The 56,342-nt window shown below is 45.5% G+C and carries 64 protein-coding genes, 1 pseudogene and 1 riboswitch; of the genes and pseudogenes, 10 read left to right on the top strand and 55 right to left on the bottom strand.

Going from position 1 to position 56,342, the window contains the following annotated elements; all coding sequences use genetic code 11:
- Nucleotides 1-142: 142 nt before the first annotated feature.
- Nucleotides 143-1,777, top strand: a complete 1,635-nt coding sequence (locus tag CN378_RS08995) for an SWIM zinc finger family protein (RefSeq protein ID WP_098351538.1) — start codon at nucleotides 143-145, stop codon at nucleotides 1,775-1,777.
- Entirely contained in the window at nucleotides 1,770-4,595 is a 2,826-nt protein-coding gene (locus tag CN378_RS08990) for a DEAD/DEAH box helicase (RefSeq protein WP_098351537.1), read from the top strand. Before CN378_RS08995 ends, CN378_RS08990 begins: the two co-directional genes overlap by 8 nt.
- Nucleotides 4,596-5,132: 537 nt before the next feature.
- On the opposite strand, the gene CN378_RS22595 is transcribed toward CN378_RS08990, so the two are convergent.
- Both CN378_RS22595 and CN378_RS08985 read right to left on the bottom strand, forming a co-directional pair.
- A complete protein-coding gene (locus tag CN378_RS22595; RefSeq protein WP_179884854.1) occupies nucleotides 5,133-5,306 on the bottom strand; it encodes a hypothetical protein in 174 nt (57 codons plus the stop codon).
- A 24-nt stretch (nucleotides 5,307-5,330) separates the two neighbouring features.
- The gene (locus CN378_RS08985) at nucleotides 5,331-5,708 is read right to left on the bottom strand and encodes a single-stranded DNA-binding protein (protein WP_098351536.1); all 378 of its coding nucleotides are present in this window, start codon (nucleotides 5,706-5,708) and stop codon (nucleotides 5,331-5,333) included.
- A 269-nt stretch (nucleotides 5,709-5,977) separates the two neighbouring features.
- On the opposite strand from CN378_RS08985, the gene CN378_RS08980 reads away from it, so the two are divergent.
- Both CN378_RS08980 and CN378_RS08975 read left to right on the top strand, forming a co-directional pair.
- Entirely contained in the window at nucleotides 5,978-6,418 is a 441-nt protein-coding gene (locus CN378_RS08980) for a YwpF-like family protein (RefSeq protein WP_098351535.1), read from the top strand.
- A gap of 84 nt (nucleotides 6,419-6,502) precedes the next feature.
- On the top strand, nucleotides 6,503-6,823 hold the full coding sequence (locus CN378_RS08975; protein ID WP_098351534.1) for a helix-turn-helix domain-containing protein: 321 nt from the start codon (nucleotides 6,503-6,505) through the stop codon (nucleotides 6,821-6,823).
- 29 nt (nucleotides 6,824-6,852) lie between these two features.
- On the opposite strand, the gene CN378_RS08970 is transcribed toward CN378_RS08975, so the two are convergent.
- Entirely contained in the window at nucleotides 6,853-6,990 is a 138-nt protein-coding gene (locus CN378_RS08970) for an anti-repressor SinI family protein (protein WP_098351533.1), read from the bottom strand.
- Between the two features lie 32 nt (nucleotides 6,991-7,022).
- Nucleotides 7,023-7,136, bottom strand: a riboswitch (cyclic di-GMP riboswitch).
- Nucleotides 7,137-7,337: 201 nt separating this feature from the next.
- Nucleotides 7,338-7,526, bottom strand: a complete 189-nt coding sequence (locus tag CN378_RS23310) for a hypothetical protein (RefSeq protein ID WP_483295069.1) — start codon at nucleotides 7,524-7,526, stop codon at nucleotides 7,338-7,340.
- Nucleotides 7,527-7,775: 249 nt separating this feature from the next.
- Here CN378_RS23310 and CN378_RS08965 point away from each other — a divergent pair, with 249 nt between their 5' ends.
- On the top strand, nucleotides 7,776-8,096 hold the full coding sequence (locus tag CN378_RS08965) for a helix-turn-helix domain-containing protein (protein WP_098351532.1): 321 nt from the start codon (nucleotides 7,776-7,778) through the stop codon (nucleotides 8,094-8,096).
- A gap of 97 nt (nucleotides 8,097-8,193) precedes the next feature.
- Here CN378_RS08965 and CN378_RS08960 read toward each other — a convergent pair whose 3' ends face one another.
- From CN378_RS08960 to spoIIQ, 14 genes are all read right to left on the bottom strand, one after another.
- Entirely contained in the window at nucleotides 8,194-8,583 is a 390-nt protein-coding gene (locus CN378_RS08960) for a hypothetical protein (protein WP_098351531.1), read from the bottom strand.
- A gap of 210 nt (nucleotides 8,584-8,793) precedes the next feature.
- Complete coding sequence (locus tag CN378_RS08955) at nucleotides 8,794-9,093, bottom strand: hypothetical protein (protein WP_098351530.1); 300 nt, start codon at nucleotides 9,091-9,093, stop codon at nucleotides 8,794-8,796.
- Between the two features lie 220 nt (nucleotides 9,094-9,313).
- Entirely contained in the window at nucleotides 9,314-9,748 is a 435-nt protein-coding gene (gene fabZ, locus CN378_RS08950) for a 3-hydroxyacyl-ACP dehydratase FabZ (protein ID WP_098351529.1), read from the bottom strand.
- 283 nt (nucleotides 9,749-10,031) lie between these two features.
- The gene (locus tag CN378_RS08945) at nucleotides 10,032-10,307 is read right to left on the bottom strand and encodes a DNA-directed RNA polymerase subunit beta (RefSeq protein ID WP_098351528.1); all 276 of its coding nucleotides are present in this window, start codon (nucleotides 10,305-10,307) and stop codon (nucleotides 10,032-10,034) included.
- Nucleotides 10,308-10,322: 15 nt separating this feature from the next.
- A complete protein-coding gene (locus CN378_RS08940; protein WP_098351527.1) occupies nucleotides 10,323-11,165 on the bottom strand; it encodes a flagellar hook-basal body protein in 843 nt (280 codons plus the stop codon).
- A 56-nt stretch (nucleotides 11,166-11,221) separates the two neighbouring features.
- Complete coding sequence (locus CN378_RS08935) at nucleotides 11,222-12,064, bottom strand: flagellar hook-basal body protein (RefSeq protein WP_098351526.1); 843 nt, start codon at nucleotides 12,062-12,064, stop codon at nucleotides 11,222-11,224.
- Nucleotides 12,065-12,109: 45 nt separating this feature from the next.
- Complete coding sequence (gene mreB / locus CN378_RS08930) at nucleotides 12,110-13,120, bottom strand: rod shape-determining protein (RefSeq protein WP_098351525.1); 1,011 nt, start codon at nucleotides 13,118-13,120, stop codon at nucleotides 12,110-12,112.
- A gap of 524 nt (nucleotides 13,121-13,644) precedes the next feature.
- Nucleotides 13,645-13,905 carry a sporulation transcriptional regulator SpoIIID gene (gene spoIIID / locus CN378_RS08925; protein WP_032086905.1) on the bottom strand — a complete coding sequence of 87 codons (261 nt, stop codon included), beginning with the start codon at nucleotides 13,903-13,905 and terminating at the stop codon, nucleotides 13,645-13,647.
- A 361-nt stretch (nucleotides 13,906-14,266) separates the two neighbouring features.
- Nucleotides 14,267-14,929, bottom strand: a complete 663-nt coding sequence (locus CN378_RS08920; protein WP_306471854.1) for a 3'-5' exonuclease — start codon at nucleotides 14,927-14,929, stop codon at nucleotides 14,267-14,269.
- A gap of 7 nt (nucleotides 14,930-14,936) precedes the next feature.
- A complete protein-coding gene (locus CN378_RS08915) occupies nucleotides 14,937-16,028 on the bottom strand; it encodes a DUF294 nucleotidyltransferase-like domain-containing protein (RefSeq protein ID WP_179884853.1) in 1,092 nt (363 codons plus the stop codon).
- Nucleotides 16,009-17,676 (bottom strand): sodium:solute symporter family protein, encoded by a 1,668-nt coding sequence (locus CN378_RS08910; protein ID WP_098351523.1) that lies wholly within the window; start codon nucleotides 17,674-17,676, stop codon nucleotides 16,009-16,011. The genes CN378_RS08915 and CN378_RS08910 overlap by 20 nt, the downstream gene beginning before the upstream one ends.
- Nucleotides 17,677-17,714: 38 nt before the next feature.
- Nucleotides 17,715-18,017: a DUF4212 domain-containing protein gene (locus CN378_RS08905; protein ID WP_098351522.1), complete on the bottom strand. Its 303-nt coding sequence runs from the start codon at nucleotides 18,015-18,017 to the stop codon at nucleotides 17,715-17,717.
- 24 nt (nucleotides 18,018-18,041) lie between these two features.
- Complete coding sequence (locus CN378_RS08900; protein ID WP_098351554.1) at nucleotides 18,042-18,224, bottom strand: hypothetical protein; 183 nt, start codon at nucleotides 18,222-18,224, stop codon at nucleotides 18,042-18,044.
- Between the two features lie 317 nt (nucleotides 18,225-18,541).
- Nucleotides 18,542-19,432 carry a stage II sporulation protein SpoIIQ gene (gene spoIIQ / locus CN378_RS08895; protein WP_098351521.1) on the bottom strand — a complete coding sequence of 297 codons (891 nt, stop codon included), beginning with the start codon at nucleotides 19,430-19,432 and terminating at the stop codon, nucleotides 18,542-18,544.
- 563 nt (nucleotides 19,433-19,995) lie between these two features.
- Between spoIIQ and CN378_RS08885 the strand changes: the two genes are divergently transcribed.
- Complete coding sequence (locus tag CN378_RS08885; RefSeq protein WP_098351519.1) at nucleotides 19,996-20,433, top strand: VanZ family protein; 438 nt, start codon at nucleotides 19,996-19,998, stop codon at nucleotides 20,431-20,433.
- 34 nt (nucleotides 20,434-20,467) lie between these two features.
- Here CN378_RS08885 and spoIID read toward each other — a convergent pair whose 3' ends face one another.
- From spoIID to CN378_RS08860, 5 genes are all read right to left on the bottom strand, one after another.
- Nucleotides 20,468-21,481, bottom strand: coding sequence for a stage II sporulation protein D (gene spoIID, locus CN378_RS08880; RefSeq protein WP_098351518.1), 1,014 nt, complete (start codon nucleotides 21,479-21,481; stop codon nucleotides 20,468-20,470).
- 527 nt (nucleotides 21,482-22,008) lie between these two features.
- On the bottom strand, nucleotides 22,009-23,313 hold the full coding sequence (gene murA / locus CN378_RS08875) for a UDP-N-acetylglucosamine 1-carboxyvinyltransferase (protein WP_098351517.1): 1,305 nt from the start codon (nucleotides 23,311-23,313) through the stop codon (nucleotides 22,009-22,011).
- A gap of 32 nt (nucleotides 23,314-23,345) precedes the next feature.
- Nucleotides 23,346-24,095: a YwmB family TATA-box binding protein gene (locus CN378_RS08870; protein WP_098351516.1), complete on the bottom strand. Its 750-nt coding sequence runs from the start codon at nucleotides 24,093-24,095 to the stop codon at nucleotides 23,346-23,348.
- Nucleotides 24,096-24,316: 221 nt separating this feature from the next.
- Nucleotides 24,317-24,553 carry a DUF1146 family protein gene (locus CN378_RS08865; protein WP_098351515.1) on the bottom strand — a complete coding sequence of 79 codons (237 nt, stop codon included), beginning with the start codon at nucleotides 24,551-24,553 and terminating at the stop codon, nucleotides 24,317-24,319.
- Nucleotides 24,554-24,990: 437 nt separating this feature from the next.
- Nucleotides 24,991-25,221 carry a hypothetical protein gene (locus CN378_RS08860; RefSeq protein ID WP_098351514.1) on the bottom strand — a complete coding sequence of 77 codons (231 nt, stop codon included), beginning with the start codon at nucleotides 25,219-25,221 and terminating at the stop codon, nucleotides 24,991-24,993.
- Between the two features lie 281 nt (nucleotides 25,222-25,502).
- Between CN378_RS08860 and CN378_RS08855 the strand changes: the two genes are divergently transcribed.
- From CN378_RS08855 to CN378_RS08845, 3 genes are all read left to right on the top strand, one after another.
- Nucleotides 25,503-25,964, top strand: a complete 462-nt coding sequence (locus tag CN378_RS08855; RefSeq protein WP_098351513.1) for a hypothetical protein — start codon at nucleotides 25,503-25,505, stop codon at nucleotides 25,962-25,964.
- 30 nt (nucleotides 25,965-25,994) lie between these two features.
- Complete coding sequence (locus tag CN378_RS08850) at nucleotides 25,995-26,621, top strand: hypothetical protein (RefSeq protein ID WP_098351512.1); 627 nt, start codon at nucleotides 25,995-25,997, stop codon at nucleotides 26,619-26,621.
- Between the two features lie 305 nt (nucleotides 26,622-26,926).
- A complete protein-coding gene (locus CN378_RS08845) occupies nucleotides 26,927-27,598 on the top strand; it encodes a DUF2642 domain-containing protein (RefSeq protein ID WP_098351511.1) in 672 nt (223 codons plus the stop codon).
- Between the two features lie 39 nt (nucleotides 27,599-27,637).
- Here CN378_RS08845 and CN378_RS08840 read toward each other — a convergent pair whose 3' ends face one another.
- From CN378_RS08840 to upp, 12 genes are all read right to left on the bottom strand, one after another.
- Nucleotides 27,638-28,042: a F0F1 ATP synthase subunit epsilon gene (locus CN378_RS08840; RefSeq protein ID WP_044339984.1), complete on the bottom strand. Its 405-nt coding sequence runs from the start codon at nucleotides 28,040-28,042 to the stop codon at nucleotides 27,638-27,640.
- 22 nt (nucleotides 28,043-28,064) lie between these two features.
- Nucleotides 28,065-29,468, bottom strand: coding sequence for a F0F1 ATP synthase subunit beta (gene atpD, locus CN378_RS08835; protein ID WP_098351510.1), 1,404 nt, complete (start codon nucleotides 29,466-29,468; stop codon nucleotides 28,065-28,067).
- A gap of 70 nt (nucleotides 29,469-29,538) precedes the next feature.
- Nucleotides 29,539-30,396 carry a F0F1 ATP synthase subunit gamma gene (locus tag CN378_RS08830; RefSeq protein ID WP_098351509.1) on the bottom strand — a complete coding sequence of 286 codons (858 nt, stop codon included), beginning with the start codon at nucleotides 30,394-30,396 and terminating at the stop codon, nucleotides 29,539-29,541.
- Nucleotides 30,397-30,467: 71 nt separating this feature from the next.
- Nucleotides 30,468-31,976: a F0F1 ATP synthase subunit alpha gene (gene atpA / locus CN378_RS08825; RefSeq protein ID WP_098351508.1), complete on the bottom strand. Its 1,509-nt coding sequence runs from the start codon at nucleotides 31,974-31,976 to the stop codon at nucleotides 30,468-30,470.
- 27 nt (nucleotides 31,977-32,003) lie between these two features.
- Entirely contained in the window at nucleotides 32,004-32,540 is a 537-nt protein-coding gene (locus CN378_RS08820; RefSeq protein WP_098351507.1) for a F0F1 ATP synthase subunit delta, read from the bottom strand.
- The gene (gene atpF / locus CN378_RS08815) at nucleotides 32,537-33,061 is read right to left on the bottom strand and encodes a F0F1 ATP synthase subunit B (protein ID WP_098351506.1); all 525 of its coding nucleotides are present in this window, start codon (nucleotides 33,059-33,061) and stop codon (nucleotides 32,537-32,539) included. Before atpF ends, CN378_RS08820 begins: the two co-directional genes overlap by 4 nt.
- Nucleotides 33,062-33,203: 142 nt before the next feature.
- Complete coding sequence (gene atpE / locus CN378_RS08810) at nucleotides 33,204-33,416, bottom strand: F0F1 ATP synthase subunit C (RefSeq protein ID WP_032086923.1); 213 nt, start codon at nucleotides 33,414-33,416, stop codon at nucleotides 33,204-33,206.
- 77 nt (nucleotides 33,417-33,493) lie between these two features.
- Nucleotides 33,494-34,207 carry a F0F1 ATP synthase subunit A gene (atpB, locus tag CN378_RS08805; protein WP_098351505.1) on the bottom strand — a complete coding sequence of 238 codons (714 nt, stop codon included), beginning with the start codon at nucleotides 34,205-34,207 and terminating at the stop codon, nucleotides 33,494-33,496.
- 22 nt (nucleotides 34,208-34,229) lie between these two features.
- Nucleotides 34,230-34,604 (bottom strand): ATP synthase subunit I, encoded by a 375-nt coding sequence (locus tag CN378_RS08800; RefSeq protein ID WP_098351504.1) that lies wholly within the window; start codon nucleotides 34,602-34,604, stop codon nucleotides 34,230-34,232.
- A 6-nt stretch (nucleotides 34,605-34,610) separates the two neighbouring features.
- The gene (locus tag CN378_RS08795) at nucleotides 34,611-34,832 is read right to left on the bottom strand and encodes an AtpZ/AtpI family protein (RefSeq protein ID WP_098351503.1); all 222 of its coding nucleotides are present in this window, start codon (nucleotides 34,830-34,832) and stop codon (nucleotides 34,611-34,613) included.
- A gap of 693 nt (nucleotides 34,833-35,525) precedes the next feature.
- Nucleotides 35,526-36,677: a non-hydrolyzing UDP-N-acetylglucosamine 2-epimerase gene (gene wecB, locus CN378_RS08790; protein ID WP_098351502.1), complete on the bottom strand. Its 1,152-nt coding sequence runs from the start codon at nucleotides 36,675-36,677 to the stop codon at nucleotides 35,526-35,528.
- 18 nt (nucleotides 36,678-36,695) lie between these two features.
- Complete coding sequence (upp, locus tag CN378_RS08785) at nucleotides 36,696-37,325, bottom strand: uracil phosphoribosyltransferase (protein ID WP_098351501.1); 630 nt, start codon at nucleotides 37,323-37,325, stop codon at nucleotides 36,696-36,698.
- A 114-nt stretch (nucleotides 37,326-37,439) separates the two neighbouring features.
- Here upp and CN378_RS22905 point away from each other — a divergent pair, with 114 nt between their 5' ends.
- Complete coding sequence (locus CN378_RS22905; protein ID WP_257141083.1) at nucleotides 37,440-37,565, top strand: hypothetical protein; 126 nt, start codon at nucleotides 37,440-37,442, stop codon at nucleotides 37,563-37,565.
- A gap of 186 nt (nucleotides 37,566-37,751) precedes the next feature.
- On the opposite strand, the gene CN378_RS08780 is transcribed toward CN378_RS22905, so the two are convergent.
- The 20 genes and pseudogenes from CN378_RS08780 to fdaB form a co-directional block, all read right to left on the bottom strand.
- On the bottom strand, nucleotides 37,752-38,993 hold the full coding sequence (locus tag CN378_RS08780; RefSeq protein WP_098351500.1) for a serine hydroxymethyltransferase: 1,242 nt from the start codon (nucleotides 38,991-38,993) through the stop codon (nucleotides 37,752-37,754).
- A 411-nt stretch (nucleotides 38,994-39,404) separates the two neighbouring features.
- Nucleotides 39,405-39,947: a TIGR01440 family protein gene (locus CN378_RS08775; RefSeq protein ID WP_098351499.1), complete on the bottom strand. Its 543-nt coding sequence runs from the start codon at nucleotides 39,945-39,947 to the stop codon at nucleotides 39,405-39,407.
- Nucleotides 39,948-39,959: 12 nt separating this feature from the next.
- Nucleotides 39,960-40,403 carry a ribose 5-phosphate isomerase B gene (gene rpiB / locus CN378_RS08770; protein ID WP_098351498.1) on the bottom strand — a complete coding sequence of 148 codons (444 nt, stop codon included), beginning with the start codon at nucleotides 40,401-40,403 and terminating at the stop codon, nucleotides 39,960-39,962.
- A 117-nt stretch (nucleotides 40,404-40,520) separates the two neighbouring features.
- Nucleotides 40,521-41,447, bottom strand: a complete 927-nt coding sequence (locus tag CN378_RS08765) for a methyl-accepting chemotaxis protein (protein WP_483295071.1) — start codon at nucleotides 41,445-41,447, stop codon at nucleotides 40,521-40,523.
- Nucleotides 41,448-41,459: 12 nt separating this feature from the next.
- A pseudogene (locus tag CN378_RS23305) lies at nucleotides 41,460-41,642 on the bottom strand (HAMP domain-containing protein); the annotation flags it as partial.
- A gap of 180 nt (nucleotides 41,643-41,822) precedes the next feature.
- On the bottom strand, nucleotides 41,823-42,260 hold the full coding sequence (locus tag CN378_RS08760; RefSeq protein ID WP_098351496.1) for a low molecular weight protein arginine phosphatase: 438 nt from the start codon (nucleotides 42,258-42,260) through the stop codon (nucleotides 41,823-41,825).
- A gap of 130 nt (nucleotides 42,261-42,390) precedes the next feature.
- Nucleotides 42,391-42,945 carry a manganese efflux pump MntP gene (locus tag CN378_RS08755; protein WP_098351495.1) on the bottom strand — a complete coding sequence of 185 codons (555 nt, stop codon included), beginning with the start codon at nucleotides 42,943-42,945 and terminating at the stop codon, nucleotides 42,391-42,393.
- Nucleotides 42,946-43,050: 105 nt separating this feature from the next.
- On the bottom strand, nucleotides 43,051-44,091 hold the full coding sequence (locus tag CN378_RS08750) for an L-threonylcarbamoyladenylate synthase (RefSeq protein WP_483295068.1): 1,041 nt from the start codon (nucleotides 44,089-44,091) through the stop codon (nucleotides 43,051-43,053).
- A 318-nt stretch (nucleotides 44,092-44,409) separates the two neighbouring features.
- Nucleotides 44,410-44,850 (bottom strand): GNAT family N-acetyltransferase, encoded by a 441-nt coding sequence (locus CN378_RS08745; RefSeq protein WP_098351494.1) that lies wholly within the window; start codon nucleotides 44,848-44,850, stop codon nucleotides 44,410-44,412.
- A gap of 138 nt (nucleotides 44,851-44,988) precedes the next feature.
- A complete protein-coding gene (gene spoIIR, locus CN378_RS08740; protein WP_098351493.1) occupies nucleotides 44,989-45,810 on the bottom strand; it encodes a stage II sporulation protein R in 822 nt (273 codons plus the stop codon).
- A gap of 454 nt (nucleotides 45,811-46,264) precedes the next feature.
- Nucleotides 46,265-47,128: a peptide chain release factor N(5)-glutamine methyltransferase gene (prmC, locus tag CN378_RS08735; RefSeq protein WP_306471853.1), complete on the bottom strand. Its 864-nt coding sequence runs from the start codon at nucleotides 47,126-47,128 to the stop codon at nucleotides 46,265-46,267.
- A 2-nt stretch (nucleotides 47,129-47,130) separates the two neighbouring features.
- A complete protein-coding gene (gene prfA / locus CN378_RS08730) occupies nucleotides 47,131-48,201 on the bottom strand; it encodes a peptide chain release factor 1 (RefSeq protein ID WP_098351492.1) in 1,071 nt (356 codons plus the stop codon).
- A 134-nt stretch (nucleotides 48,202-48,335) separates the two neighbouring features.
- Nucleotides 48,336-48,788, bottom strand: coding sequence for a hypothetical protein (locus CN378_RS08725; RefSeq protein WP_098351491.1), 453 nt, complete (start codon nucleotides 48,786-48,788; stop codon nucleotides 48,336-48,338).
- Between the two features lie 330 nt (nucleotides 48,789-49,118).
- Complete coding sequence (locus CN378_RS08720; protein WP_060674359.1) at nucleotides 49,119-49,730, bottom strand: thymidine kinase; 612 nt, start codon at nucleotides 49,728-49,730, stop codon at nucleotides 49,119-49,121.
- 298 nt (nucleotides 49,731-50,028) lie between these two features.
- Nucleotides 50,029-50,241, bottom strand: a complete 213-nt coding sequence (gene rpmE, locus CN378_RS08715) for a 50S ribosomal protein L31 (protein ID WP_034765123.1) — start codon at nucleotides 50,239-50,241, stop codon at nucleotides 50,029-50,031.
- A 222-nt stretch (nucleotides 50,242-50,463) separates the two neighbouring features.
- The gene (gene rho / locus CN378_RS08710; RefSeq protein ID WP_034765121.1) at nucleotides 50,464-51,726 is read right to left on the bottom strand and encodes a transcription termination factor Rho; all 1,263 of its coding nucleotides are present in this window, start codon (nucleotides 51,724-51,726) and stop codon (nucleotides 50,464-50,466) included.
- A gap of 320 nt (nucleotides 51,727-52,046) precedes the next feature.
- Nucleotides 52,047-53,009, bottom strand: a complete 963-nt coding sequence (gene glpX / locus CN378_RS08705) for a class II fructose-bisphosphatase (protein WP_098351490.1) — start codon at nucleotides 53,007-53,009, stop codon at nucleotides 52,047-52,049.
- Between the two features lie 145 nt (nucleotides 53,010-53,154).
- Nucleotides 53,155-54,438, bottom strand: coding sequence for a UDP-N-acetylglucosamine 1-carboxyvinyltransferase (locus CN378_RS08700; RefSeq protein WP_098351489.1), 1,284 nt, complete (start codon nucleotides 54,436-54,438; stop codon nucleotides 53,155-53,157).
- Nucleotides 54,439-54,599: 161 nt separating this feature from the next.
- Nucleotides 54,600-55,241: a fructose-6-phosphate aldolase gene (fsa, locus tag CN378_RS08695; protein WP_098351488.1), complete on the bottom strand. Its 642-nt coding sequence runs from the start codon at nucleotides 55,239-55,241 to the stop codon at nucleotides 54,600-54,602.
- 178 nt (nucleotides 55,242-55,419) lie between these two features.
- Nucleotides 55,420-56,277 (bottom strand): class IIb fructose-bisphosphate aldolase FdaB, encoded by an 858-nt coding sequence (gene fdaB, locus CN378_RS08690; RefSeq protein WP_098351487.1) that lies wholly within the window; start codon nucleotides 56,275-56,277, stop codon nucleotides 55,420-55,422.
- Between the last annotated feature and the right edge of the window lie 65 nt (nucleotides 56,278-56,342).

The following is a 56,342-nucleotide window of genomic DNA, read 5'->3' as shown; positions in this document are numbered from 1 at the left end:
CAATCACCCATAGCCACACCACCCCAACATTTCGACAAACTCCCCACCCCTTTTCACCACTTCCCCTCCCCCATGTTCCTTTTCCCCCTCCTTTTGCGTTATAATAAAAGAATGCGATTTTATAGATTGGAGAGGTTGGTTGATGTCGATTCGTATTCAGGAGTTGAAGGATAAGTTACTTCCCATGAGTCAGTCGATACAGGGTGAGCTGGACCCGAATCAGGACGAGAGCAAGAATGTCGTGTCGAAGGGCCTTCTTTTGTTCCGTCAGAATCTGGTTTCGAACGTGAAGGTCCGGGATGAAGAGGTTACGGCCGAGGTGCAGGATGTGACGCCTGTGACCCTTGAGCTGAATCTTTCTTTCCCTCTGTTAAGCAAGTGCTCATGTCCACAGGATAAATGGTGCCGGCATCAGATGGCGACCTTCTTTATGCTCTATAACAAGGTCGGACGTGTGAGCGAGTGGATCCAGAATTGGCGGAGCCAGTCAAAGCCCGACAGTCAGGAACCCCGCTCACTGGATGATTTAATGAAAAAGCACGGTACCTTAAAGAAAGCCAGCGATCTATTGAACGAACGGAAAACACGGGGAAATACGCCTGAAGAATGGTGGCAGTTCTTTGACTCCCTTCTTAAAAAAGAAGATTTGGATTTACTTGAAAGACAGCCCTATTTAATGGATGTTCTCGTGCAGAATATTACGAAGCGATTTATGAAGGAAGCGCCGTTCGAACGGGAATGGAAGCCTCTTTATCAGCTATTCGCGACCCTTTACCTCTCGATTGAGATCGACCTTCATTTGCAAAAAAGGAATGTCGAGCTGAGCCGTGAGCAATACAGCATGTACGATTTCCTCTTAGGCGAAATGGAAGATGCCGTTGAGAAACTGTCGATTCATGCCATGCCGTTCAGCTTTGATCCATACATTGCCTTTTTGAAAAACAAGACGATCGAAATGAGCGACTCGGAACAGAATAGTACGATGATGAAAGCGGAGGTCTACCGCTTCTTATGGTACTACTTGTTCAAGCAGAAATCGTGGCGCCGGGATGAGGTCAGTCGTTTGGTAGAGCAGGACCAGAAGGACACTACTTTCTACAACGTTGCCCTCCTCCACCAATATCTGCTTCTGGAGGATTTGAATAAGGCAGGTGAAGTCGTCGATGAGCTCGGTACAGAGCTTGTCGCGTTCAGTGAATTCTGGCTGCGTAAATTTTTTGTCGGAAAGCGTTATGAGGCCGGATTCTTCCTTGTGCGGAATATCCTGTCCAGGATGCCGGATCACCTCGAGACTCTCGACTACTATGAAGCCACCCGGTTCGTCCGCTGGTTCGTACGGATTTTGCCGATGGATTGGCTGATGGAAAAGGACAGCTCCCTTGTGAACGAGCTTCTGCTCTCCATGCTTCCGTACAGCTTCTTTTCGTATAATGAATATTTGATCAGCGCGAAGGCCTATCGTGAGTGGGTCGAGCTGCAGAGATATATGAACTACAGCATCGGCGAAATGGAAGGCATGGGTCTCCGCGACGTGACGAAGGAAGCGCCGGAGCTTGCCCTTCCTATCTACTACACCGGCGTCATCACAGCGATCGACCAGAAGAACCGAGACAGCTACAAGCTGGCGGTCCGCTATATGAAGAAAATCCGGACGATTTATAAAAAAACGAAGAAAACCGATAAGTGGGATGTGTATCTCACCTATATCCTCGATAAATACAAGCGATTACGTGCGTTCCAAGAAGAGTGCAGAAAGGGTAAGTTAATCGATGCTTAAACTGTCTTCCGTCAAAATCAATGTCCATACAACTGAATACGAAGACCGTTTCTTCATCACTGCGGAAAACGAAGAAGGCGAACTCCTCCCCCCAAAAGACTGGAAGGGGCAGCTGTTTCTTTGGCATGAAGAAAGCTACTACGGGACCCTGCTCGAGGAAACGGATGGCGGGATCCCGGTCACCAAGTGGCAGTTCCTGACGCTTCTTGCCGGTGAGCATTTCAGCAGCATGATCCAATGGGACTGGGATGAGACAGGCCAGGCGTGCATCGCCATTGCCCCTGTGATCTACGAAGCGGTGGAAGCCGGTCGCTGGCTCCCACGTTTTGAAGAATGGCAGGAAAAAGGACTGCAATTTCACATCCCCGATGAAGTCTGGTCGAATTTCAATGATGAATTCTGGGAGGAAGAGCTTCACGGTGGAGGTCCGTCCCTCAAAACCTTAACGAAAAACTGGTTTCAGGGTTCGTTGAATGAGGCGATGGCTTCTGGTGGATCGAGCGCGATGAAGCGGATCCAGAAGCTGAAGGATAGTACGCTGACGTCTGAGGAGCTGGATGCGTATTTCGATGAGAAGCGGTGGAGTGACTGGATCGCAGGTTCAGATGAAGAGCTTCCGTTTTCGATCGGACTCCGGATTACAGAGCCCCTTGATGAGGATGAGTCGTGGGAACTTGAAACGATTTTACGAGACCGCAAGAAAACGAGTCGCATTATTTCCCTCACTGAAGACACAGTCCCGCCTTCCTGGAAAAAACATTTGCCGGATGTTTCGGAAGAACAGGAACGCTGGAGGAAGATGCTGCCGATTCTACGTGACACGGATGGCTCTCTAAGGACCTCACTTGGTGAGCACGACGCCTGGGACTTTTTATCCGTGCTGAGTGAGAAGCTCATCGATCTGGACATTGAAATCCTCCTCCCATCCTGGTGGGAAGCGATGAAGGATGCCCAGGTGCTGGTGAAAGCCAAACTTAAAAACACGGACACGAGTTATCGCAAATCCTTCGTGGGACTCAATGCCATGCTCGATTTCGACTGGCGTCTATCGATGAATGGGGTCAATCTTTCTGAGGACGACTTCAATCAGCTTGTGGACGACCAGCGCCGCCTGGTGAAAATCCGCGGGCAGTGGATGAAGCTCGACCCTGCCATGATTCGCAGGATTCAGCAAATGATGACCAAAGCGAAGCAGGAGGGGATCTCGATCCAGGATATGCTCGAGCAGGAGCTTGTCCCGCGGGATGATGATGAAACGGAATTAGATCCAGATGATAATGAGCATGACCCTTATAAATATGCTCGTATTCAACTCGAACTCAATCGATCGATGAAAAAAATGATCCATCAGCTGACGAATGTGTCAACGATCCCGTTAACGGATACACCCGATTCGTTTATCGGCGAGCTCCGTCCATACCAGCAGCTGGGGATGAGCTGGATGCTCTTTTTACGAAAGTTCGGATTCGGTGCCTGTCTGGCCGATGACATGGGTCTCGGAAAAACGGTTCAGCTGATTACGTACCTGCAGCATGTGAAGGAAACCGAAAAACCGGAGACGCCTTCCCTGATTGTCGCCCCTACTTCCGTTCTCGGAAACTGGCAGCGGGAGTTGGAGAAGTTCGCACCGGACTTGAAGGTTCATCTTCATTACGGATCCACCCGTGCGAAGGGTGAAAGTTTTGCCGCTGCCATCAAGGATACCGATGTGGTGCTCACCTCTTACGGCTTGTCACATATCGATTATGACGAGCTATCACTGGTGGAATGGACATCGATCTCCCTTGATGAAGCACAAAATATCAAGAATGCCAATACGAAGCAGTCCCGTGCCATACGGAAGCTGAGTGGGAAGCACCATATTGCGTTGACGGGGACCCCGATGGAAAACCGTCTATCTGAGCTCTGGTCCATCTTTGACTTCCTGAACCACGGCTATCTTGGTGGATTCACGCAGTACCAAAAGAATTACATCGCCCCCATTGAGAAAGACGAGGACGAAGCCAAGGTCAAAGAGCTTCAGGCAAAAATCAAACCGTTCTTATTGCGTCGTACGAAGAAAGACCCTGAAGTGGAATTGAACCTGCCTGAAAAACTCGAGCAGAAAGAGTACTGCCACCTGACCGCTGAGCAGGCGGCCTTGTATGAGCAGCTCGTGAAGGACACCCTTGCCAAAATCGAAACGCTGAGCGGCTTCGAGCGGAAAGGTTTGATTTTGCAAATGCTGAACCAGCTTAAGCAGCTATGCAATCACCCTGCTCTCTATTTGAAGGAACCGGATCCGAAGTCGATTCTGTCCCGCTCTGAAAAAATGCAGAAGCTTAAGGATATCGTGGAAACCGCTCTTGAATCGGGAGAAGCATGCCTGATCTTCACCCAATATATTTCAATGGGCGAGATGATTCAGGAAGTCATGAAGGAACAGTTTGATGTGGATGTTCCGTTCCTGAACGGCAGCATGACCAAAGGGAAACGGGATGAACTCGTCGAAAAATTCCAAAATGGTGAATTCCCTGTTTTCCTACTTTCACTGAAGGCCGGCGGTACCGGATTGAACCTGACAGCCGCCAACCACGTCGTCCACTACGACCGCTGGTGGAATCCGGCCGTTGAAAATCAGGCCACGGACCGTGCGTACCGGATTGGTCAACAACGTTTCGTACACGTTCATAAGCTCGTATCATCAGGCACGCTTGAAGAAAAGATTGATGCCATGCTGATGAAGAAGCAGGCATTAAATGACGAGATCATCCGCAGTGATCAGTGGGTCACTGAATTATCAGATCAGGATTTGGAATCGTTGCTTGTGTTGGAGTAGATTTGTTGGATTTACCTCTTTCCTTTTATGGGAAAGGGGTTTTTTGTTGTGGGATGGGGTTGATTGGGAATTGTGGTATGGTTTCAATTGGACAATACAGAATGGTTTAAAATGGTAAAAGACGCAATTAATGAAATTATGACGCATTTCCCTTCATTCAACCAGGTTCTCCATGCCGTCAGACTGTAGTATTCAAGATGAATGGCCCCTTTATGTCAATTTAGCTGGCAATCTCATTAAAATATAAATTTGTTTCGCACTAAATCCCTTCTCCTACATAACACCTCCTCTCAAAGCCATGTCTCTGAAACCTTTATAATTATAAAAATAACAAAAAAAAATGCCAGCTCCATCCAAAGGAAACCGGCTCAATATGAAGAAAATAAGGGGATTCAATCACTTGCTTCACTGCTACATATGTCTATGTCTAATGAGGCAAAACAGGGGGATCTTGCGGGTGACCATTGGATTTTGAGACAGTGCTAATAGGTTGGATGGTACGTATGGAAAGAATTCTGGTTGAGGTTGGTTACACGATTATGATGAGGATTTTAATACCGGGTTCGGATATTCATACCCTTGTTCAAGGGCTGTCACGCGTTGGGATAAGTAGAAGTTCTCGACGTTGACTCTGGCTACTTTTTTGATCAGTTCTTCTGTCAGGATTTCCATTCGATCGATTCTTTTTTCAAGATCTTGCAGTGTGTTCACAACTCCAACTCCCTCCCGAAAATATTAGAACGGTAATTCGATCGGCTCTTTTTTGCCCGATTCGGATGTAGCAGTGGACGATGGTTTATTATCCAGGAATCGTACGTTTTCGGCGACCACTTCGGTTATATATGTCCGCTTTCCTTGATCATTGTCAAAGTAACGTGTTTGGATGCGGCCCGTCACCCCGATGACGGATCCTTTCTTGCAGTATTTCTCAGTGTTGTCCGCCGCACGGTTCCATATCGTACATAGTACAAAGTCGGCATCAATTTGGCCTTGCTGATTCTTATATGGCCGGTTCACGGCAATCGTAACACTAAGAACTGATTTTCCTTCCATCGTTTTTCTCACTTCCGGGTCTTTTGTCAGCCTTCCCACCAGGGTCACTTGGTTGATCACTTGGATTCATTTCCTCCTTTCTGTTAAGGTGTTATCATCTTACCTCCGATCTACAACACTTGTAAAATCTTGAATTTCCGAAATTCGAGGCCAAAACGGCTTGAATTTCGGAAATTCCCCTAGGGAGATTTTCCTCTTTTTGGCCAAAATCATGGTAAAATACACAAAATTGCATCTTTCGTCCTTTTTTTTCATCGGCAAATGTATTAGGGAAACATTTCACCCTATGATATAATTTTATAAAACCTTTAAATGGGAGATGTTCGTTCATGAAAACCTTTAAAGTGATTTCACTTCAAGTAGTGGAGAACGATGAACTGCATGACTTTGAGATTGTGGACGGTCTGATTATCAATAAAGAAGACGGACAGAGTACGTGGCTTGTCGAAACGTATATGTCGAACGAATATATCGAGTTCTTTCAAAAAGCCCAGCAAAGTAATAATGACGTGGAGATCCAGGTTGTGATTTCCCATAAAGCCAATGATCCGGCGGCCTTTATGACGTCCATCCGCTGTATCAAAGAGATGGATGAGCATATTAGCATCATGTTTGAAGGGAAACTAAAGAAGCAAAGGAATGAATATGCAGAGATTCTCCTTGATGATTTAGTGCAAAAAGGGTATGCAGGAGAAGAGTTGGTCCGTGAGTTCCGTGAGAAAATGGTATCTAAACCACGCATTCCCGCAACGGCAAAACCGAGCGTATAATTTTACAAAAATATGTAATATTCACTGTAAGCGTTTATGATATAATTGTATTTCAAAGATGAAGTTCTTAGGTAGGTGTCCCTGATGATTGGAGAGAGAGTCAAGAAATACAGACAAGAAAAAAGGATGTCCATGACTGAGCTCGCTGAAAAAGCTGGTGTGGCAAAGTCATATTTGAGTTCGATCGAACGAAACCTGCAGCAAAACCCTTCCATTCAGTTCCTCGAGAAAGTATCGGCTGCTTTAGGGGTTCCAATGGATGCTTTATTACATGATCAACTAGAGGATCAGAATATTGATCATGAATGGCTAAAGATTGCGGAAGAAGCCATGGATTCAGGTATTTCAAAAGAACAATTCCGTGAATTCATTGAATTTAATAAATGGAAATTAGGCAATAAATAAAGTCCTGCTGATGTCAGCAGGATTTTATTTTAAATGACCTTATACTCTTCTTTTATTTGCGGGGACTGACCGTGTAGAAAATCTCTGATATCTGCCTTAGGAATTCCTGCCTCGAGCGCTTGCCTAACTAATTCAACCCATTCCATATCAAGTTCACGATTCGCCAATGTTCTCCCCTCCTAAAATACCATTAAGTATTTCAGGCAATCCAGCCATCCTAGTGGACATACGCTTTTCTTTAAAAAATCGTACCCTTCACCTTAGATCTGTGATTTTGCGTCCCTACCTTTCAATAGGTTTGCCTTTGTCTGTCTTATTCCTATTCCATTCTTACTATGTCTATTATACTGAATCATTATATTAGATCGTGTTGTTTTTTGTCTTTTCTGATAATTATATTTACCCCATATTTTTACATTTACACCTATATTTTTACTTTTTTTAAACTTCTTATCCATCTATCATTGGAAAGGGATGCATTCGATGTGTCGAATGATGATGGTACCTTTATTTACTAATACTTCTTATATGTTTCTATCTTTTTTTGAAGTGGCAGGACTTTTTGAGTCAAATTTTTATATGTAGATGCCTTATAAAAGTTACCGTCAGTCAGGTCATATCCACAAGAAGGACACAACCATTGACCAACCTCTGAACTGCTAAATGATGATCTCGTACAGCGGGTGCAAATTTTCTTATACAATCCACTCAGCTCCTTCCCGGCAATCAGCCTTTTACTTCCAGGTTGTTCTTTTTATAGAACACTCTATGTTTATAGTATAAAGGCAAATCAAATCATACTAAAACCTTGTACACCCCTAAAAATTCGTTAAAAAGTCCTATTTATGTTCTATATATTGAATTTTCTTTCGATTTCTTACTATTTCGTTATTTATTTATTCTGTTTTGTTCTATATAATGAACTTACTAGGCAGGAAAGGACTGTGATGTAATGGTAGGTGAGAGAATAAAAGAGTATAGGGAGAAAAAAGGGATGACTATTATTCAACTATCAAATCAATCGGGCATTTCAAAGTCTTATATAAGTTCAATCGAAAGGGGGATTCAGGAAAACCCCAGTATACAGATCCTGGATAAGTTATCGGCAGCACTTGGAGTGGCACTGGACCAAGTACTTAACTGTAAGCCGGATATTGATGAGGAATGGATTCAATTAGTGAAAATGGCCATTGAGGAAGGATTGACGAAACAAGAGTTTTTAGAATATATTCAATTTATTCAATTCAAAAGGCTGAATGCTAATGGAAACTGACTGGTTGTGGAGTAAACACATATTTTTCATTCATCACAAGGCCCCGATAAAAAAACTCCTTCACATGAAGGAGTTTTAGATTAATAGAAAGGAACCTCTACTTTTCCTGTGTCATCAATTTTAATTTATCTTGTACAAATTTAGCCTCTAACTTACAAGAATACGTTAGATCTACTTCTAATTGCTGCTCTAAATGATGAATACTTTCTATCTGGTCCTCGGAAGGTTCCTCGGAAAGAATCTTTTCGATTGTCTCATTTATCTTAATTGCCAGTTCCTGATGAAACTGGGGGTCATTCTTCGTTTCCTCATCCAGGTTTATATACCAGGAGGCATGTTCATTTATGTATGTTCGCCATGCTGCAATGAATTCTTGTATATCATATTTTTTTTCATCCCATTGAATTGAAGCCATATACTGTTCAAATGAGGTTTTTATGGAGCGGGTAATACTTATTTTTGTACCCGATGATAAGTTTTTTAACATGTAAGTAAAGTACCCCCTAATTAGTATCCTATACACATATATTATTTTTACTATAACATAACCACTTGATGTTATATAGATAATGCCCTGGAGAAAATTATGGTAATATACCCAAATAATAATATTCTCTCACTTCTATTTTACAGTAATGCGTAAAGTCCTGCAAATATCAAAAAACAGAGGCTATAAACCTCGCCTCTGCTCTTCAGATTACTCGTCCTTATTATCCTTATCATTCATATCAATATCATCTTCTACAGCGTCTTCTTCAGGCGTATTGTTATCTTTCGCTGCATCTTTATCGCCTTGCTTGTTCTTGTCTTCTGACTCAGGGTAGTTCTCTTCATTCATATCCCCGTTGTCGTTCATATCGTTATTCTCATCCATGTTGTCGTTTTCTTCCACTGGCGCTTCGTCTTCCGGAGGAGGCTCCTGGTTGGCGTTACATCCTACAAGAAGGAAAGCGGCAAGTGCGGATCCACCAAGGACCGATAGTAACTTTTTGCTCATGATGCATGACTCCTTTCTGTGTGTAAGTTCGTGAAATGTAAGACCGTAAGTTGGTCTTTTGTTAGCTTTCCCTGATATTGAATATACTTGCATAGTGGTAACGATTTTTTGGAATGTTAAAAATAGGAACTGATTGGTGCCTTAGCTGCATTGTTGGAATGTAAAAAAAACCGAGTTCAGCGTGATTGAATATCACACCAAACCCGGTTTCATACCATATCTATTCCTGCTTATCGCCAAGAGCGAACATCATCTCAAGCTCGCAAGCGACTTCACCATCGACCGTGGCTACACCTTTCCCTTTGCCGATCGGCCCCTTGAAGCGGATCATCTCCACTTCAAGTCGTAACTGATCCCCTGGCTTTACTTGACGCTTGAAGCGGCATTTATCAATGCCTGTGAAGAACGCCAGTCGTCCACGGTTATCCTCCACCTTCAGCATCGCCACTGCACCAACCTGAGCCAGTGCCTCGACGATCAACACGCCGGGCATGACAGGATAATCAGGGAAGTGACCATTGAAGAATTCTTCATTCGCCGTCACATTCTTGATCCCGACCGCCTTCTTGCCTTCCTCCACTTCTAAAATCCGGTCCACTAACAAAAACGGATAACGATGGGGAATAATCTCTTTAATCTCATTAATATCAAGCATGCATGATTCCTCCTACCAATATGTATGTACACCTTATTGTACAGAAACCGGGGTTGTAATAGCAACAGGGCAGAGGGACGGACCTCGAAAAGAGGCTTGGATTTACACGCGAATCCTTTTATATCAACATTCTCTGTCCAAAAAGGATGCAAATTGGAGGTCCGTCCCTCCTGCCTAATAAAAGACGGACCTCGAAACGCAAGCCCAATCCGCTGCACAATCCCCGTTACAACAGGAATCCTAGCCAATAGTGCTCACTATTCCAAGGTCCGTCCCTCATCAATTATTTTTTCATGACGATATCGACAATATGCTGCCAGGTTTCTGCTTTGAAGACGTCTGCTGCTTTGCCGTCGCCGATGCCTGCGAAGCCGATGACGGCGCCGAGTGCGAGACTTCCTGCAAGAAGAAGGATGAACAGAAGGATTCTGAGCCAGATTGGGAGCATGCGCACACGCACCCAGCGTGATGGCCTGGTTTCGTCCTTTTGCTTTGCCTTTTTTTCTGCTTTTACCGATTCTCTTGTCGCTTTTTCTTGCAGTAGCTCTTTTTCACTCATAGCATTTAACTCCTTTTAGCGTATCCCATTTACAAGGCCCATCATTTGATCTGCAAGGGAGATCGAGCGAGCCTGAAATTGATAAGATCGTTGGACATTCAACATGTCCGTCATTTCTTTGCTGATATCCACGTTCGATCCTTCTAACGAATTCTGGACCATGGAAATATCAGATCGTGCTCCACCCGTCACGTTGGTCACCACTTCATCTTCCGTGACGCCCAATTCGTCCAGGTTGTCTGCAAATCCTAACAGATTGCCTCCGAATTGCTCTAGAAACTGAGCTTTTTCAACGGTGACAACACCGAGATTGAACCGCTCTTCTCCTCCTGCGGCACCGGTAACGGTCAGAACCCCGTTATCGCCAAGCTGAAAGGAAGACGCATCTTCAGAAAACGTTATATAGTTATCATTCTCATCCAGGATCGGCAGTCCGCTTCCGTTCACGAGCATCGCTTCCCCATTCCCGGTCGGACTGACAAAGAATGCTCCGTCCCTCGTATAGCGTACGGCACTTTTGTCACCATCTTGAGCGAGGGCCTTAAAGAACTGTCGGTCACTCGTCAGTGCAAAGTCGAGGGAGCGGCCTGTTGCTTTCAAGGATCCCTGATTTAAGATCAGCTGAGACTGTGAAAGCTTGGCACCATTCCCTTCCCGTACTCCAAGAGGGGTAAGCCTGCCCGTTTCGAACTTATCCACATGCTGGTTTTTCACCTGCTGTACAAGCATCTCGGAAAACGATGCATCCCGACGCTTATAGCCATTTGTATCTGCGTTCGAAAGATTATGACCAATCATATCCATTTGTTTCTGCAATTGGCCTAATGTGTTGGTTGCTGTAATCATCGTCCGATTCATGACACGTTCTCCCCTATTATAAGGTATTCAGTGGCGAAATTCATTTACAATACTTGCTATCCGTTGACGCGGCCGATTTCATTGGCGGCTTTTTCCATGCTCCGGTCGTAGGCTTGGAGGACCTTCTGGTTGGCTTCAAATGCCCGGTACGCCGACAGCATATCGGTCATCGTGCGGGAAGCATCCACATTGGACCGTTCCAGGAATCCCTGCTTGGTGGTAAAAGAAACATTGTCTTCCCCATAGGCGTCAGGAAGGGCTGCGTTGTCTTCCCTCGCGAAAAGTCCGTCTCCCCGCTTGACCAGCTCATTTGGGTTATTCGAATATCCCACTCCCAATGTAGCGACAGCATTATCGTCCACAAGGATCTGCCCTTTTTCCCCAACGGTGAACTGGTCACTTTCGAGTTGAATTCTTTCTCCATTGTCGTCCAGTATATAAAAACCGCTGTTCGTTGTGAGGAAGCCGTTTCCGTTCACCGTCAAATTCCCGTTGCGCGTATAGCTCGGACTTCCATCCGGACCTTCGACCGCAAGGAAAACCGATCCACGGATTCCGGTCTCTTCATCCACCGGCATGGATCCGTCCAGAAGCGCAATATCCAGTGTCCGTCCGGTTTCCTGAAGGTCACCCTGAAGAAAGGAAGGAATCGTTTCCTGCATATATACGCCCGTATTCAGCTTCCCCACTCTTTGGTTAAAAGGAAGGGAGAGCGTTTTTTCAGTCGGGATCGATGTGGCATCCATCCGGTCCAGAAGCATTTCCGGAAAGGCCCGCATGGAAGCCTGATCTGCTTTATAACCCGGTGTGTTGGCATTCGACATATTGTTCGTCAGCATTTCAGTCTTCCGCTGTTGGGACAGCATACCCGAAGCTACTGTATAAAATCCTCGAAACATTTTCTTCACCTCTCAACGGTTATATCGGATCAATGGGCAAAGGTTTTACCCGATTCTTCTTCTGGAAATCTTATCGATATTCTCAAGCATCAATCCCGTTCCGATCGCGACACAGTCCATCGGGTTCTCGGCGATTAATACTGGTACTTTCAGTTCTTCTGCAAGAAGGGTGTCCATTCCATGAAGAAGGGCTCCTCCTCCAGTTAAAATAACCCCACGGTCAATGATGTCCGCTGATAATTCAGGTGGAGTCTTCTCAAGGACATTTTTCGCAGCCTGTACGATGACGGCCACTGACTCGCGAAGAGCTCCTTCGATTTCTGTTGATGTCACGGTGATCGTACGAGGAAGACCCGATACCATGTCACGTCCGCGGATGCTCATTTCCCTGCGGTCTTCATCAAGTGTTTCAGAGAATACCGTTCCGATGTTCACCTTGATATCTTCAGCTGTACGCTCCCCGATCAGAAGCTTGTACTCTTTTTTAATATAATTCAGGATTTCATGGTCAAATTTATCTCCGGCCATTTTGATTGACTGACTCGTCACGATGTCACCCATGGAAAGAACCGCCACATCCGTCGTTCCTCCACCGATATCCACGACCATGTTTCCTGTTGGATTGAAGATATCCATTCCGGCACCGATTGCCGCCACTTTAGGCTCTTCCTCCAGGTAAATCTTCTTCCCGCCGCTCTTTTCAGCTGCTTCCCTGATCGCCTTCTGTTCGACGCTCGTGATGTTCGTCGGGCAGCAGATCAAGATGCGGGGCTTCGAAAGGAATCCTTTTACATTCAATTTATTAATGAAATGCTTCAGCATCGCTTCTGTTACGTCAAAGTCGGCAATCACTCCGTCTTTTAAAGGGCGTGTTGCTACAATATTCCCAGGAGTACGCCCGACCATGCGGCGCGCTTCCTCCCCGACAGCCAACACCTTGCCTGTATTCTTATCCAGCGCCACTACGGATGGCTCATTCAAGACAATACCTTTCCCTTTTACATGAATCAATACGTTAGCCGTACCAAGGTCAATCCCAATATCTTTCGCGAACATCTTGTGTTTCTCCCTTCTACTTTTACAATTTCATCATTGTCTTTCATCTATGGTTTTATCTTCATGTCATTACGTTAAAACGGTAAGGCAAAACTTTCACCTAATTAATTATTTTACCATAAATATGTCGAATGGCGATGTTCTTTGTCAAAAAAATGTATTAATATTGTTATTTATTTGGAAAAGGGTGGGAGTTTGGTAGCGGAATGTTACAGGGATGTAAAGAATTGGTGGGGGTGTTTGAAGGATTCGTTCAGCTGCTGAATATACGCTGTTTTTTGACAGGTGAATCCTTAGTGAGATTAACGGTTGAATTTCATACGATATTCAACTGTTGAACTTCCCTTATTATTCTCCGGCTAAAAATTCGTAAATAATCACCAGTTGAATTTTTCACAAATTTCAACAGCTGAATATTCTCCAATATTCAGCAGGCAAACCTGAAATCCTGAAATCCCGAAATCCCCCAAAACACAAAAACACACCAAGCACAACCCATCATTCTGGGGCTTGGCGTATTTCGGTTAGCTGTGGAGCTCTTCTTTTTTGTATTTTTGCTTGGTTGCCTCTCCACCTCGTAGATGCCGGATTGATTTATGGTAATCAAGTATGGTTTTGACTTCATTTGCGAGTTCCGGATTGATTTCTGGCAGTCGTTCTGTTAGATCTTTATGGACAGTACTTTTGGACACGCCAAACTCCTTCGCAATTACACGAACAGTTTTTTTCGTCTCCACGATATACTTACCAATCTTGATTGTTCTCTCTTTGATGTAATCGTGCACACCACTCGACCTCCCTAAATTGGATGTGAGAAGTGTGAAATGAGACTCGCTTTCGCATCAATGGAATAGTATAGACCCCTTGCACATGGGCAAGCGGCAGAAAGCCTTATTTATAACTGCAGCTTCCTGATGTTACAACGTATAAACAAATATTCGGCTAATGATCAATGGTATAACGACGATTCCTCACCTCAAACACTCTCTGTTTTGATAGGTTTGTATCATTTTATTAGCTTGTGCCCACATATATGCACAAAAACCACAATAAGGACAAGGTTTCGCTTGAATTTTCTGAAAAATATTCCGAGGGACGGACCTTCTAGTGGATTTCCAAGTCACCGAAATGTCATACGCACCGTGTTCACCTCTCGCTTCCACGACTGACACGGATCAATTCCCCCCATGTATCCACCTGTCGATCCCTTAACAGTTCCAGCAGTTCCACAAACAAATAAGCCGTCATCAGGGCATCATTCAATGCACGGTGTCTCGGGTACAACCTGGTGCCGAAGAGCTGGGCGTATCTTTCGAGATCCCTCATGTCATAAGAAGGCGAGAGGTATCCGATCAGATTCAGTGTCTCAAAGCAAGGCGGCATCTGCAGCTGAAGTCCCGCTCGCTTCAGTTCGCTCTTGAGGACGAGTTCATCGAAGCTCACATAATGCCCGACCACGCCATCCACTTTATTTCCTTCTATAAACGTGAAGAAATCATGAATCGCCTCCCCTGCATCCGGCGCCTTTTCGACATCTTTTGAGCCGATTCCCGTCAGCGACATTATTTCCTGAGAAATGAGTCGATGGGGATTGGAAAATGTCTGAAATGTGAGGTTTTCTTTTACCTGATATCCTTCCACCTTAACCGCCCCGATTTCCAGGAGCCGGTCCTCTGCCCCCACCCGGAATCCGGTCGTTTCCGTATCAAAGACGACAAAGGTGAGGTCTTCGATTCTTTTATTAAGAGGGACGGACTCGTATTGGACGGGACACTTGATTTTTTTCTTTGAAAAAAGGATGGTGTTCACTTCCTTTCTACAGTAAGGAATAATGGGATAGCATCATCTGCTGGAATTCCCGTATCGTTTTCACGTTTCTTACTATACGTTCTTTATTACTGGCAGAGATGGTGGCGATCTGCACTGTCTCCCCCTTTCCACTCTGTTTAATGTCCATATACAGCGCCATCACACCGTGAAATGCGTCCGTCAATTCTTCTGCAAACTCACTTGAAATGGAGTGCTTACCCATTAAATAATCGATCTTTTCCCGGGTCCCTCCGGATGTATTCCCGTGTGCTGCGTTCAAGATCTGCAGGGCATGATGAAACGGGAAGAGGATCTCTTTTTTAACGGAAACCGTTTTACGGCTCATCCCTAATAGAGACCGGATGGCTGATTGTAGGACGGGGATCTGCTTTGTGTTCTCCAATTGCGCCAATCGGGCGAATAAAATTTTTGACCTCTGAAGCTCTTCTTCTATCATCTCTTCAAACGATATATGAAGATCTTCGTTTCCATCTATAAACCTGTAGGACAGAAAGTTTTGTACGTTGATGAAGGTTTCTTCGGACGAATGGACCGACCATTCCCTCATCCGCTCTTGCCAGCTGCCCACGCTTCCTCTCCAGGCCTTCTGATTGGCCATCATCCCCCCGTCGCATAATCTCCATCCAGCGCTCTCCAACGTCCTGACGACCCTGTCGGCAAACGCCTGATAGTATTCGTCTGCCTCTTTGCTGTGCTCTTCAAACACGAGGAAATGATCTTGATCGGTTATCAGGAACTGTTCTTTCCTGCCGGCAGATCCCATCACGTAAAAGGCATAAGGGCATGGTTTGATGACCCCTTCCCGTTCAAGCCCCACTTCCACCACCTGTACGATCCGTTTGTATAGACGGTCAAAGATGCCGGTCATGAAATCGAGGATGTGAGGGACCGGCACCTGCGCCTTCCAAAGGGTGTTCAGCATCGAGGCTGCGACCGTCCCGACCTCTCCAAGCGGCACTTCCCCTATCCTCTGACTCTCGTTAAAAAGGGAAAGAGCCGTACAACGCTCCATCCCCTTAAAAAAGGGATGAAGGTGTACAGCTTCTTTGAATGACGGGTCAGGCTTTGAAGTCGACATCATCGTTCACCCAAACCTCGCCGTCTTTAAAGGTCATTTGCTCCGGATATCGGAGGTCCATTACTTCTTCCTGGATCTTCTGTGAAGGGGCTTTCGTGATCAGTGACACGACGATATTGGCCATCGTGGCCGCCGCCGCCCCAAATACACCCGCTCCTGTATCAATGATGCCGAACAGGGTCACGCCTGAACGTGCCAGGAAGATATAGGTGAGGGTCACCCCAAGCCCGACAAGCATCCCTGCGATCACGCCCTGGGCATTGGAGCGCTTCCACCAGACTCCCAGTAAGAGGGCCGGGAAGAACGTCCCTGAAGCCAGTGCGAAGGCCCAGGCGACGATCTGCGTGATGACCCCCGGTGGATTCAGTGCAACGACTCCGGCAAGTACCGTCGCAATGACAATGGACCAGCGTGCCACCGCCAGACGATTCTTCTCCGTCGCATTCGGCTTGAAGACGCGGTAGTAAATATCATGGGCAAAGGAGGAGGAAATCGCGATCATCAACCCGCCTGCCGTCGATAATGCCGCTGCCATGGCTCCCGCCGCGACGAGACCGATGACAAACACACCAAGATTTGCGATCTCAGGTGTCGCCATGACGACGATATCATTGGAAATGATGATCTCCTTCCATTGGAGGATGCCATCCCCATTCGCATCGGCCACCTGCAGTTTCCCCGTGTCGACCCATGACGTCGTCCAGGAAGGCAGATCGCTGATTTTACTTCCCGCTACCTTTGTCATTAAAATGAAGCGGGAGAACGCTGCATAAGCAGGTGCCGATAGATAGAGAAGACCGATGAAAAGGAGTGCCCAGGCCCCTGACCAGCGTGCCGCCTTCATCGTGGAAACGGTATAGAAACGGACGATGACATGGGGAAGTCCCGCGGTACCGGCCATCAGTGTAAACATCAGGGCCATGAACTGCCACTTCGTCCCGTTGGTAAACGGAGCGAAGTATTCAGAAATCCCAAGCTCACGGTCCAGCTCCCCGATCTTTCCGACGAGCTCCCCATAGGAAATCCACGGGGCTGGGTTCCCGGTGATTTGCAGGGACATGAAAATGACCGGGATCAAATACGCAATGATCAAGACGACATACTGAGCTACCTGTGTCCACGTGATCCCTTTCATCCCGCCAAAGGCTGCATAAAAGGCGATGAGGACGACCCCGATCATCGTACCGACCTTGGCGTCGATTTCGAATAAACGGCCGATGACGACACCGGATCCCGACAGCTGACCGATCGAGTACGTGAAGCTGATGATGATCGTACAGATGGCGGCAATGACCCGTGCGGTATGACTGTTATATCGGTCCCCGATGAATTCCGGAACCGTATATCTCCCATACTTCCTAAGCTGCGGTGCGAGCAGGAAGGTCAGGAGTAGATATCCACCCGTCCAGCCCATGATGTAGGCCAGGCCGTCGTAGCCGAGGATCATGACGGTACCGGCCAGTCCAATAAATGATGCGGCGCTCATCCAGTCGGCCCCGATCGCCATCCCATTGAAGATCGGCGGAACTCCGCGGCCGGCTACATAGAAGTCCGATGTCGCTTTCGCTTTGTTATAAACCGCAATCCCGATATATAACGCAAACGTCAACAAAATAATCGACGTTGATACTATAAACTGAGTATCCATTTATCGTTTCCCCCTATTTGCTTTCATCTCTATTTGGTTTAATGATCCAGCGATTTCCCGTAGCTGATCTGCTCATTTCTGCTTTCATCAATGCCATATTTCTTATCGATGCGGTCACTCACCTTGGCATTGACATACAGCAAGACGATGAAAATGACGATCGATCCTTGAGCACCCATGAAGTAATGGAATGGAAATCCATTGATGGAGATGGTGGACAGACGTTCGGCAAACAGCACCACCCCGAAGGAGGAAAGAAGCCAGATGACTAAGTACAATGCCATGTATCGGTTTTTTTCTTTAAAATACTGATCCGCTTTAGCCCTATCAATCTTCTTCATACATGTAACCCCTTTTCAAGCTCATTATTTTAAACTGAAAATGAATTTCACCGTCTCGAAAAATGGAACCGGGACGATGGCGATCTGCACGATAAAATAAATGAATAAAGACACGAATGGAATGGTCAGATAGAATGCCCGCTTTTTCCTGAGGGCAAGGATGATGCATCCTCCTGTTATTAGTAAAAATGCCATGAAGTAAATCAACGTTTCACCTCCTGTCGTCTTTTGAAGCGTCATCCTCCCAACTTATAAAGACTTAATTTTCTGAAATTTTATTCATGAATTCATTATCTTTATTGAAAAAAGCCTGGTCAATAAAGAAAAAACGACAAAACGTCTTGACTCTATCAGCAATCATTTTACTGAAATAAGGATATAATGAATTTCGTTCATACTTCCTCATAGGAACGTGATGGAAATGCTTTTCCAGTAAACTTTCCAGCCTGTCGATTTTCCAAGGAAATTTTTTGGGACAACAAAAAGACTGACCGGAATCTTTCGGTCAGCCCTCATTTATTGGATTATTCTTCGTCTTTAGCGTTGTCTTGACTTTCTTGTTTCGGCTTGGCCTGGTCCTGTTTTTCTTCAGTGGACTTATTTTCTTCAGCTGCGTCTTTTTCTTCCGTAGCTTTGTCTTCAGTAGCCTTGTTTTCGCTGGCTTGGTCTTCTACGGCATTTTCTTCTGCTGCTTCAGCATCCGGCTGTTCACCTGAAACTTTCTTGTCTTCAAGCTGTGCTTCTTGAAGAGTGGCAAGAGACTTATTGAAGTACTCAAGTGGATTCACGGCGACATCCGCTTTACGGATTTCAAAGTGTACGTGAACGCCCGCTTCTTCATTGAATAAGCTCTTTCCTGCTTTCGCAATGGCTTGTCCTTGATCGACTACATCTCCAACCGCGACTTCAAAATCTTTCACTGATTGATAACGAGTCACGATGCCTTTGCTGTGCTCGATTTCAATCGTGTTACCAAGTAAGGAATCTTCTTGAACCTTTGTAACTGTACCGCTCATGGCAGCCAGAACATCGAATTCTTTTCCATCTTTCGAGATGTCGACTCCTTGGTTCGGGTAATACATGTTTCCATACACGACTAGGGCAGCTTCCTGTTCTTCGGCTGAAGCTTCAGTGTCGTAGAATTGTTTTTCGATCACTGTATCTTCAGGGCTTGAAACAGGCATTACAAAGTTTTCCAATGAACGATTGACTTCTTCTGCAGGCTGGTTGAACTCATTATCAGTAGGAACTCCATCATAGCTGTAATCCTTGGCTTTCTCGTTTACGTCATTTCCTGCCTGGTACCACAGAATCCCCGTGATAATGACTGCTGCACTTGCTAAATAGATTGCTGGGTATGCCCAACGTCTTTTCAAAAAGTTTTGAGAAGGTTGTTTCTTTTCTTCCTCTCTCATTTTCATCACCTCAGCAATCATTCTGAACAGAATTCAGAAAATATATACACATTGGCAAAAAAATTTTAATTTATTATGTTTCGACAAAGGGGGGAGGATTATGTATGGTTTTTGAAATTTAATGATATTTTTGTCACCTTTATTGCCTTAAGTAGCGAATGCTGGTTGATTTCCCCTCCATGTGCTCGCTTTCCGCGGGGCGTGAGTTGAGCCTCCTCGGGCTTTGCCCTGTGGGGTCTCAACTGTCCAGCTCCGGCGGCTAGCCCCTCGAGGTCATAAGCTAAATGGGCCAAGAAGGCAAGAACCGCCTTCTTAGCCCATTCATCTTATGCTTGTCGGGGCTGGACCAGCCGCCTCCGCTTTTCGTACTTTCCCGCTATTCCCGCAGGAGTCGAGCACCTTCCGCTCCAATCAACTTTGTAAGGATAATATTTTAAAAATAACGAATAGAAGAAATGATCCAAGGTAAAGAACATGTGACAATCCTCGGAAATATCAATTTAGGACATTCCAGTAATCTCCCTGCATGGTAAAATGATAGAAACAGAAAGGACGACCTTGATATGAAAAAATTATTTACTTATGTGCTCACTGCAGCACCTTTCATATATATGATCCTGATCTGGATCATGTCGAGTAATCCGGATGATGCGGTGATCCGCTTTCCTGATGACGGGATGGACCGGTTCATCAAGGAGTCTCTCCACTTGGTCGAGTTCGGGATTTTATATGGATTGTTTGTGCTCGCGCTGCTGGCACATGGAAGGCTTCGGTTCACATTGAATTTCACCGTTGCGCTGATCAGCATCTTTTACGGGTTCGTGGATGAAATCCATCAGTCCTTCGTTCCGTATCGATCCTCCACGATGATCGATGCCGCCAAGGATCTGATCGGGGTCACGGTCCTGTTTTGGATCGTGAACCGCACGTATTTCCGAAACCCCGATCATACGGTGACGAAGATGATGAAACGGTTCGAAGCCTATTTAAAAAAGGATTGAGTTTGGTCACCATGACCCCGCTCAATCCTTTTTCTTATCTTTGCGCCGTTACTTTTTGCAGGAGTTTATTTGATTCTGTGATTTTGACATCTTTATAGTAATGGGTCACGATGTCCTGATAATTCTTGCCTTCCTTCGCCATCCCATTGGCTCCGTATTGACTCATCCCCACTCCATGGCCAAACCCTTTCGTGGCGATGACGATATGATCATCTTTCTTATACCAGGTGAAGTCCGATGATCGGAGTTCTAATTTTTCCCGTATTTCTCTACCTGAGAAACCCTTGCCGTTAATTTCGACGCTTGCCACCCTCTTGCCTTCTGTTCTCGAGGTGATGGTTCCTACCGATCCATCCTTTGGCAGGGTGACGCCGAGCTTTTGTTCAAATTCCTTGATCGGGATGATTTTTTGATCTTCGAATTTTGGTGAGGCCGAATCCCAGGGGCTCTCCACACTTCGTAAATACGGAATATCATCTTTCCAATACGCCTCGGAGTTTTCTGTATAGCCGTTACTTGTCGAGAAGAAGGCGGCCGTGATCGGCTTATCATCATACGTCAGCACTTTCCCCTTTGTTGCAAGGACTGCTTCTGAAATCTTTTTGATCTTCCAATCATAATCGGCTCCCCATAAGGTGGCCAATTCTTTTTGATTTTTATACACCTGATGGGACACGGTATCCGTCACATCGGCTCCCTTCGGCACGGAGGCATCATCCGAGAGAAGCTGATTCACGATATACGTCCTTGCTGCCAGAGCCTGTGCCTTCAGTGCTTCCTTTTCAAAATCGGCAGGCATTTCACCCGCAACCACCCCTACGACATACTGCTCCAGGGGAAGCTTCTCGATTAAGTCCTGACTGGAACGATACACCGCCACCTCGACTGAGTTTGACAACTCTTCAACGGATGGTGGATTCTTCAGCTTTTCGTCCAGGTTTGCCGTTTCCTTGTCTGAGGAAAATGGGAGTACCAGCAAAGTGGGTACAATAAAGATGATGCTGATAAAGATTGAGAAAATGATCACTACGGGTTTTAACTGCTTCATGTTCGCGGCCTCCAATGAAAGATTAAATAGGAGAATGTCCTAGCACACTTCTCCACTCTCTTTCATATGTATGGTAGTGGACAAGCAATTATGAATGGGATTTGGGAGAGATTTTGGTTTTGGATTGGGATTGTGTATATCCGTGGGTGGGATTGTCGGAAATTCTTTTTGGGGATATGTATTTGATAATAAAATCGGGTTTTTGAAAATATATGCTTGATGAGATCTTAATAACGGATGTGCTTACCTGAAATCAAGCCGTTTTTCTTAAAAATCAAGCCGATTCACATCATAATCCAGCTACTTTTATGAAAAATCCAGCCGATTCCAATGAGAATCCAGCCGAAATCGCCAGGTATCCAGCTAAATTACTTTTTTTACCAACAAACGCACTCCCCCAACTTCCACCGCCCCCTCATCCCATCAGTAACCGCACTCACGCCGTAACACGCCACCCACCACACACACGCACCAACCAAAAAAAAGGCAAGCTCCCCGAAAAGAGCTCACCTTTTTCATATTCTTACTTACGCATCCTTAATCATGTTTTGCTCAGAAACAGGTGTTTCCTCAACTTCCTTCACACGCTCGATATCGGCGCCAAGGCCTGCAAGCTTCTGATGGAAGTTCACATATCCACGATCTAAATGCTTCAGTTCTGTTACGCGAGTATAACCGTCTGCTACAAGACCGGCGATGGAAAGTGCTGCTGCGGCACGAAGATCCGTTGCAGCTACTTCTGCCCCTTGAAGAGGTGTTGGTCCGTTCATGATGACCGAACGTCCTTCGATCTTGATGTCTGCTCCCATACGACGGAATTCTTCTGCATGCATGAAACGGTTTTCGAAAACTGTTTCCGTGATGACGCTGGTACCGTCAGCTGCAAGAAGCAATGCCATCATTTGGGATTGCATATCTGTAGGGAAACCAGGATGAGGCATTGTTTTGATATCGACAGATTTCAGTTTCTCCGGTCCGATGACACGAAGGCCTTCTTCTTCGTCGATGATCGTTACGCCCATTTCTTCCATCTTCGCAACTAATGAAGATAAGTGTTCAGGGATCGCTCCTTTTACAAGGACATCACCTTGCGTGATTGCAGCTGCAACCATGAATGTTCCCGCTTCGATACGGTCAGGGATGATGCTGTGCTCGACACCGTATAAACGATCTACACCTTCGATACGGATCGTCCCGGTACCTGCACCAACTACGTTTCCTCCCATTTTGTTCAGGAAGTTCGCTAAGTCGACGATTTCAGGCTCTTTTGCGACGTTCTCCAGGATGGTTGTTCCTTCTGCAAGAGCAGCAGCCATCATGATGTTTTCTGTGGCCCCGACACTTGGGAAGTCCAGATACACTTTGGCACCCTTCAATCTTCCGTCTACTTCAGCTTCGATGAAACCATTTCCTACCTTCACTTTGGCTCCCATTGCTTCGAAGCCTTTTAAGTGCTGGTCAATCGGTCTTGATCCGATGGCACAACCTCCAGGAAGAGCGACACGCGCTTTACCTGTACGACCTAAGAGTGAACCCATTACAAGAACGGATGCACGCATTTTACGAACATATTCGAACGGTGCTTCTACAAACAACTCTCTTGATGCATTCACGATGACTTCACCATTGTTAAACTCTACATCTGTATTTAAATGACGTAATACTTCATTAATCGTATATACATCGGAGAGTGGTGGTACATTTTTAATGACACTTTTTCCTTCACTTGCTAATAATGTAGCAGCGATGACTGGTAAAACGGCATTCTTTGCTCCTTCAACTTGCACTGTACCGCTTAAACGCTGACCGCCGCGGACGATAATTTTTTCCAAGAGTATTCCCCTCCGCGTCCAATTTCTCTATATTAATATTCAATAATTAGGATGGGTGTGCCAATCACAAAGGTTGTCTTAGCGCCCATTCCGCTTTTCCGTAGACCTAGTTGTATATTCATATCATCATTTTTTGTTGGTATAGTCCGTGACATTTGTTCCGAGTAAGCTGAAATGGAATAAAAGTCCTCTTCTTTAAGTGATTCCAATTCTTTTGCGTCTAATTTCGACATTAATTCGACAGCCTGATTCGACAAAACTTTCTCAAGCTTATCATTGAATTCGCCTTTTATACAAGAGAAAATCATAGGTTTAGTAGTAAAAATGATTTCCATATTTGGGATGAATTCGGTCTTGATGTAATGCTTGGTGTCTTCTCCCAGCGCTTTCTGATTTCCACGCATTTCATACATAATGTACGAAACCGAATGCTCGTTTGTGAGGGTATGCTGGAATTTAATGGTTTCTTCCCCGTGAGACGTCTGACGTTGTCCCACAACCACTACTTCTTCAGCCGACCTTTTCGTCACCCAGTCAAAATCAGAAAATGTTTCTTGCATAGTAGTACTATATTTGGCAAACCCTTTATTCGTGAAGCTTTTTTTGTTTTCTCTTGCATATAGAGACCATTCAGTTATGTGACCTTGAGAATGAACAATGGCTTGATCAAGCTTTTCAATGTCTAATAAATGATTGGCTTCGATAGTGTTGTTCCCATTAATGACAGGAAGAAAACCTAATCCAACAAAAAAGATTAAAATAATGTAAAAATACCGACCCATCTACCATTCCTCCCCTTACCTAAAAGTCTGTCCGAATAGGGAAAGAACATACTTGAAAATTGTCGTCATCTTTTTACAATTATTGAGGCTTTCATGCAGTCTTATGAAAAGGGTTTCACTTTGAAACTTTTTCACAAAGGTACGAACACAAAACTAATCTTACTGAAAACAGACAGCATTGAAAACATGCAGTAAGACCTATTTTTTGTCAGAAGCTCTACTTATTCAAAGAAAACAGGCAAGCTCTGAGACCAAAGGTAATAGTCCAGTAAGAACCGGCTGACGGCTGACCCGATCGCGATCGTTAGCAGGATATACAATAGTCTCCCTTGAGCGACTCGATTCTTCTTCAGGAGTTTGTCCAGCTGAATGGCTTGCAGCGACCAAAACGTGATCCCGAATATAAACAGATGTACAAGCATGCTGATCAGGGCCTGTTGACCAAAGCTTTCCACCACTCTTCTCACTCCCTGTAAACAATTTGACGCACATAGACCATTTTACCACATAATTCAGTAACAACCTATCCATTTTACAAATTTTTTAAGTTAGGTTCTGGTGTGAGATTCCGGTGTATTTTATCCTTTTTCCCACGGTAAAATGGGGATTCTTCTATTTGAATTATCTATGTGTCAATCGGAGACTCTTAGCGGCATATTTCTTCCCGTATATATGTAAAACCTATTGGTGCTTAAGCCCCGTTAATCGGTGTCCGTCCCTCAAAATCACGTGAAATTCCAACCTTTTTTGTTGAAAATCTCGATGAATACTGGCTTTTCCTCAGGTCCTTCTCTCTTTTTAAGAGGTCCGTCCCTCATAAGCCACCCACTACAGAGTATGTAATGGGTGGTTTCTTTTTAGGGTGGGTGTTTCACGGGGATAGGATGGTTTGGGGTTATTTTTTCCCTTTATCTTTTCCTTTGCCTTTGCCTTTGCCTTTTTGGCCCTGTTTCATGCATTCATAGTAGTAACCCATGCAGCCGCATTTTTCCTGTTTGCCCTTGCCTTTTTGTTTCTCTTTGCCTCCCTTGGCATCTTTGGGACCCATTTCGCCTATCATCCATTGGTATTCTCCATATTGATTACATTGCTTCTGGCCTTTGCCTTGTCCTTTTTTCGAACTCATTTTTCCTACCTCCTTTTGTTCTTTCCTTTAGTTTACGTTTCGGGTCCTTCTGGCGTATAGGTTGTCCGCCTAACGAAGAGCCCTTTTTTGAATTCATCAGGGGATCTCTTTCTGGATTCGTCTTTGATCCTTTCATACATACTCTTCAGCCGGAGATCTACGACCCATTTTGTATTCGATTGACAACTAGTCCCACAAAAAGGGCTTCTGTAGTAGTACGAGGTCACGGCATGACACATATACATAAAGTGAAAATGTTTATATAACTGGAGGGAACAAGTATGAACAAAGAGTTAATGTCTTCATTGGTCGGGAAAGTTGTCAAGGTGAATCGCGGAGGCCCTGAATCACGCACAGGAAAGCTTTTATATGGAGGGGACGATCATTTCGCTCTCTTAACGGAGAAAGACGGTGTGATCTACTTCAATTCTTCACATGTTAAGAGCATTTCCCAAAATATCAAATCAGGATTGCCTTTTAACGGGGAGGAGCTTTCAGAAGAAGGTATGGAATTTATGAAAGAAGACACATTTGGATCTTTACTCACCAGCTTGAAATATCAATGGGTCAGCATCAACCGCGGTGGTCCGGAAAAGCTTGAGGGAATCCTTGAGAATTCAAATGATGATTTCGTCACGCTGGTTCTGAATGAAGAGGTTGTCCGTCTGGCCACGTTCCATGTCAAGAGCATCAGCTACGGTGTGAAAGCCAAAAAAGAAGAAAAAACGGAAGAAGAGAAGTAATCTTCTGTTTAAAGGAAGGAGAAATGATACATGAGTAATTTTAACGATTCATTAAAAGGATTAACAGGTCATCAAATCGATATGATTCTAAATGACGGCACAAAGCTGTCAGGTCAATTGGCGGAGGTCAGTACGGATTACCTAACCGTCTACTCCAGCGAAAACGAAACGTTGTATTATCCGATTTCACAAATTCAGTCCGTGATCAAGAACTCTAAATATGTAGAAGCATTGCCGATTTCAGACAACTATCTTAAGGGTGAGAAAATATCCGATGTATTGTCTCAAAGCCTGCTCAGCTGGGTGGTCATCAACGGATCCGGAAAAGTTTCCTACTCAGGGGTCCTTTCAGCAGTAGAGGAAGACCACATCGTATTGACCCAAGGGAAGGACCGGGTTTATCTGAAACATTCTTCTGTACTGAATGTGTATGACGGATCAAAGAAAACCACTTCAAACGACAGCGCATCATCCAGTAACCAATCATCGAATAACGGGAGCGCTTCAGAAAAGCAGGAATCTTCCACAAGCAAGTCCTCAGCTCAGCAGAAAAACCAAGCTTCTAAAAAATCTGGAAAAAATAAAAAACAGCAGCCTGCTTTCTATTTCTATGAACTTGAAGGCGTCAATTCATCAAGGGAAAAGACCTCTAAGTAATAATGCCCGAATCTGCATAAAAGTTGGTCATCATTTATGTACAGGCTTTTAACTTGAATAATCTCAGTATCCTCAGTGATTGGCGGATTACTGCCTAATGATGATGCTGGGACTTTTCCTATTTGTATATTCAGCTGTTAACCAATCGGGGTACACCCTTTCGCATTGTATTTCCAGGTTGTTAGCCTAAATGTGGACAACCGATGCGGAGCGTTATTTATTCAACTCTTTGGAAAATGCCTTCAAACGGTTGCTCATATTGGAATACCTGATAGCAATTCTAATCAGAAAGGAGTAACAAGCAAATGAAACATGTTTATTCTAAATTTACCGGAGATGCGGTCGTCATCGAACTGACTGGAAAAAAGACCATCACAGGATATTTGGTCGAGGCAGGTAACGAGGTTTTGATCGTCTATAACGGAGACGACTATATCTATCTTTCTACTTCTCATATTAAAAACATGTCGATTGTATCGAAAGAAATGATCGGGATCGACAAACCGTCTGACAGTCCCCTGCTCGAACAGGAAGATCCATTATCCCTGCGAAAAATACTGACAACCGCCAAGGGCGTCTTCCTGGAAATCTACACAATGGGTAATCAGCCGATTCACGGCTACATCACAGGGATCATGAACAATTACTTCGTCTTCTATTCCCCTGTCTATAAAACCATGTACATCTCCCTGCAGCACCTGAAATGGCTTATTCCCTACTCTACAAATCTTTCTCCCTACCGTCTGGCAAAAGAAAACCTCCCCGTGAATCCCACAAGTGCCATCAGCCTTGCAAGAAGCTTCGAGGTTCAACTCGAAAAACTGTGCGGCCATCTGATTGTACTGAACCTGGGAGTGAATGAAGAGTTGATTGGTAAGATCGAAAAAGTGGACGGCAACATCATGGAATTGGTCACAGCCAAGGGTGAATCCCTTTACTTGAATATGCAGCATATCCAGACCGTCCATTTGCCATAAAAAAACCACCTTTCGATTGGAAAGGTGGTTTCTTCTTTATTAGAAGTTACGTTCGGAAACGTTAATTCTGTTCATGGCACGCTTAAGAGCGAGTTCGGCACGACGGAAATCTACGTCGTCGCGTTGTGCCTGCATGCGGTCTTCTGCACGGCCTTTTGCTTCTTTCGCGCGTTGTACATCGATAGCTTCTGCTGTTTCAGCAGACTGTGCTAGAATTGTCACTTGTTCAGGACGTACTTCTAAGAATCCGCCACTGACAGCTACAAGCTCAGTGTTGCCACCTTTTTTCAGGCGAACCGCACCGATTTGTAGTGGAGCAACCATCGGAATGTGTCCAGGTAAGATTCCAAGCTCACCACTTTGAGCTTTCGTGCTCACCATTTCCACTTCTGAATCGTACACTGGGCCATCGGGAGTGACAATATTGACTTTTAATGTCTTCATTTTCTTCCCTCCTGGTCCCTAATTATACCTCTACGCCCATTTCTTTAGCTGCAGCCAATACGTCCTCGATCGGACCTACTAGACGGAATGCATCTTCTGGAATGTGGTCGTATTTACCTGCAAGAATATCAACGAAACCTTTTACCGTGTCTTTTACTTGTACGTATGAACCCGGTTGGCCTGTGAACTGTTCCGCCACGTGGAAGTTTTGAGATAAGAAGAATTGTACACGACGTGCGCGGTGTACTGTCAGCTTATCATCATCAGAAAGCTCATCCATACCAAGGATCGCGATGATATCTTGAAGTTCTTTATAGCGCTGTAACGTTTGTTGAACGTTACGGGCAACATTATAGTGTTCTTCTCCAACGATCTCTGGAGAAAGAGCACGGGAAGTCGATGCGAGTGGATCTACCGCAGGATAGATACCCATTTCAGAAAGCTTACGCTCAAGGTTCGTTGTTGCGTCAAGGTGAGCGAAAGTCGTGGCAGGAGCCGGATCCGTGTAGTCATCGGCAGGTACATAGATCGCTTGGATCGATGTTACAGAACCTACGTTTGTTGACGTGATACGCTCTTGCAGTTGACCCATTTCAGTCGCAAGTGTCGGCTGGTAACCAACGGCAGATGGCATACGGCCTAACAGAGCAGATACCTCAGAACCTGCTTGCGTGAAACGGAAGATGTTATCGATGAACAGAAGTACGTCTTGACCTTGCTCATCACGGAAGTATTCAGCCATTGTAAGACCCGTCAAGGCAACACGCATACGCGCACCTGGCGGCTCGTTCATTTGTCCGAATACCATCGCTGTTTTCTTGATAACGCCAGAATCGCTCATCTCGTGGAAAAGGTCATTTCCTTCACGAGTACGCTCACCAACACCGGCGAATACAGAGATACCACCGTGCTCTTGAGCGATGTTGTTGATAAGCTCCTGGATTAATACGGTTTTACCAACACCGGCACCACCGAATAGACCGATCTTACCACCCTTGATGTAAGGAGCAAGTAAGTCTACTACTTTGATACCTGTTTCAAGAATCTCAACTTCTGTTGAAAGCTGATCAAATGTAGGTGCCTGTCTGTGAATCGGATCGCGACGGGCTCCTGCATCAACAGGCTCATCTAAATCGATTGATTCACCTAGAACGTTGAATACACGACCTAATGTTACATCCCCTACTGGTACAGAGATTGGCGCGCCTGTATCGAGTACATCGGCTCCACGTTGTAAACCATCTGTAGAAGCCATTGCGATCGTACGTACAGAATCATCACCTAGGTGAAGGGCAACCTCTAATGTAAGTTCAGCTCTATCTGCAATTTGGACCTTTAAAGAGTTGTAGATATCAGGAAGTTGCCCGCTGGCGAACTTGACATCAACAACTGGACCCATTACTTGAAGAACGTGTCCTTTGTTCATCTCTTTCCCTCCTAACTAGCTTTTGACAAAAACTTTATGAAGTATTAACGGTCTAATACCGTTTAATGTTCTATTCGAGTGCCGCTGCCCCGCCGACGATCTCAGTGATTTCCTGAGTGATGGCTGCTTGACGCGCACGGTTAAATTTCAGTGTAAGGTCACTTATGATTTCCTTCGCATTATCGGTTGCATTTCTCATCGCTGTCATACGAGCGGCGTGCTCACTTGCTTTACCGTCAAGTAACGCACCGTAAATCAAGCTTTCAGCGTATTGAGGAAGCAACACCTCAAGGATCTCCTCTGCAGAAGGCTCGAATTCATATGAAGCAAGCTTTCCAGAAGGAGTCAGATCCGTTAACGGTAATACTTTTTTCTCCGTAACATCCTGTTGGATGGCACTTACATAGTGGTTGTAGAACATATACAGTTCATCGTATGCCTCTGCTGAGAACATACCAACCGCTTTGTTCGCGATATCTTTAATGTCAGCGAAATTCGGTTGATCCGGAAGACCAACGACGGATTCCATGACATTGTAGCCTTTTTTACGGAAGAAATCAGCACCGACACGGCCCAGAGCAATAATGGCGAATTCATCATTTGAGCTGTGACGCTCTTTGATTCGATTGCTAACAGCGCGGATTACGCTACTGTTATATGCCCCCGCCAAACCGCGGTCTGATGTAATGACCAGGTACCCGGTTCTTTTAACGGGGCGGGAGACTAGCATCGGATTCCTCACACCTTGACTGCCCGCTGCAACGGATGTCACCACTTCCTGGATCTTGTTCATGTAAGGAACGAATGACTTAGCATTCGTCTCAGCACGATTCAATTTGGAAGCCGATACCATTTCCATTGCTTTGGTGATTTGACTTGTCTTTTTGGTAGAAGTAATACGAGTTTGTATATCGCGTAACGATGCCACTGGTTCTCACCACCCTTTACATATTGTCAGATATAGGGAGGGGCTTTAGAAGACCTTCTCCCTATAATCCCTTATTCAGACTTGATGAACGTCTTCTTGAATTCATTGATCGCAGCTTTCATTGCATCGTCTTCAGGAAGACCTTTAGTCGTGCGAATATGGTCTAACAGTTCCGTATGGTTGTGATCTAACCAGCTTAGAAGTTCAGATTCGAAACGACGAATATCTACTACTGGAATATCATCTAGAAGACCTTTTGTCAGTGCATAGAAGATCATTACTTGTTTTTCAACTTTAAGTGGTTTGTTAAGATCCTGCTTCAGTACTTCTACTGTACGCGCTCCACGATTCAGTTTCGCTTGAGTCGCTTTATCAAGATCTGATCCGAACTGAGCGAATGCTTCAAGCTCACGGTAAGCCGCTAAGTCAAGACGTAGCGTACCGGATACTTTCTTCATCGCTTTGATTTGTGCAGATCCACCAACACGTGATACGGAAAGACCCGCATTGATCGCCGGACGTACACCGGAGAAGAATAGGTCAGATTGTAAGAAAATCTGTCCGTCCGTGATGGAGATAACGTTTGTCGGGATATAAGCGGAGATATCTCCTGCTTGTGTTTCAACGAATGGTAATGCCGTGATGGATCCGCCACCTTTAGCATCACTTAACTTCGCCGCACGCTCAAGTAAACGAGAGTGCAAGTAGAATACGTCACCAGGGAATGCTTCACGGCCTGGAGGACGACGTAATAATAGGGAAAGCTCACGGTAAGCAGACGCCTGCTTAGAAAGATCATCATACACAACAAGAACGTGCTTGCCGTTATGCATGAATTCTTCACCCATTGTGATACCAGCATAAGGTGCTAAGAATAGCATCGGAGCCGGTGAAGCAGCTGATGCTGTTACAACAATTGTGTAATCTAATGCACCGTGCTTACGAAGGGTTTCAACCGCGTTACGTACTGTTGATTCTTTTTGACCGATGGCAACGTAGATACATACCATGTCCTGGTCTTTTTGGTTAAGAATCGCATCGATCGCTACAGATGTTTTACCTGTTTGACGGTCACCGATGATCAATTCACGTTGTCCACGACCGATTGGAACGAGCGCATCGATCGCTTTGATACCCGTTTGAAGTGGCTCATGTACGGATTTACGATCCATAACACCAGGTGCCCCACTTTCAATCGGACGTGTTTTTGTTGTTGCAATTGGACCTAATCCATCAACAGGTTGTCCAAGTGAGTTTACTACACGACCAACTAGTTCTTGTCCTACTGGTACTTCCATGATACGTCCAGTACGACGAACCTCATCGCCTTCACGAATGTCAGTATATGGTCCGAGAATGATGATACCAACGTTGTTTTCTTCTAAGTTCTGTGCCATACCCATGACACCGTTAGAAAATTCAACAAGCTCTCCAGCCATGACATTGTCGAGGCCATGAGCACGAGCGATACCGTCACCGATTTGGATAACTGTACCTACATCGCTTACTTTCATCTCAGACTGATAGTTTTCAATTTGCTTTTTTATCAGCGCGCTGATTTCTTCCGCCTTGATGCTCATGAATTTCACCCCTCATTTATACGAAAGTTAACGAATTAGTTCACGCTCAAGACGAGTCAATTTACCTTGCAGGCTTCCATCATAGATGCGTGTCCCGATTTGGACCTTGATGCCGCCCAGTAAATTTTCGTCTGTCACATTGGTAATTCTTAATGATTGTTTTCCGACTTTTTTTGCAAAAGATGATGACAATGCTGTTTGCTCATCTTCAGTTAAAGGACGTACAGAGTACACTGTCGCATCTGCAATCCCGCGTGCTTCATTGGTCAATTCGATGAATGCCTCGACCATTCCTGTGATTTCGCCCGTACGGTGACGGTCCGTCATCAGCATCAATGTATTCAAGACATACGGGGAAGCCGCTCGAAATGCTTCCTGAATCAATGACTTTTTCTTATCTAACGTAAGCTTAGGATTTTCAAAGAGAACCGTTAATTCGGTGTTCTCAAGGAAAACCGCTCTCACTGTACGAAGCTCTTCTTCGATTCCTTCAAGCTGATTATGCCCCTCTGCAATCTCGAAAAGAGCTAACGCATAGCGCTTTGCAACTGTAGAGTAGCTCATCGCTCTTCCCCTACCTCTTGAATATAATCGTTAATTAACTTCTGTTGATCATCAGCAGAAAGTTCTTTCTCAATGACCTTGGAAGCAATAAGTACTGATAAAGAGGCAACCTGTTTCTGAAGTGCAGCAACAGCTTGTTCTTTTTGTGTTTCGATTTCTCGTTTTGCAGATTCTTTCAATCTCTCTGCCTCTTGACGAGCAGTTGCGATGATCTCTTCACGTTGTTCAGAACCTTGTTTCTTAGAGTTTTCAATCATGGTTTGCGCTTCAAGGCGAGCTTCTTTCAGAAGTTTCTTTTGCTCTTCTAAAATATTGTTAGCCTCAGTGCGGCTCTTTTCAGCTGCCGTGATTTCACCGGCAATGTGGTCTTCACGCTGTTGCATGATCCCCATTAATGGACCCCAGGCAAATTTCTTAAGAAGCGCCATAAGGATAAGGAACATGACCAGCTGGAAAACGATATCCCCTGTGTTAAGGCCAGCATGAGCTGCCTCACCGATAACGAATGCGTTAGTTAACATACTCGATTCACTCCCTTCAAGAATCGATTGGATCGTATTTTTTATCATTGAACCGTTCTTGCAAAGAATCTATTCCTTAAGTACATAGGAATGGCGAAGATAATCGTCAAGACGAACTTCGCCATTCAACCTGTCCGTTTTATTAGCTTCCTAGTGCGATGAAAGCGATAACTACGCCGATGATAGGAAGTGCCTCAACTAGTGCGATACCGATGAACATTGTTGTTTGTAAAGTACCACGTAATTCCGGTTGACGTGCAATTCCTTCTACTGTACGACCTACGATAAGACCGTTACCAATACCTGCTCCTAGTGCTGCTAAACCAACTGCAATTGCTGCTGCGATAAGACTCATTCTAAAGTTCCTCCTTTAATGTATAAGAAAAATATTTTTTACATATATGTTTGTCCACCGTAATGAACAGGTATATATTAATGGTCGTGGCTTACTTTGTGAGCCATATAAACCATTGTTAACATACAGAAAATGAACGCCTGGATCGATCCGACAAACACCGAGAACCCTTGCCATGCAAGCATTGGCGCGATGGCTCCCAATAGTCCTCCGAACCCACCGTTAACGGCAAGACCCGCAAGTAGTGCAAGCAGGATTTCACCGGCATAGATGTTACCGTAAAGACGAAGACCCAATGTAAGAGTGTTTGCAAACTCTTCAATGATTTTTAGCGGGAATAACCACCACATCGGCTTGAAGAAATCCTTCCCGTATTCGCCAAACCCCTTCAATCTGATTCCATAGAAATGGGACAGTACCACGACCATAACCGCCAGGGTCATCGTGATGGCAGGATCGGCTGTAGGTGACTTCCACCATAATTCGCCGTCATATACGACAGAGAATGGCAGACCCAGCATATTCGATACAAAAATATACATGATAATCGTGAGACCTAAGATATGAAAACGGCCACCCGTCTTCCAGTCCATGTTGCTCTTAATGATCCCTTTGACAAAGTCCATGACCCACTCGAAAAAGTTCTGCATCCCGGTAGGCTTCAGGGCTAAGCGACGTGTAGATAAGAGGGCAATAATAAACACTATGGCCGTTGCGACCGTGATCATCAAAACGTTCGCAAGGTTAAAAGTCAAACCCAGAAAATGGGCTGTAGGTGCTCCATGATTCAAAATACTTCACCTCTCTTCCCCGCTATTTATTAGTTTTGAAGCTGCTGAAAAAATAATCTATCATAATGACAATATAGGTCGTCATTAATCCAATAATAAGACTTAGGAGATGAAATGTTTCTGGAAATCGTGTGGCAATGATGACTCCAAGGGCGGCTGCGGCCATTCGGGAAGTGGTCCCTAGCGATCTCACTTTTTTCCCCTCTACCACGGCGTCCCCGAACTTCGAGACCCGCTTGGTCATGCCCCAGTGCATATAAAGACTTAAAGCAGTCCCTAAAATTAACCCTAAGAATACTGATTTGTGGGTGGTGAATCCCCAACCCAGGACGTAAATAGATAGCACGTACATTATGTATTTCCGCTGTCTATTAAACATTTGATGGAGTTCCGGCATATCTTATTATTCTCCTAAGAAGAAATGTCGTACTGTTCGAAGCATCGCATAGATTCCTGCGGCGAGACCGAGGAATAATCCGATGATTAAAAAGAGTGGTGCTGAATCAACCTGCTGATCAATCCATCTCCCCAGGAAAATCCCGACTAAGATAGACCCGACAAGCTGGGCCAAAATGGCCGAATAAATCGCCATCGCTTTATATGGGCTTTCGTTTTTTTGACCCATTTAAACCCATCCCATTCAAACGAAATTTGAACACGAGGCAAGCATTTCAGACATGATGCAAAACCGTTTGCATAAGGCTTTTTCCGTTGTGAAAACCTTATCATTTTACATCCTTTGTAAGCATACAATAGGGCTTAATCTATGTCAATGCGTTCAAGTTAAAAAGTTCACAACCTATCCACGTGTTTCTATTTTGTTCACATTTTCAACACAATTAGTAGAAAAGTGTAGGCGGGTTGGTCAGAGGCGACAAGCATAAGATGAATGAACCGGAAAGGCGTTCTTTGCCTTTTTGGTCGGCTTGACTTATGACCTCGAGCCCCAAGCCCCCGGAGCTGGACACCTCGAAAAGCGTAGGCGGGTTGGGCAGGCCCGACAAGCACAACTGGGAAATCCCTAAAGGCGCTTTTTGCCTTTTGGGATTTTTCAGTTGTGACCTCGAGGGACTACCCGCCGGAGCTGGACACCTCGAAAAGCGTAGGTGGGCTGGATTGGATCGTAAGCATATCATTTATTAACAAATTCATAGATTCCCCACTTCACATGCCCCTCCATTATATAGAAGATTCCCTTACTCAGTAACCCTTGAATTTAATGTAAATACTTCCAACTGATTTCAAAATGCTAGCGTTTTTAAAAACAAAGGTCCGTCCCTCTCAGTAATTTCTAAGAGGGACGGACCTATACACTATTTTATTCATTTGGATCGAAGGATTTTGGACGCTCATCCAGATGACCGAAATGGTAGCGGATCGCTTGGGTGATTCGGTAGGACGCCTGTCCATCTCCGTATGGATTTGTCGCTTTGGACATTTTGCCGTGTGCTTCCGGATCTGTCAGAAGTTCTTTCGCAAGCTTGTAGATGTTTTCTTCTTCGTTTCCTGCAAGCTTCAATGTCCCTGCTTCAATCCCTTCCGGACGCTCGGTTGTGTCACGAAGGACCAAGACAGGAACACCCAGTGAAGGTGCTTCTTCCTGGACGCCGCCTGAATCCGTCAGAATCAGGTGTGAGCGGGATGCGAAGTTATGGAAATCGATTACATCGAGCGGTTCAATCAAATGAATGCGCTTGTCATCGCCCAGTACTTCATCCGCCACTTCACGAACGGCTGGGTTCAAATGAACCGGATAGACAACCTGGATATCATCTTGCTCTTCCACCAACCGTTTGATTGCCTTGAACATATTTCTCATAGGTTGACCAAGATTTTCACGACGGTGAGCCGTCAAAAGGACTAAACGGTCGTCTCCAAGCTTATCCAATACCTCATGATGGTACTCGTCTTTTACAGTCGTATTTAACGCATCGATTGCTGTATTACCCGTAATGAAAATACCCTCTTCTTTTTTGTTTTCATTCAGAAGATTCTGGGATGATTTTTCCGTAGGAGCAAAATGAAGATCCGCCATGACACCTGTCAGCTGACGATTCATTTCCTCTGGGAAAGGTGAATATTTATTCCACGTTCTAAGGCCGGCTTCCACATGTCCAACCGAAATCTGGTTATAAAATGCTGCCAGACTCGCAACAAATGTTGTCGTTGTATCACCATGAACAAGGACAATATCGGGCTTGGCTTCTTTCATTATTTTATCAAGACCTTCCAAACCACGCGTTGTCACGTCGATTAGTGTTTGGCGATCTTTCATGATGTTCAGGTCATAGTCAGGCGTGATATCAAAAATATTCAACACCTGATCCAGCATTTCACGGTGCTGAGCTGTAACTGTCACAATCGTTTCAAAGCTTTCTGGATACTTCTTTAATTCCAGAACGAGCGGAGCCATTTTAATGGCTTCCGGTCTTGTACCGAAAATCGTCATTACCTTGATTGGATTCGTCATTTTTTCGCCCTGCCTTTCTTATTTCGTTCCGTACAAACGGTCTCCCGCGTCCCCTAAACCAGGAACGATGTAGCCTTTTTCATTCAGCTTTTCATCAAGAGCAGCGATGAAGATGTCAACGTCAGGGTGCGCTTCCTTAATCGCGTCCACTCCTTCAGGACAAGCAACTAAGCACATGAACTTAATGCTCACGGCACCGCGCTTTTTCAATGAGTTGATCGCTTCAACAGCAGATCCGCCCGTTGCAAGCATCGGATCGACCAGGATGAAGTCGCGCTCTTCAACATCGCTTGGAAGCTTCACGTAATATTCAATCGGTTTAAGAGTCTCAGGGTCACGGTATAACCCAACGTGTCCCACTTTTGCAGCCGGGATCAATTTAAGGATTCCATCGACCATCCCAAGACCGGCACGTAAAATAGGAACAATCCCTAATTTTTTACCTGCAAGGGTTTTCGCTTTCGCTTTGCTTACCGGCGTTTCTACATCGATATCCTCCAGTGGCAGATCACGTGTGATTTCAAAGGCCATGAGTGTAGCAACCTCATCTACCAGCTCACGGAATTCCTTGGTACCAGTTTCTTTATCACGGATAAACGTTAATTTGTGTTGAATCAACGGATGATCAAATACATATACTTTGCCCATTCGACTCTCTCCTTTAAATTCAGTTTTATGTAAAAATGGTTTGTCCACTTCATTTACACCTCAGACTATTGTACATAAAAGACATATTAAGAGCAACATGAGTTGGGAAGTGTAATGGAATCGTTAGAATTGAGAAAATTGGAGTTGGGATCGATCAGGGCGATGAGGTATTTGTTTGTTTTGATTGGGAAAGTGAAGTTCAGGATGCTTGGGACGGAGGTGATTGCGTCGTTTTCATGATTATTGCGTCATTTTCGCTTGTGATTGCGTCATTTTAAAATTTATTGCGTCGTTTTTTCGTTAATTGCGTCATTTTACTATGTTTTTGCGCCATTTAACAAATTATGGTAAACATCCATTGCAACCTCCTACAAAAAAAACCTCCCCACCAGGAACATCCGTCCCTAATGAAGAGGTCATCATCTATTATCTTTCAGGATATAATTCAAATTTGCTTGTTAGATCCAACACACGCTTGCGTGCTTCTTCCAATTTCGCTTCATCTTCATGGTTCTTAAGAGTCAACGCCATGATGGAAGCAATTTCGTCCATGTCTTCAAGACCGAATCCTCTAGAAGTTACAGCAGCTGTTCCGATACGGACACCACTTGTAACGAATGGGCTTTCCGGATCGAATGGAATCGTATTTTTATTAACTGTGATCCCGATTTCATCAAGGACTTTTTCCGCCACTTTACCAGTCAATCCCAGTGAACGAGTGTCGATCAATAACAGGTGGTTATCAGAACCGCCTGATACTAGATCGATTCCTTCCTTCACAAGACCTTCTCCTAAGCGTTTTGCGTTGTCGATGATGTTCTGTGCGTAATCCTTGAAAGAATCCTGCAGTGCTTCACCGAAAGCCACGGCTTTAGCAGAAATCACGTGCATAAGCGGTCCGCCCTGGATGCCAGGGAAAATAGACTTGTCTATCTTCTTCGCAAACTCTTCTTTACAAAGGATCATACCGCCGCGTGGTCCGCGTAATGTTTTGTGAGTGGTTGTCGTCACGAAGTCTGCATACGGAACCGGGTTCTGGTGGAGACCAGCCGCTACCAGACCAGCGATGTGAGCCATATCCACCATCAGGTATGCTCCCACTTCGTCAGCAATCTCACGGAATTTCGCGAAATCGATCGCTCTTGGATACGCACTTGCTCCCGCTACGATCAGCTTAGGCTTGTGCTCTAACGCTTTTTGTCTAACATCTTCGTAATTGATCAGGTGCTTTTCTTCATCTACACCGTACTCTACGAAATTATATTGAATACCGCTGAAGTTGACCGCACTTCCGTGAGTCAGATGTCCCCCATGAGATAAGTTCATTCCAAGAACCGTGTCGCCCTGTTCAAGGATGGTGAAGTAGACTGCCATATTGGCCTGTGCTCCCGAGTGGGGCTGAACGTTTACGTGTTCCGCTCCAAACAGTTCTTTCGCACGGTCGCGGGCCAGATTTTCTGCAACGTCCACATGCTCACAGCCACCATAATAGCGACGACCTGGGTACCCCTCTGCATACTTATTTGTCAAAACGGAGCCTTGTGCTTCCATAACGGCTTCACTGACAAAGTTTTCAGATGCAATTAATTCGATCTTTGTTCGTTGACGCTCTAATTCATCTTGAATCGCTGCATAAATTTCCGGATCTTGCTTGGCAATCTTACTCATACATATCCCCCTTTAATTCATAGGCCCAACTTACGGCGCCCCATTGATTCATTCAATCCCATTCTAACACGATTCCCCAAAAGGCGAAATAAAAACCTATAGTCAAAACGTAACGTTCGTGTTTAGCAACCACTTGGAGGGACGGACCTCATGTGACACTGTTCACAAATCATCTTACACCTTCACCATCCCCATTTAAGTCGCTTTATGACAATCATCTTCCATCTAAAGAATTTCCAAGCGCCTTTTTCACCCCATCCCTCATCACCCGCTTCTTCACGATCCTTTATTTGAACACCATCATCCTCCCCTTGTCTCCCATAATAGTTCGGATTTTACACCCTGTTTTAAGGTAAAACCCAAATAAAGGTCCGTCCCTCAAAGAGAAACGGACCTTCATTTATATGGTGGTTATTCGTAGACGGCTCTGGTTCCGCCGATGAGTTTTGGTCTGGTTTTGGCGAGGGTGACGTGAGCTTCGCCAAGACTTTTTTGTGATACCCGGATCGGGACGGCCACGTGTTTCAGATGCATGCCTATGAAGGTGTCGCCGATGTCGATGCCGGCGTCGGCTTTGATGTGCTCGACCATGACGGGATCCGTGAAGGAATGATAGGCCTGTGTTGCCATGGCTCCTCCGGCTTTTCGGACGGGGACGACGGTGACTTCATCGAGCCCCTTCCTTTCCGCCACTTCCCTTTCAAGGACCAGCGCACGGTTTAAATGTTCGCAGCATTGAAATGCCAGGGATACACCGACCGAATCTGCCCAGCCTTTTAATTCGTCAAAAATCATTTCCGCCACTTCAATGGTTCCCGACGTGCCGATCCGCTCTCCCATCACTTCAGAGGTCGAGCAGCCCACCACGAATACTTGTCCTTTTTTCAACGGAACCTGATCGCTGAAATCCCTCAGGATCGTCTGCAGTTCTTCTTTTAATTGAGCGATTTCCATGAAACCCACTCCTTATTGTTTGTCTTCGTAAGCCGTGATCTTTCCTACCCGGTTCGCGTGGCGGCCGCCTTCGAAATCCGTACCGAGCCACGTTTTGGCGATTTCACGGGCAAGTCCCGGACCAATCACGCGCTCACCCATGGCCAGCATGTTGCTGTCATTATGTTCACGTGTGGCTTTCGCACTGAATACATCATGTACAAGGGCGCAGCGGATCCCTTTTACTTTATTGGCAGAGATACTCATGCCGATTCCCGTTCCACAAATGAGGATGCCCCGGTCAAATTCACCGCTTGCCACTTTTTCGGCAACGGGTACGGCATAGTCCGGATAGTCGACGGATGTCCCACATTCACAGCCGAAATCCTCATATTCAAGTCCCATCTCTTCCATTAATGACTTGATTTCTTCTCTAATATTCACTCCACCGTGATCGGATGCGATTGCGATTTTCATATTCTCCCACTCCCCATAACCTTTGATACGTCTTATTTTGCCACATCCTCTTCATTATATAAAGCTTTTCAGCATGAAAAAACGGGTATGAGGTCCGTCCCTCCTACCCGTTTATTTTTATAAATGAAACCGTGTAATTGTACTCTTCAATGATTCCGCTTGTTCCTTCAGATTAAGGGCAAGCTTTTCCACGTCGTTCATGACGACGGCTTGTTCTTTGGTGCTGGCCGATACTTCGACTGCCCCCGCGGATGTTTCTTCTGCGATGGCGGCGACTTCCTGTGATTGCTGGGAAGTGAGCTGGATGCTGTCCATCTGCTGGTCGACGAGGACCGAAATAGTCTGGACCGATTCCGCCACTTCATGGATCGTTTTGGTCATGGTTTCGATCATTTCATTCGTCTGCGTCCCTTTTTGTGCTTCGGAGTTCGCAGAGTCAACCTGGGTTGTGATCTGTCCTACGACATTCCCCACCTCGGTTTGAATGTTTTTGATAAGTTCCGATATGCCTTGAACTGCTTTTCCACTTTCGTCCGCTAGTTTCCGGACTTCCTCGGCGACGACGGCGAATCCTTTCCCATGCTCCCCGGCACGTGCCGCTTCAATGGAAGCATTCAGAGCGAGGAGGTTCGTCTGGTTCGCAATATCCCCTACCAGCTGGATGATCTGCTCCACCTTTTTCGCGTTGTCTTCGAGTCTGCGCACAGCGTCCAGTGAATCTTCATTTCCTTTTGCCAGCCGGCTGATGCCTTCCACGAGGGAATGGATGACTTCTTTACTGCCCTGCAGCTCCGTCACCATGTTTTTCGACATATGCTCGGATGATTTGGAGTGGTTCTGGACTTCCTGTGCAATCCGGATGACATCCTCCACCGATTCAGCCGTGGATTGGATCGCCACAGCTGAGCTTTCAGCACCAGCTGAAATTTCGCTGATCGTTCTTGAAATCGAATCCGCTTGTGTGGTCGCGATTTCCGAAGCTTTCGACAGCTCGATCACATTTGAGTTCGTTTTGTTAAAATTGTCGTCGATACTGGATACCATGTCCCGCAAATTATGCAGCATCCGGTTGAATGCAAGGGCCAGTGATCGGATTTCATCATCGGATTTCGGTACCGCTACTTCGATGGCGATATCCCCTTCCGCTGCTTTCAATGCAACCTGTTCCAAACGCTGAAGCGGTTTGACAATGAATCCCGCTGCAATAAAGGCAAGGACCGCCGACCAGAATACACCCATTCCAAGCGTCATGATCGTGAACCAGAGCTCATTCATATCCGGTGCAAAAGCCGGTTTAATCACATAAATAAAAAATGCACTTGTCGTATACGTTACCAGCGCCAGAAGCGTGATAAAGAAGACCAATTTCTTTCTAAGCCCCGATTTGTAGCTTTTCCCCATCTTTCTCTCTCCCTGTCTTTAGCCAAGCTTTTTGATTAATTCCTCAATCAATGAATCCAACTCTCTGTATGTATGTCTATAGATGTCCACACTTCCCCCATAAGGGTCCGACACATCGGTGTCAGCGGGATCTTCAAGGACGAACTCCTTCAAGGTGAAAATTTTATCCGCCGCATGTGGGTACTGATCCACGATCGCCCGCTTATGATTCGATGTCATCGTAAAAATATAGGAAGCCCAATCCAGGTTCTCCTTTGACAGCGAACTCGATTGGTGTCTATGTATTATATCGTTCTCTTTCAGCACTTCTTTAGTCTGAAATGAAGCATCACTTCCGTCCATGGCAAAAACGCCGGCAGACTTGACCTCAAACTTATCTGCGCCTTTATGCTTCAAAACCGCCTCTGCCATAGGGCTCCGGCACGTATTCCCCGTACAAACAAACAAAATATTCATCACGTCATCCTCCTCATAAATCTATTATAAAATATTTTCCAAACTCCCCATAGTCCATTCACTAAGAATACCAAAAAGAGCTCCACATTAAAAAAGCCCATCCTCGAGGGACGGACCTTCACCAGTCATATCATATCGGCAGCAGCAGCTTGATCCCGAATGCAAATAGTATACTCCCTCCAAGGGCCTCACTGTACGTTCCGAGCACACCCTGGAATTTCCGGCCGATCAGTAACCCCGCCCATGTCAAAACGGTCGCCGCAATCCCGAAACAGAAGAGGGCTGCAGCCGTACGGGCGCCAAAAATCCCGAGAGTCAACCCGACTGAAAAGCTGTCCAGACTCACACTCAACGCAAAGAGGATCAATCCGAATCCCACTGGTGAAATGAGTGTCGTGTCTTCTTCCTTAAAGCTCGACATGAACATCTGGATGCCAAGCACGATCAATAGGACACCACCCGCGTATGCCGCAAAGGATCCGAACGTTTCCGATAAGAATTTCCCCGTGATCATCCCGAGGAGCGGCATCCACACATGGAAGATCCCGACAACCAACCCTATATAAAAGACCTGCTTTAATCTCAGCTGAAACATCCCCATCCCAATCCCGATCGAAAAGGCATCCATCCCAAGAGCAAATGCCATCAACATCAAGGTCATCAGTTCACCAATCATACTTGTCATTTTGTTTTCCCCCTCCGGACATGCCTACAGAATCAACTTATGCACGTCCAAAGGGATTTAGAATGCAAAAAAATCCCCCTATGAGAGACCATAGGGGGGAAAGGTTCAACCTTTTATGACACGATAACCGGCCGCTTTCTGAAGGCGGTTCATGATCGCGAGGCCGACTCCTTCTTCCGGAAACATTTCGGCAAAAATAATATCCACATCACTTCTATTAAAAGCACGGAGCGTGTCGTAGAGATGCTGTGCGACAGTGTTCAAATTATCACGGCGCCCGACGGAAAAAATGATATCCGCTTGATACCAATCCATCCTCTCTTCTGTCGTCAGCACACCGACTTTCTTACCTTCTCTTCGTTTTTCATCGACACATCTCTGAAGATCTTCCTTCGTCCCATCAACTAAATAGACCGGGGCATCCGGAGCGTAATGGGTGTATTTCATTCCCGGTGATTTCGGGGCACCCTTCCCTTCTTTTAAGGAAGGATCCACCTCCACCTTCCCCACCACTTCTTCCAGCTGTTCTTTCGTCACACCACCTGGGCGAAGGACGACAGGGACGGATCCTGTGCAATCCACGACCGTCGACTCCACTCCGACGCCTGTCTCACCGCCATCGACCACTCCGGCAATCCGTCCGTCGAGGTCATCGATGACATGCTGAGCCGTTGTCGGACTCGGTTTTCCCGAACGATTGGCACTCGGGGCAGCAATCGGAAGTCCCGCTGCCTCAATAATCGACAGCGCTACAGGATGGTCCGGCATACGGATGCCCACGGAATCCAGTCCAGCTGTTACCTGCCCGGAAAAAACGCCTTGCTTATTTTTAAAAATGATCGTCAACGGCCCCGGCCAATAGGCATCGATGAGCTTCGCCGCGTTCGACGGGACCTCTTCCACAAGGTCTGCCAACTGATCTTTATTTGCTATATGAACAATCAGTGGATTATCAGACGGCCTGCCCTTCGCTTTGAAGATCTTCTCCACAGCATCATCCGAAGTCGCATTCGCACCCAGTCCGTACACCGTCTCTGTCGGGAAGGCCACCACCTCATTCTGTTGAAGGAACTTCGCTGCATCCACAATTTGTGGATAACTTTTGTTTTTATCCACATCACTTTCCACAATCCAATGTTTCATCATCTATGTCATCCACCTTTAATATACCTAAACTAAATCTGTTCCTTTTTGTGTACAATTACTGGTATTGTACAACTCTTTTCTTTTGAAAGTATAAAAGAAACCCTTTGAATTCTCAAGTATTATCCACAAACTGCGAATAAATCGTCGAGGATTGTGGATAAACCTGTGGATGATGTGAATAATTCTGAAAAAAGAGATAGTTGCGGTTCTCTCGTATTTTGTCGAATTCCACACATAAAAAACTGAACCATTTTTATTGAAAAATGATCCAGTCTAGTATCGTCGCTATTTTCATGATCACACTTTTTGTCGAAAATTCTATAAATCCAGTTTCATGGTGATGCAATTATCCACAGTGGATAACTTTTTCGCGTGAACAAAACTCTCCAACTCATCCACATACGGGTCTGTTTCCTGTTGAAAACCTAACAGGTCAAAGAACGCCAGGGACGCTTTTCGATTAGAGATCAAATAAAGACGGGTCAGGTCTTTTTCTTTTGCGAGCTTTAAAATTTCCTGAAAGAGGGCAAACAATTCTTCACTTTCAAATGAGGAAGTGACAACAAGTGACCGAAGCAGGCCGATCTTTTCCTTCACTTCGATTCCAAGCGTCCCGATCAACCGGTTTTCCGAATCTTCTACTACTAAAAAACAGTCAATGCTATCTTTAATGCCTTCTGTGCTTAATCCTGCTTTCATCAAGAAGGCCACGACTTCATGAATATCCTCTTTCGTTGCCTGGCGGATCACTTTTAACATCCTTTCATCCTCCCTTTTCTATCTTCCTCTAGTATCAATGTATGAGGAGAGAAGGAGAATAGAACAAAAAATGATAGAAAGATAGATTTTCTTCGAACAAGAAAAAGCTTCATCCCGAGTTGGATGAAGCTTTACTTCTTACTTACTGAATAACCCTTTGAATAGATCGACTACGAAGAATCGAACCTCTACTTCTTCTTCCTTGTCTTCCACGAAGACCGGTTCTTCCTGTTCTTTCACATTCTCTTCAACTTGTTCTTCCTGCTTTTTTACCTCTTCTTCAACCGGTACTTCTACCTTTTCTTCCTCACCGGCTTGAACCGTCTCTACTTCGACTTGCTTATAGGCAATGACTTCTTCTTCAGGTTGATCAGCTTCAGGCCCATCTTCAGGGTCCACTGTCGTCACCTCATTGCCGCTTGCTTCCGCTTTCGTTTCAAACCCTGTGCTTCTGACAGCATTTCCGGTAGAGAAATCCAGGAAGCATAGAGGCGGATATAATACGCACCACCAGTTTGCCCCTTCTCCTTTGCCAAGTGTGATCAGTACCGCTTCGTATTCACCTGCCGGGTAAAGATACTGACCATAGAGCTTTGTAGGGAATTCCACTTTTCCAAATTCCACTTTTACCGACTGGTCCATGCCTTCAGATGCGACGACCTCTTCTGCAACCTTCTGAAGCTCAGGCAATCCTTCCTGAATCACCTGTTTCGCTTCATCCTGGGACGTTAGTGTCGATACCCAATTCGTGATCTCTTTGTTGACTTCATCCCGGACGAGTCTCTTGACGTTCTGGTCCTCATCCAGATCACTATTGGCGAGGATCCGAAGGCGAATCGCTTCATCCGGGATCACCATCGTCTCCTGGGCCACCATTTCCTGCTTTGGTATATATAAACTTAGAATCGTTCCTAATGATAGAATCAAGATATACAATAAGACCGTATGTTTTGTTTTCATTTGATCTCCCCCTCAGTAAAACAGTTTGGACAAAAGGAGGAAATCTTAAACTAGTAAAATAACATTTTTGTTGGGAAAATTGGTTGTGGGCTTTTTCGAAAATAAAATGATTAGATCAGTAGCGAGTGGTGGTTGATTTCCGCTGCAGGTGCTCGCTTTCCGCGGGGCGTGAGTTGAGCCTCCTCGGGCTTTGCCCTGTGGGGTCTCAACTGTCCAGCTCCGGCGGCTAGCCCCTCGAGGTCATAAGCTAAATGGTCCAAGAAGGCAAAAAACGCCTTCCCGACCCATTCATCTTATGCTTGTCGGGGCTGGTCAAGCCTCCTGCGCTTTTCGTGCTTCCCCGCTTTTCCCGCAGGAGTCGAGCACCTTCCGCTCCAATCAACTTATGAGATTACCCCTTTGAGTAGTATCCAACAGTCCCCCAAAAAAACCCGAAAATCGGGGGTATACATCCTTATTTTCTTACACAAAACACCATACGATCTTTCCCATTGATGTCATGTACGACTTCTGTTTCCGCATCCGGGAAGGTCGCTTGCAGCATGTCGGCTACGGTTTCTCCCTGACCGACACCGACTTCGAAACCGATCAGGCATGTTTCCTTCATGACGAGAGGCAGTTCTTCCATAAAGCGTTTATATAGACCATATCCATCTTCCCCGCCGAACAATGCGAGTTCAGGCTCGTGTTCGATGACGATATCCGATAGAGTTTCGCGATCGGTCAAGGGAATATACGGAGGGTTGGATAAGAGAATATCCAGATTCACACCCTCTTCAATCAACGGCTGCAACAAATCTCCTTCGAAAAAGCGGACATCTGCGCCGAGTTTCGAGCTATTCTCCGCCGCAACCGCAAGTGCTTCATTCGAAATATCGACGGCCATCATTTCAAGAGGAACCCTTTTCGATTCCAGTTTCAACGTAACCGCAATCGCACCGCTACCCGTTCCGACATCGGCCGCCTGCAACAGGACACCGGGCTCAAATAATCTCTTCATCTTCTCGAGACCATAATAAATCAGCTCTTCCGTCTCCGGCCTCGGAATCAAAACATGCTCATTCACTACAAACTCCCGGCCATAAAACTCCTCAGTCCCGATGATATGCTGAATCGGCACCCCGCCGACATGCTCACGGATCCCATGCTGAAACTTCTTCCATTTTTCCTGAGGGACGGACCTCCGCTGTTCGGCCAGCAGCTGTGATCGTGACATCCCCAGCAAATGCCGCAAGTAGATTTCTCCCACATTTTCATCGCGGCCATTTTCGACTAAAAAAGAAGAAGCCCATTTCAGGGCTTCAAATACCGTCACCATGACTATTCTTCCAGTCTTTCGAGAAGTTTGGATTGATCTTCGATGATCAGTGCATCGATGACTTCATCCATCTTTCCTTCAAGGATTTGGTCAAGCTTTTGGATTGTCAATCCGATGCGGTGATCCGTGACGCGGTTTTGTGGGAAATTATACGTACGGATACGCTCCGAACGGTCACCTGTTCCAACAGCAGACTTACGGTTGGCATCGTACTCCGCTTGTACTTCACGCTGGAATTTATCGTACACGCGGGCGCGCAATACTTTCATTGCTTTTTCTTTGTTCTTGATCTGTGATTTTTCATCCTGACATGAAACCACGACACCTGTCGGGATGTGCGTCAGACGCACGGCAGACATGGTCGTATTAACACTTTGTCCTCCCGGGCCACTGGATGCAAAGGTATCGACACGGATGTCCTTATCATGGATATCCACTTCGACTTCTTCCGCTTCCGGCAGGCAGGCAACCGTGGCCGTAGACGTATGGATACGTCCGCCGGATTCTGTTTCAGGTACACGTTGCACGCGGTGTGCCCCGTTTTCATATTTCATTTTGGAGAATGCGCCGTTTCCGTTGATCATGAAAATGATCTCTTTGTATCCGCCGACACCGGTGGAGTTCGCTTCCATGACTTCGATCTTCCAGCCTTGTGATTCAGCGAATCGGCTGTACATGCGGTATAAGTCACCGGCAAACAGGGCTGCTTCATCTCCACCCGCAGCACCACGAACCTCCATGATGACGTTCTTATCATCGTTCGGGTCTTTCGGGATCAATAATATTTTCAGACGGCCTTCCAACGCTTCGATTTGCTCTTCAAGCTCGGAAACTTCTTCTTTCACCATTTCACGCATATCCGCATCAAGCTTATCATCCAGCATTGCCTTCGCGTCTTTATACTGCCCGGTCAATTCTTTATATTCTCGATATGCTTCTACCGTTGCTTGGATGTCTGATTGTTCTTTTGAATAATCTCTTAGCTTCTTAGGGTCATTCACAATTTCTGGATCACTCAATAGTTCATTTAACTTATCATAGCGATCTTCCACTGCTTGTAAACGATCGAACACAGCTATTCACCTCAATTTTAATCCATAACAGTCTAATTATATTATATGGTGTATGTAAACACAAGGAGGACCCTGAATGGGGACAAGGGGAATTTCTGTTTGAAAAAGGGGCAGCTGTAAGCTCCCCCTCTTCATTATCTCTCGGTGATTTTCACATTGATATCATATCGGGGAATCGCTCTTTGTAATTTGTCTTTGAGCATGGCTTCTTGTTTATCGGTCTCGGCCATATTCATCTCTTCCTTCGTATGAGCCGTTACCCACATTTGATTCCCGTTGATCCAGACCTCATCCGGTTGGAATTTCGTATTTTCCTTTACGACTTCACGGGCTTTGTCTTCATATACACCCATCGTGGTAGAAGTCGTACCCTGTGAATTCGTCAGATTGGGGAAATTGGGATTTTGATCCGTGACATCCCGTACGCTTTCATCCTGGCGCTTATCCATCTCCGCTTTGCGGTTATCAATAAAACGCGTACCGCCGCTGTCATTATGCACGCCGTATTCCGACTCCTGATTCACGCCGCATGCTGTAATCAAAAGAAAGAAAACGGTAAAAGATAAAGTTAGCACTAATTTTTTCATACTTTCACACCTCCTGCTGTTAGGTTTTCCTGCAGGATGGCGGTTATGCACAGGTCTGATTTCGGAAGTCAATGAGATCATAGGGAATAAATGTTAAAAAACGCAATAAATGAAAAAATGACGCAATAAATCGTAAAATGACGCAATCGACGTCGAAAATGACGCAATCCCGGTCCTCAGACGCTTTTTTTAGATTAAGCTTTCGATCTCAACGAAGCCAAATCATACTTTTAACCACTGCATGTGAGCAGAAACATCGTATCTTGAATGCTTTTTCCTTTTAAAAATAAAAAAACAAAGCCCCAAACTCGAGACTTTGTTTAGACAAACTTATACTTCCTTCACCATATCCGGTGTCACACTCATTCCCGTCGGCACTTCATGGTGATGACGGCATCTTGGCTCGTACGCTTCGGATGCCCCTACGAGGATGACGGGATCGTCGTAACAAGCCGGTTCCCCGTTGATGAGGCGCTGAGTCCGGCTTGCCGGAGAGCCGCAGACGGCACAAACGGCTTGAAGCTTCGTCACTTGTTCAGCAATGGACATCAAGTCCGGCATCGGTCCGAATGGTTCTCCGCGGAAATCCTGGTCAAGACCTGCGAGGATGACACGGTATCCGCTGTTGGCTAATTTCTGAACGACATCCACGATGCCTTCGTCAAAAAATTGAACCTCATCGATGGCAACGACATCCACCTCTGGATTCAGGTCATCGAGGATCACACTGGATTCCTCGACTGCTTTGGCGATGACAGAGGTACCATTATGAGATACAACCGACTCATCGCTATAGCGATTATCTAGTTTTGGCTTATACACAGCAATTTCTTGTTTGGCAAATTGAGTGCGTCGGACCCTGCGGATCAGTTCCTCGGATTTTCCTGAGAACATACTGCCGCAAATGACTTCTACCCAACCCGTTTGTTTCATGACATACACGAAAGCGCCTCTCCTTCCTTACACATTGATCTATAATAAACAGCCTGACTGTTAGTAAAAACGAACTACTCTTATAGTTAAAGCATTCCTTTATGTACGGGAAAAATGCTCGAAATTCAGTAATTTGGCAGAAAAAAAGAGGCACAGCTCAATTGGAACTGCCTCTATTTCCCTCACCATTTTGCTTTAAACGTAATAAAAAACAGGCAAGCATGAAGATCCTTGCCTGTTTTTCTAATAGAAGAGAAGGATACGCACCTATGCACAAAGGCGTACGATGCGTCCTTCTGGCTCTTCATTATTGTTGTTGGTTTTTAAGACCGTATTTTTTGTTGAAACGGTCAACACGTCCACCTGCATCAGCGAATTTCTGACGGCCTGTGTAGAATGGATGGCATTCAGAACATACCTCAACGCGCATTTCTTCCGCTACAGAACCAGTTTCAAATTCGTTACCGCAAGCACAGCTAACTTTGATCGTGTTGTACTTAGGATGAATTCCTGATTTCATTACTTTCATCTCCTTCCGCCCTGAATCATCTGAAACAGAGTAATTTATTACGAAGATATATGTGATATGAGCATAAGCATGAGAGTAATAGCCAGCCCCTTACCACATCCAGTTTTTAAGAACACATTGACACTATTATAACAAGGACAAGGAATATTTGCAACCAGTAAGATTGGAAATTATCGTCATCCATTGCTGTGAAAAAATCGTTCGGTTATTAGATTAACGCTTCTTGGACTCTTCTGTCAACACATTGAAAAATTCTTCATTCGTTTTCGATTGCTTCAGCTTACGCATAAGCTTCTCGGCGAAATCAGGCTGATCGGACATCGCTTTTCTGATCGCCCACAGTTTTTCAAGGTGATCCGGTTTGATGAGAAGCTCTTCACGACGCGTTCCGGAACGACGGATATCGATGGCTGGGAAGATGCGTCGTTCTGCAAGGGAACGGTCAAGATGAAGCTCAAGGTTACCTGTACCTTTGAATTCTTCATAAATGACATCATCCATACGGGAGCCAGTGTCAACGAGTGCTGTCGCAAGAACCGTCAAGCTTCCGCCCTCTTCAATGTTACGGGCAGCCCCGAAGAATCGTTTAGGACGGTGGAACGCCGCAGGGTCGATACCACCGGAAAGGGTCCGTCCACTTGGAGGGATGACCAGGTTATACGCACGGGCCAAACGCGTGATACTATCCATAAGGATGATGACGTCACGCTTGTGTTCCACTAAACGCATAGCGCGTTCAAGAACGAGTTCCGCAACCTTGATATGGTTTTCCGGCACTTCATCAAATGTTGAGCTGACCACTTCTGCTTCAACTGAACGTTCGATGTCCGTTACTTCTTCCGGACGCTCATCGATCAGAAGAATGATCAATTCCGCTTCAGGATGGTTCGTTGTGATGGAATTCGCAATTTCTTTGATCAGCATCGTCTTACCGGCTTTAGGAGGCGCCACGACTAATCCACGTTGTCCAAAGCCGACCGGCGCGATCAGATCCATGATACGGGTGGATATTTTATTCGGTGTCGTTTCAAGCTTCATTTGACGGTCAGGATATAAAGGCGTCAATCCTGGAAAATGCACGCGCTCTTTCGCAGAATCCGGCTCTTCCCCGTTCACCATTTCCACATGGAGCAATCCGAAATAACGCTCGTTTTCTTTCGGAGGACGTACTTTCCCCGATACTTTATCCCCGTTACGGAGATCAAAACGACGGATTTGCGATGCAGAGATATAAATATCCTCAGAACTTGGAGAATAGTTGATCGGTCGTAAGAAACCAAAGCCCTCTGATTGGATGATTTCAAGGACACCTTCCATGAAGAAGAAGCCTTCCTGTTCAGCACGGACTTTAAGGATAGCGAAAATCAATTCTTTTTTTGTTAATTTACTATAATAAGAAACTTTGTATTGTTTGGCCAGCTCATAAAGCTCTTTCAGCTTCATATTTTCTAAGCTGGAGATTGTTAATTCTTCCATTATGACACCACGCTTTATTAATTTGTCCTACCTAAAAATAAAAAAAGAAGGGTAGATTTTTTTAAAAATGAAGAAATGAGTTGAAGCATATATAAAAGAAAAAATACTGAAGAATAAAAACCTTATCTATTGTAACCATACTTTTCATCAAGAATCAATAACTGGGTATAAAAAGGAAGGTAAGTTTGGTAGATAGGCAGCATTTTTTCACCTATGAAGAAAAAAAAGTGAGTGATAAGAGCGGGGACGGGCGGATGTTCCGCCCATCCCTTTCTCTTATATAAGAAGAGTTGGTTTCTCTCTCTGGATTGCTTTGTCTATTATTTCATGACCAGGTTCGGCTTTTTCTGAAGACTGTGGCGTCCGTCGATGAATCGGACGGTCCCAGACTTCGCGCGCATGACGACGGAATGAGTCAGGCCGTATGCTCCTTTAAGCTGGACACCTCTTAAGAGTTCACCATCTGTCACACCTGTTGCGGCAAAAATGGCATCGTCACCGCATACGAGGTCTTCCATTCGAAGGATCTTGTCCACATCCAGCCCCATGCTGATGCAGCGATGAAGCTCCGCATCGTTCTGTGGCAGAAGCTTTCCTTGGATTTCACCACCAAGACACTTCAAAGCAACGGCAGCAAGTACTCCCTCAGGAGCCCCGCCGGATCCGAATAGGATGTCGACACCCGTGTGATCGAATGCTGTGTTCATGGCTCCTGCCACGTCACCATCATTGATCAGCTTAATGCGTGCTCCGGCTTCTCTCAGCTGTTGGATGATATGCTCATGACGAGGACGATTCAAGACCGTTGCGACAACGTCTTCGATATCCTTGTTCTTCGCTTTGGCAACAGCTTTCAGGTTATCGATGACAGACGCGTTGATGTCGATTTCCCCGACCGCTTCCGGTCCGACCGCGATTTTGTCCATATACATATCCGGTGCATTCAACAGGTTTCCGTGGTCCGCCACCGCGAGTACCGCCAGTGCATTCCAGCCTCCTGAAGCGACGATGTTCGTTCCTTCCAAAGGATCGACGGCTACATCTACACGCGGACCATAGCCTGTCCCCAGTTTTTCACCTATATAAAGCATCGGAGCTTCGTCCATTTCCCCTTCACCGATGACAACTGTCCCTTTCATCGGTACTGTATCGAATACATCGCGCATGGCAGAAGTAGCGGCATCATCCGCTTCATCCTTCTTCCCGCGACCCATCCAGCGGGCCGATGCAAGGGCAGCCCCCTCTGTTACTCGAACAAGCTCCATTGATAAACTTCTTTCCATGTATATAGCCTCCCGTGTTCCCTTTTGTTTTACAATAACCTCAAATTGTATAACATATTGACAGATTTATTGTAACACATTAAGGCGAACAGAGAGACTTTTTTTCGAAAAAAGTAGGACACAATGGTTTGTTTGATTCAAGAAACTACGATTTCATCTGTTCCAATTCTTCGGCAGACATTTTTTCACGCCAGATGGTGGCTCCCAGACCTTCGAGTTTGGCGACGAGGTCACTGTAGCCGCGGTCGATGTGTTCGAGTCCGGTGACTTCGGTGATGCCTTCTGCCATTAAGCCGGCGATGACAAGGGCGGCTCCTGCGCGGAGGTCGCTTGCCTTCACTTTGGCACCCTGTAATTGGACGGGGCCGTTAACGATGGCGGAGCGTCCTTCGACTTTGATCGTGGCGTTCATTCTTCTCAGCTCGTCGATATGCTTGAAGCGGGCTGAGTAGATGGTGTCCGTTACGACGGCAGAGCCTTCAGCCCGGTTCAATAACGTGGTGAACGGCTGCTGCAGATCGGTTGGGAAACCTGGATACACCAGTGTTTTCACGTCGACGGATTTGAGCTTGTCCGCCCGGCCGATGTAGATCTGATCGTCGTTCGTTTCGACTGGCACTCCCATTTCACGGAGTTTGGCAATGACCGATTCCATATGTAATGGGATGACATTGTCGACGAGTACACCTTTTCCGACTGCGGCGGCAAGGATCATGAAGGTCCCTGCTTCGATACGGTCAGGAATGATGGTATGGCGGCAGCCGTGAAGCTCGTCCACTCCATCGATGCGGATGACATCGGTACCGGCGCCCTTGATCTTCGCACCCATATTGCTTAATAATGTAGCGACATCGATGATTTCAGGTTCCTTCGCCGCATTTTCAATGATCGTTCTGCCTTTGGCGCGGACCGCTGCAAGCATGATGTTGATCGTTGCGCCGACACTCACGACATCAAGATAGATGCGGGCACCCTTTAATTCATCGGCACGAAGATAGATCGCACCCTGTTCGTTGGTGACTTCCGCTCCAAGGGCTTCGAAGCCTTTAATATGTTGATCGATCGGACGTGGCCCGAGGTGACACCCACCCGGCAGACCGATGACCGCTTTTTTGAAACGTCCGAGCATCGCACCCATTAAATAATAGGAAGCACGAAGCTTTTTCACCTTCCCGCTCGGTAAAGGCATGGACACCATTTGACTTGGATCTACACTCATATCCCCATCTTCCAATGTGACTGAACCACCGATCTCTTCTAAGAGATCTTTCAGCGTTCTTACATCTGAGATGTCTGGTAACCCTTCGATTGTGACTGGAGAATCAGCAAGAATGGTTGCCGGGATCAAGGCTACCGCACTATTTTTGGCCCCACTGACTTTAATGGTTCCTTCAAGGGGATAACCTCCTGCAATTTTTAGCTTTTCCATATTAAACTCCCTTCCACTGTTCGTGACAACGTCAAGAACAAAAAGGATTATTTTTCCAATTGAAGACGTTCTAAGAAGTATTGTCTACTAGTGTATACATAATTCGTCAAAACATGTATAGGATATTCGAATTTTTTTCTTTTAGACCGTTTGACCTAACTTCAGCGGTTGTTCCAATCATTCAGGAACGCGTCGATTCCTTTATCCGTCAGTGGATGCTGGAATAATTGCTTCAGTACTTTAAGGGGAACGGTTGCAATGTGAGCCCCTCTTAATGCCGCTTCTGTAATATGCTGCGGGTGACGTGTCGAAGCCGCGATGATTTCTGTTTCCAGTCCGTGGATCGCAAAGATTTCAGCGATCTTGGATACAAGCTCAAGGCCGTCATGACCGATATCATCCAATCTTCCTAAAAAAGGCGAAACATACGTCGCTCCAGCACGAGCCGCTAAAAGCGCCTGATTCGCACTAAAGATCAGCGTGACATTTGTCTTTATCCCTTCTTTAGCAAAAGTGGATGTCGCTTTCAATCCGTCCGGCGTCATCGGAAGCTTCACAGTGATGTTAGGAGCGATCTTCGCAAGCTCCCTGCCTTCTTTGATCATTCCTTCAGCGTCTGTCGCAATGACTTCAGCACTTACTGAACCAGGGACCAGATCCGTGATTTCTTTTAACCGATCTTCAAATGTTACGTTTTTTTCTTTCGCCACGAGGGACGGATTGGTTGTCACTCCTGAAAGTATACCCCATTCAAATGCTTCTTTGATTTCACTCATGTTTGCTGTGTCTATGAAAAATTTCATGTCCTCTACCCCATTTTCGACAAAATTTTCAATCTATTTTAATGAACGGAAGGGACTGACCCAAAAGGTATCAACCCTCTCCTGGTGCCAGTCCCATCCTGCAACATCATTCTATTTCTACCACGATTGGATGGCATCTAATCCAGATCAGATGCCTTTTCCAAACATTACCTCATGCTTACGCCTGGTTAGAAGAACCGAATTCGCGCATTTTACCAGCAACTGTCGCTTTGATTGCTTCACGAGCCGGCCCCATGTATTTACGTGGATCATATACTTCTGTGTCAGCTGCAAGTACTTCACGTACTGCTTTAGCAGAAGCGATTTGGTTTTCTGTGTTTACGTTGATTTTAGCCGTTCCGTAAGAAATCGCTTTTTGGATATCCTTAGTAGGGATTCCTGTACCGCCGTGAAGTACTAGAGGTACTCCAGTCGCCGCTCCGATTTCTTCCATTTCTTTGAATCCAAGGTTTGGTTCACCTTTGTAAGGACCGTGAACAGAACCTAGAGCAGGTGCAAGTGTATCGATACCAGTGCGTTCCACTAGTTCTTGACACTCTTTAGGATCTGCATAGATAACGCCGTCTGCCACTACGTCATCCTCTTGTCCGCCGACAGTTCCAAGCTCGGCTTCAACAGAAACACCTTTAGAGTGAGCATATTCAACCACTTTAGAAGTGATTTCAATGTTCTCTTCGAAAGGACCGTGAGAAGCGTCGATCATGACAGAAGTGAATCCTGCATCGATGGCTTCTTTACATTTGTCATAGCTTGAACCGTGATCTAAGTGGATCGCAACAGGAACTGTGATGTTCAGGTCTTCCATAAGACCTTCCACCATTTTCACAACTGTTTTGAAACCGCTCATGTAACGGGCCGCACCTTCAGAAACACCAAGGATGACAGGTGATTTTTCTTCTTCTGCCGCTTGCAGGATCGCTTGAGTGAACTCAAGGTTATTCAGGTTGAATTGACCTACCGCATAGCTTTTTTCTTTTGCTTGAATAAGCATGTCTTTCATTGAAACTAAAGGCATAGTAGTTTCCTCCTTTTATTCAGTCAGTGAACCATTCTGGTAGAAATGGCGGTGTTATTTATAGC

The sequence above is a fragment of the Bacillus sp. AFS015802 genome (assembly GCF_002561455.1).
In the GTDB taxonomy this organism is placed as follows: domain Bacteria; phylum Bacillota; class Bacilli; order Bacillales; family Bacillaceae_B; genus Rossellomorea.
Note: the sequence above shows the minus strand (reverse complement) of the source record. Positions and strands in the feature narration are given on the sequence as shown.

What these genes read in the sequence shown, in the direction of transcription:
- CN378_RS08915 (WP_179884853.1), bottom strand. Translation starts at nt 16,028, where the DNA reads ATGTCGACTTCAAAGCCTGACCCGTCATTCAAAGAAGCTGTACACCTT.
- CN378_RS08775 (WP_098351499.1), bottom strand. Translation starts at nt 39,947, where the DNA reads ATGGAAATCGCTCAATTAAAAGAAGAACTGCAGACGATCCTGAGGGAT.
- CN378_RS08820 (WP_098351507.1), bottom strand. Translation starts at nt 32,540, where the DNA reads ATGAGCTACTCTACAGTTGCAAAGCGCTATGCGTTAGCTCTTTTCGAG.
- CN378_RS08780 (WP_098351500.1), bottom strand. Translation starts at nt 38,993, where the DNA reads ATGAGTAAGATTGCCAAGCAAGATCCGGAAATTTATGCAGCGATTCAA.
- CN378_RS08995 (WP_098351538.1), top strand. Translation starts at nt 143, where the DNA reads ATGTCGATTCGTATTCAGGAGTTGAAGGATAAGTTACTTCCCATGAGT.
- rpiB (WP_098351498.1), bottom strand. Translation starts at nt 40,403, where the DNA reads ATGAAAATCGCAATCGCATCCGATCACGGTGGAGTGAATATTAGAGAA.
- CN378_RS08795 (WP_098351503.1), bottom strand. Translation starts at nt 34,832, where the DNA reads ATGGGTCAAAAAAACGAAAGCCCATATAAAGCGATGGCGATTTATTCG.
- CN378_RS08990 (WP_098351537.1), top strand. Translation starts at nt 1,770, where the DNA reads ATGCTTAAACTGTCTTCCGTCAAAATCAATGTCCATACAACTGAATAC.
- fsa (WP_098351488.1), bottom strand. Translation starts at nt 55,241, where the DNA reads ATGAAATTTTTCATAGACACAGCAAACATGAGTGAAATCAAAGAAGCA.
- rho (WP_034765121.1), bottom strand. Translation starts at nt 51,726, where the DNA reads ATGGAAGAATTAACAATCTCCAGCTTAGAAAATATGAAGCTGAAAGAG.
- CN378_RS08975 (WP_098351534.1), top strand. Translation starts at nt 6,503, where the DNA reads ATGATTGGAGAGAGAGTCAAGAAATACAGACAAGAAAAAAGGATGTCC.
- fabZ (WP_098351529.1), bottom strand. Translation starts at nt 9,748, where the DNA reads ATGCTTGATATTAATGAGATTAAAGAGATTATTCCCCATCGTTATCCG.
- CN378_RS08855 (WP_098351513.1), top strand. Translation starts at nt 25,503, where the DNA reads ATGAACAAAGAGTTAATGTCTTCATTGGTCGGGAAAGTTGTCAAGGTG.
- CN378_RS22905 (WP_257141083.1), top strand. Translation starts at nt 37,440, where the DNA reads ATGGAATCGTTAGAATTGAGAAAATTGGAGTTGGGATCGATCAGGGCG.
- CN378_RS08905 (WP_098351522.1), bottom strand. Translation starts at nt 18,017, where the DNA reads ATGAAGAAGATTGATAGGGCTAAAGCGGATCAGTATTTTAAAGAAAAA.
- CN378_RS08940 (WP_098351527.1), bottom strand. Translation starts at nt 11,165, where the DNA reads ATGAATCGGACGATGATTACAGCAACCAACACATTAGGCCAATTGCAG.
- CN378_RS08760 (WP_098351496.1), bottom strand. Translation starts at nt 42,260, where the DNA reads ATGAATATTTTGTTTGTTTGTACGGGGAATACGTGCCGGAGCCCTATG.
- fdaB (WP_098351487.1), bottom strand. Translation starts at nt 56,277, where the DNA reads ATGCCTTTAGTTTCAATGAAAGACATGCTTATTCAAGCAAAAGAAAAA.
- spoIIQ (WP_098351521.1), bottom strand. Translation starts at nt 19,432, where the DNA reads ATGAGAGAGGAAGAAAAGAAACAACCTTCTCAAAACTTTTTGAAAAGA.
- CN378_RS08860 (WP_098351514.1), bottom strand. Translation starts at nt 25,221, where the DNA reads ATGAGTTCGAAAAAAGGACAAGGCAAAGGCCAGAAGCAATGTAATCAA.
- CN378_RS08750 (WP_483295068.1), bottom strand. Translation starts at nt 44,091, where the DNA reads ATGATGAAACATTGGATTGTGGAAAGTGATGTGGATAAAAACAAAAGT.
- glpX (WP_098351490.1), bottom strand. Translation starts at nt 53,009, where the DNA reads ATGGAAAGAAGTTTATCAATGGAGCTTGTTCGAGTAACAGAGGGGGCT.
- mreB (WP_098351525.1), bottom strand. Translation starts at nt 13,120, where the DNA reads ATGTTCGCGAAAGATATTGGGATTGACCTTGGTACGGCTAACGTATTG.
- prmC (WP_306471853.1), bottom strand. Translation starts at nt 47,128, where the DNA reads ATGGTGACGGTATTTGAAGCCCTGAAATGGGCTTCTTCTTTTTTAGTC.
- spoIID (WP_098351518.1), bottom strand. Translation starts at nt 21,481, where the DNA reads ATGAAGCAGTTAAAACCCGTAGTGATCATTTTCTCAATCTTTATCAGC.
- atpD (WP_098351510.1), bottom strand. Translation starts at nt 29,468, where the DNA reads ATGAACAAAGGACACGTTCTTCAAGTAATGGGTCCAGTTGTTGATGTC.
- CN378_RS08945 (WP_098351528.1), bottom strand. Translation starts at nt 10,307, where the DNA reads ATGAGTGAAAAAGAGCTACTGCAAGAAAAAGCGACAAGAGAATCGGTA.
- CN378_RS08870 (WP_098351516.1), bottom strand. Translation starts at nt 24,095, where the DNA reads ATGGGTCGGTATTTTTACATTATTTTAATCTTTTTTGTTGGATTAGGT.
- upp (WP_098351501.1), bottom strand. Translation starts at nt 37,325, where the DNA reads ATGGGCAAAGTATATGTATTTGATCATCCGTTGATTCAACACAAATTA.
- CN378_RS08840 (WP_044339984.1), bottom strand. Translation starts at nt 28,042, where the DNA reads ATGAAGACATTAAAAGTCAATATTGTCACTCCCGATGGCCCAGTGTAC.
- atpA (WP_098351508.1), bottom strand. Translation starts at nt 31,976, where the DNA reads ATGAGCATCAAGGCGGAAGAAATCAGCGCGCTGATAAAAAAGCAAATT.
- CN378_RS08800 (WP_098351504.1), bottom strand. Translation starts at nt 34,604, where the DNA reads ATGCCGGAACTCCATCAAATGTTTAATAGACAGCGGAAATACATAATG.
- CN378_RS08885 (WP_098351519.1), top strand. Translation starts at nt 19,996, where the DNA reads ATGAAAAAATTATTTACTTATGTGCTCACTGCAGCACCTTTCATATAT.
- CN378_RS08960 (WP_098351531.1), bottom strand. Translation starts at nt 8,583, where the DNA reads ATGTTAAAAAACTTATCATCGGGTACAAAAATAAGTATTACCCGCTCC.
- CN378_RS08980 (WP_098351535.1), top strand. Translation starts at nt 5,978, where the DNA reads ATGAAAACCTTTAAAGTGATTTCACTTCAAGTAGTGGAGAACGATGAA.
- CN378_RS08745 (WP_098351494.1), bottom strand. Translation starts at nt 44,850, where the DNA reads ATGTTAAAAGTGATCCGCCAGGCAACGAAAGAGGATATTCATGAAGTC.
- CN378_RS08850 (WP_098351512.1), top strand. Translation starts at nt 25,995, where the DNA reads ATGAGTAATTTTAACGATTCATTAAAAGGATTAACAGGTCATCAAATC.
- CN378_RS08935 (WP_098351526.1), bottom strand. Translation starts at nt 12,064, where the DNA reads ATGTTTCGAGGATTTTATACAGTAGCTTCGGGTATGCTGTCCCAACAG.
- CN378_RS08845 (WP_098351511.1), top strand. Translation starts at nt 26,927, where the DNA reads ATGAAACATGTTTATTCTAAATTTACCGGAGATGCGGTCGTCATCGAA.
- spoIIR (WP_098351493.1), bottom strand. Translation starts at nt 45,810, where the DNA reads ATGAAAACAAAACATACGGTCTTATTGTATATCTTGATTCTATCATTA.
- rpmE (WP_034765123.1), bottom strand. Translation starts at nt 50,241, where the DNA reads ATGAAATCAGGAATTCATCCTAAGTACAACACGATCAAAGTTAGCTGT.
- atpE (WP_032086923.1), bottom strand. Translation starts at nt 33,416, where the DNA reads ATGAGTCTTATCGCAGCAGCAATTGCAGTTGGTTTAGCAGCACTAGGA.
- CN378_RS08755 (WP_098351495.1), bottom strand. Translation starts at nt 42,945, where the DNA reads ATGACAAGTATGATTGGTGAACTGATGACCTTGATGTTGATGGCATTT.
- atpF (WP_098351506.1), bottom strand. Translation starts at nt 33,061, where the DNA reads ATGTTAACTAACGCATTCGTTATCGGTGAGGCAGCTCATGCTGGCCTT.
- CN378_RS08725 (WP_098351491.1), bottom strand. Translation starts at nt 48,788, where the DNA reads ATGAAAAAATTAGTGCTAACTTTATCTTTTACCGTTTTCTTTCTTTTG.
- CN378_RS08910 (WP_098351523.1), bottom strand. Translation starts at nt 17,676, where the DNA reads ATGGATACTCAGTTTATAGTATCAACGTCGATTATTTTGTTGACGTTT.
- CN378_RS08965 (WP_098351532.1), top strand. Translation starts at nt 7,776, where the DNA reads ATGGTAGGTGAGAGAATAAAAGAGTATAGGGAGAAAAAAGGGATGACT.
- wecB (WP_098351502.1), bottom strand. Translation starts at nt 36,677, where the DNA reads ATGACGAATCCAATCAAGGTAATGACGATTTTCGGTACAAGACCGGAA.
- CN378_RS08955 (WP_098351530.1), bottom strand. Translation starts at nt 9,093, where the DNA reads ATGAGCAAAAAGTTACTATCGGTCCTTGGTGGATCCGCACTTGCCGCT.
- CN378_RS08700 (WP_098351489.1), bottom strand. Translation starts at nt 54,438, where the DNA reads ATGGAAAAGCTAAAAATTGCAGGAGGTTATCCCCTTGAAGGAACCATT.
- CN378_RS08765 (WP_483295071.1), bottom strand. Translation starts at nt 41,447, where the DNA reads ATGGTATCCAGTATCGACGACAATTTTAACAAAACGAACTCAAATGTG.